The sequence below is a fragment of the Natronorubrum daqingense genome (assembly GCF_001971705.1).
Taxonomy (GTDB): domain Archaea; phylum Halobacteriota; class Halobacteria; order Halobacteriales; family Natrialbaceae; genus Natronorubrum; species Natronorubrum daqingense.
The window spans coordinates 734,981-790,245 of sequence record NZ_CP019327.1; the positions used below are offsets into that span (position 1 = coordinate 734,981).

The 55,265-nt window shown below is 62.6% G+C and carries 62 protein-coding genes (1 of these 62 cut by a window edge); 41 read left to right on the forward strand and 21 right to left on the reverse strand.

What is annotated here, in order from left to right; all coding sequences use genetic code 11:
* The first annotated feature begins 123 nt into the window (after positions 1-123).
* Positions 124-339 carry a hypothetical protein gene (locus tag BB347_RS03575; protein WP_076578328.1) on the forward strand — a complete coding sequence of 72 codons (216 nt, stop codon included), beginning with the start codon at positions 124-126 and terminating at the stop codon, positions 337-339.
* Positions 340-520: 181 nt separating this feature from the next.
* Here the strand turns inward: BB347_RS03575 and dcd are convergent, their stop codons facing one another.
* Positions 521-1,120, reverse strand: coding sequence for a dCTP deaminase (gene dcd / locus BB347_RS03580; protein ID WP_076578326.1), 600 nt, complete (start codon positions 1,118-1,120; stop codon positions 521-523).
* A 73-nt stretch (positions 1,121-1,193) separates the two neighbouring features.
* Positions 1,194-1,766 carry a YIP1 family protein gene (locus tag BB347_RS03585; protein WP_076578324.1) on the reverse strand — a complete coding sequence of 191 codons (573 nt, stop codon included), beginning with the start codon at positions 1,764-1,766 and terminating at the stop codon, positions 1,194-1,196.
* 90 nt (positions 1,767-1,856) lie between these two features.
* Between BB347_RS03585 and pth2 the strand changes: the two genes are divergently transcribed.
* The 12 genes from pth2 to BB347_RS03645 all read left to right on the forward strand — a co-directional run bounded on the left by pth2 (position 1,857) and on the right by BB347_RS03645 (position 8,129).
* On the forward strand, positions 1,857-2,195 hold the full coding sequence (gene pth2 / locus BB347_RS03590; RefSeq protein ID WP_076578322.1) for a peptidyl-tRNA hydrolase Pth2: 339 nt from the start codon (positions 1,857-1,859) through the stop codon (positions 2,193-2,195).
* Positions 2,196-2,325: 130 nt separating this feature from the next.
* Positions 2,326-2,583: a hypothetical protein gene (locus BB347_RS03595; protein ID WP_076578320.1), complete on the forward strand. Its 258-nt coding sequence runs from the start codon at positions 2,326-2,328 to the stop codon at positions 2,581-2,583.
* A gap of 89 nt (positions 2,584-2,672) precedes the next feature.
* A complete protein-coding gene (gene truD / locus BB347_RS03600) occupies positions 2,673-4,031 on the forward strand; it encodes a tRNA pseudouridine(13) synthase TruD (protein ID WP_076578318.1) in 1,359 nt (452 codons plus the stop codon).
* A 60-nt stretch (positions 4,032-4,091) separates the two neighbouring features.
* Positions 4,092-4,934 (forward strand): 5'/3'-nucleotidase SurE, encoded by an 843-nt coding sequence (gene surE, locus BB347_RS03605; RefSeq protein ID WP_076578316.1) that lies wholly within the window; start codon positions 4,092-4,094, stop codon positions 4,932-4,934.
* Positions 4,935-5,005: 71 nt separating this feature from the next.
* Entirely contained in the window at positions 5,006-5,761 is a 756-nt protein-coding gene (locus BB347_RS03610) for a DUF2103 domain-containing protein (RefSeq protein WP_076578314.1), read from the forward strand.
* A 114-nt stretch (positions 5,762-5,875) separates the two neighbouring features.
* Positions 5,876-6,085 carry a hypothetical protein gene (locus BB347_RS03615; protein WP_076578312.1) on the forward strand — a complete coding sequence of 70 codons (210 nt, stop codon included), beginning with the start codon at positions 5,876-5,878 and terminating at the stop codon, positions 6,083-6,085.
* Between the two features lie 42 nt (positions 6,086-6,127).
* Positions 6,128-6,391 (forward strand): eL43 family ribosomal protein, encoded by a 264-nt coding sequence (locus BB347_RS03620; RefSeq protein WP_076578310.1) that lies wholly within the window; start codon positions 6,128-6,130, stop codon positions 6,389-6,391.
* A gap of 15 nt (positions 6,392-6,406) precedes the next feature.
* Entirely contained in the window at positions 6,407-6,541 is a 135-nt protein-coding gene (locus BB347_RS03625) for a DNA-directed RNA polymerase subunit P (RefSeq protein WP_006091868.1), read from the forward strand.
* Positions 6,542-6,550: 9 nt separating this feature from the next.
* Positions 6,551-6,805: a KEOPS complex subunit Pcc1 gene (locus BB347_RS03630; RefSeq protein WP_076578308.1), complete on the forward strand. Its 255-nt coding sequence runs from the start codon at positions 6,551-6,553 to the stop codon at positions 6,803-6,805.
* A 65-nt stretch (positions 6,806-6,870) separates the two neighbouring features.
* The gene (locus BB347_RS03635) at positions 6,871-7,419 is read left to right on the forward strand and encodes a DUF2243 domain-containing protein (protein WP_076578306.1); all 549 of its coding nucleotides are present in this window, start codon (positions 6,871-6,873) and stop codon (positions 7,417-7,419) included.
* A gap of 56 nt (positions 7,420-7,475) precedes the next feature.
* On the forward strand, positions 7,476-7,874 hold the full coding sequence (locus tag BB347_RS03640) for a prefoldin subunit beta (RefSeq protein ID WP_076578304.1): 399 nt from the start codon (positions 7,476-7,478) through the stop codon (positions 7,872-7,874).
* On the forward strand, positions 7,875-8,129 hold the full coding sequence (locus BB347_RS03645; RefSeq protein WP_076578302.1) for a DUF3194 domain-containing protein: 255 nt from the start codon (positions 7,875-7,877) through the stop codon (positions 8,127-8,129).
* A gap of 75 nt (positions 8,130-8,204) precedes the next feature.
* On the opposite strand, the gene BB347_RS03650 is transcribed toward BB347_RS03645, so the two are convergent.
* From BB347_RS03650 to BB347_RS03660, 3 genes are all read right to left on the reverse strand, one after another.
* Positions 8,205-10,586 carry an LUD domain-containing protein gene (locus BB347_RS03650; RefSeq protein ID WP_076578300.1) on the reverse strand — a complete coding sequence of 794 codons (2,382 nt, stop codon included), beginning with the start codon at positions 10,584-10,586 and terminating at the stop codon, positions 8,205-8,207.
* 5 nt (positions 10,587-10,591) lie between these two features.
* Positions 10,592-11,095, reverse strand: a complete 504-nt coding sequence (locus BB347_RS03655; RefSeq protein ID WP_076580127.1) for an LUD domain-containing protein — start codon at positions 11,093-11,095, stop codon at positions 10,592-10,594.
* Between the two features lie 208 nt (positions 11,096-11,303).
* Positions 11,304-11,855, reverse strand: coding sequence for a GMP synthase subunit A (locus BB347_RS03660; RefSeq protein ID WP_076578298.1), 552 nt, complete (start codon positions 11,853-11,855; stop codon positions 11,304-11,306).
* A gap of 236 nt (positions 11,856-12,091) precedes the next feature.
* Here BB347_RS03660 and BB347_RS19200 point away from each other — a divergent pair, with 236 nt between their 5' ends.
* Positions 12,092-12,265, forward strand: a complete 174-nt coding sequence (locus tag BB347_RS19200; protein WP_168170925.1) for a DUF7556 family protein — start codon at positions 12,092-12,094, stop codon at positions 12,263-12,265.
* Between the two features lie 92 nt (positions 12,266-12,357).
* Positions 12,358-12,495 (forward strand): hypothetical protein, encoded by a 138-nt coding sequence (locus BB347_RS19205; protein WP_168170926.1) that lies wholly within the window; start codon positions 12,358-12,360, stop codon positions 12,493-12,495.
* Between the two features lie 172 nt (positions 12,496-12,667).
* Here BB347_RS19205 and pan1 read toward each other — a convergent pair whose 3' ends face one another.
* Positions 12,668-13,885, reverse strand: coding sequence for a proteasome-activating nucleotidase Pan1 (gene pan1, locus BB347_RS03665; protein WP_076578296.1), 1,218 nt, complete (start codon positions 13,883-13,885; stop codon positions 12,668-12,670).
* A 125-nt stretch (positions 13,886-14,010) separates the two neighbouring features.
* On the opposite strand from pan1, the gene BB347_RS03670 reads away from it, so the two are divergent.
* The 3 genes from BB347_RS03670 to rad50 all read left to right on the forward strand — a co-directional run bounded on the left by BB347_RS03670 (position 14,011) and on the right by rad50 (position 19,337).
* A complete protein-coding gene (locus BB347_RS03670; protein WP_076578294.1) occupies positions 14,011-14,280 on the forward strand; it encodes a MarR family transcriptional regulator in 270 nt (89 codons plus the stop codon).
* Between the two features lie 819 nt (positions 14,281-15,099).
* Positions 15,100-16,557: a DNA double-strand break repair protein Mre11 gene (gene mre11, locus BB347_RS03675; RefSeq protein ID WP_076578291.1), complete on the forward strand. Its 1,458-nt coding sequence runs from the start codon at positions 15,100-15,102 to the stop codon at positions 16,555-16,557.
* Positions 16,554-19,337, forward strand: coding sequence for a DNA double-strand break repair ATPase Rad50 (rad50, locus tag BB347_RS03680; RefSeq protein ID WP_076578289.1), 2,784 nt, complete (start codon positions 16,554-16,556; stop codon positions 19,335-19,337). Before mre11 ends, rad50 begins: the two co-directional genes overlap by 4 nt.
* Positions 19,338-19,369: 32 nt before the next feature.
* On the opposite strand, the gene BB347_RS03685 is transcribed toward rad50, so the two are convergent.
* The 3 genes from BB347_RS03685 to BB347_RS03695 all read right to left on the reverse strand — a co-directional run bounded on the left by BB347_RS03685 (position 19,370) and on the right by BB347_RS03695 (position 20,843).
* Complete coding sequence (locus tag BB347_RS03685) at positions 19,370-19,864, reverse strand: DUF7346 family protein (RefSeq protein WP_076578288.1); 495 nt, start codon at positions 19,862-19,864, stop codon at positions 19,370-19,372.
* Between the two features lie 150 nt (positions 19,865-20,014).
* The gene (locus tag BB347_RS03690; protein WP_076578286.1) at positions 20,015-20,596 is read right to left on the reverse strand and encodes a DUF7322 domain-containing protein; all 582 of its coding nucleotides are present in this window, start codon (positions 20,594-20,596) and stop codon (positions 20,015-20,017) included.
* 61 nt (positions 20,597-20,657) lie between these two features.
* Positions 20,658-20,843 carry a DUF7331 family protein gene (locus BB347_RS03695; protein ID WP_083687680.1) on the reverse strand — a complete coding sequence of 62 codons (186 nt, stop codon included), beginning with the start codon at positions 20,841-20,843 and terminating at the stop codon, positions 20,658-20,660.
* 135 nt (positions 20,844-20,978) lie between these two features.
* Between BB347_RS03695 and BB347_RS03700 the strand changes: the two genes are divergently transcribed.
* From BB347_RS03700 to BB347_RS03725, 6 genes are all read left to right on the forward strand, one after another.
* Complete coding sequence (locus BB347_RS03700; protein WP_076578284.1) at positions 20,979-23,699, forward strand: DNA-directed DNA polymerase; 2,721 nt, start codon at positions 20,979-20,981, stop codon at positions 23,697-23,699.
* 177 nt (positions 23,700-23,876) lie between these two features.
* Positions 23,877-24,782, forward strand: coding sequence for an ABC transporter ATP-binding protein (locus BB347_RS03705; protein WP_076578282.1), 906 nt, complete (start codon positions 23,877-23,879; stop codon positions 24,780-24,782).
* 61 nt (positions 24,783-24,843) lie between these two features.
* Positions 24,844-26,274, forward strand: a complete 1,431-nt coding sequence (gene sufB, locus BB347_RS03710; protein WP_076578280.1) for a Fe-S cluster assembly protein SufB — start codon at positions 24,844-24,846, stop codon at positions 26,272-26,274.
* 1 nt (position 26,275) lies between these two features.
* Positions 26,276-27,496, forward strand: a complete 1,221-nt coding sequence (sufD, locus tag BB347_RS03715; protein ID WP_076578278.1) for a Fe-S cluster assembly protein SufD — start codon at positions 26,276-26,278, stop codon at positions 27,494-27,496.
* Between the two features lie 597 nt (positions 27,497-28,093).
* Complete coding sequence (locus BB347_RS03720; protein ID WP_076578276.1) at positions 28,094-28,588, forward strand: rubrerythrin; 495 nt, start codon at positions 28,094-28,096, stop codon at positions 28,586-28,588.
* A gap of 70 nt (positions 28,589-28,658) precedes the next feature.
* Positions 28,659-29,093, forward strand: coding sequence for a metal-dependent transcriptional regulator (locus BB347_RS03725; protein ID WP_076578274.1), 435 nt, complete (start codon positions 28,659-28,661; stop codon positions 29,091-29,093).
* 34 nt (positions 29,094-29,127) lie between these two features.
* On the opposite strand, the gene BB347_RS03730 is transcribed toward BB347_RS03725, so the two are convergent.
* The 3 genes from BB347_RS03730 to BB347_RS03740 form a co-directional block, all read right to left on the reverse strand.
* The gene (locus tag BB347_RS03730) at positions 29,128-30,912 is read right to left on the reverse strand and encodes a phospholipase D-like domain-containing protein (protein WP_076578272.1); all 1,785 of its coding nucleotides are present in this window, start codon (positions 30,910-30,912) and stop codon (positions 29,128-29,130) included.
* A gap of 90 nt (positions 30,913-31,002) precedes the next feature.
* On the reverse strand, positions 31,003-32,334 hold the full coding sequence (locus BB347_RS03735) for a HEAT repeat domain-containing protein (RefSeq protein WP_076578271.1): 1,332 nt from the start codon (positions 32,332-32,334) through the stop codon (positions 31,003-31,005).
* A gap of 72 nt (positions 32,335-32,406) precedes the next feature.
* Positions 32,407-33,132: a protein sorting system archaetidylserine synthase gene (locus BB347_RS03740; protein WP_076578269.1), complete on the reverse strand. Its 726-nt coding sequence runs from the start codon at positions 33,130-33,132 to the stop codon at positions 32,407-32,409.
* Positions 33,133-33,318: 186 nt separating this feature from the next.
* Between BB347_RS03740 and BB347_RS03745 the strand changes: the two genes are divergently transcribed.
* The 5 genes from BB347_RS03745 (at position 33,319) to BB347_RS03765 (ending at position 36,857) form a co-directional block, all read left to right on the forward strand.
* Positions 33,319-33,756 carry a cupredoxin domain-containing protein gene (locus BB347_RS03745; protein ID WP_076578267.1) on the forward strand — a complete coding sequence of 146 codons (438 nt, stop codon included), beginning with the start codon at positions 33,319-33,321 and terminating at the stop codon, positions 33,754-33,756.
* Positions 33,757-34,020: 264 nt separating this feature from the next.
* Positions 34,021-35,532 (forward strand): phosphoenolpyruvate carboxykinase (ATP), encoded by a 1,512-nt coding sequence (locus BB347_RS03750; protein ID WP_076578265.1) that lies wholly within the window; start codon positions 34,021-34,023, stop codon positions 35,530-35,532.
* Between the two features lie 170 nt (positions 35,533-35,702).
* Positions 35,703-35,891, forward strand: a complete 189-nt coding sequence (locus BB347_RS03755; protein ID WP_076578263.1) for an HEWD family protein — start codon at positions 35,703-35,705, stop codon at positions 35,889-35,891.
* 99 nt (positions 35,892-35,990) lie between these two features.
* Positions 35,991-36,293 (forward strand): divalent-cation tolerance protein CutA, encoded by a 303-nt coding sequence (gene cutA, locus BB347_RS03760; protein WP_076578261.1) that lies wholly within the window; start codon positions 35,991-35,993, stop codon positions 36,291-36,293.
* A gap of 84 nt (positions 36,294-36,377) precedes the next feature.
* Positions 36,378-36,857: a 50S ribosomal protein L11 gene (locus tag BB347_RS03765; RefSeq protein ID WP_076578259.1), complete on the forward strand. Its 480-nt coding sequence runs from the start codon at positions 36,378-36,380 to the stop codon at positions 36,855-36,857.
* A gap of 125 nt (positions 36,858-36,982) precedes the next feature.
* Here BB347_RS03765 and BB347_RS03770 read toward each other — a convergent pair whose 3' ends face one another.
* From BB347_RS03770 to BB347_RS03800, 7 genes are all read right to left on the reverse strand, one after another.
* Complete coding sequence (locus BB347_RS03770; protein ID WP_076578257.1) at positions 36,983-37,945, reverse strand: class I SAM-dependent methyltransferase; 963 nt, start codon at positions 37,943-37,945, stop codon at positions 36,983-36,985.
* On the reverse strand, positions 37,942-39,048 hold the full coding sequence (locus BB347_RS03775; RefSeq protein WP_076578255.1) for a glycosyltransferase family 4 protein: 1,107 nt from the start codon (positions 39,046-39,048) through the stop codon (positions 37,942-37,944). Before BB347_RS03775 ends, BB347_RS03770 begins: the two co-directional genes overlap by 4 nt.
* Before the next feature lie 3 nt (positions 39,049-39,051).
* Positions 39,052-39,429: a 6-pyruvoyl trahydropterin synthase family protein gene (locus tag BB347_RS03780; protein ID WP_076578253.1), complete on the reverse strand. Its 378-nt coding sequence runs from the start codon at positions 39,427-39,429 to the stop codon at positions 39,052-39,054.
* Positions 39,430-39,524: 95 nt separating this feature from the next.
* Positions 39,525-40,550, reverse strand: a complete 1,026-nt coding sequence (locus BB347_RS03785; RefSeq protein WP_139326978.1) for a zinc-dependent alcohol dehydrogenase — start codon at positions 40,548-40,550, stop codon at positions 39,525-39,527.
* A 245-nt stretch (positions 40,551-40,795) separates the two neighbouring features.
* The gene (locus BB347_RS03790; protein ID WP_076578251.1) at positions 40,796-41,599 is read right to left on the reverse strand and encodes a CDP-alcohol phosphatidyltransferase family protein; all 804 of its coding nucleotides are present in this window, start codon (positions 41,597-41,599) and stop codon (positions 40,796-40,798) included.
* Positions 41,596-41,964, reverse strand: a complete 369-nt coding sequence (locus BB347_RS03795) for a DUF7475 family protein (RefSeq protein ID WP_076578249.1) — start codon at positions 41,962-41,964, stop codon at positions 41,596-41,598. The genes BB347_RS03790 and BB347_RS03795 overlap by 4 nt, the downstream gene beginning before the upstream one ends.
* 60 nt (positions 41,965-42,024) lie before the next feature.
* A complete protein-coding gene (locus tag BB347_RS03800) occupies positions 42,025-42,630 on the reverse strand; it encodes a hypothetical protein (RefSeq protein ID WP_076578247.1) in 606 nt (201 codons plus the stop codon).
* Positions 42,631-42,927: 297 nt separating this feature from the next.
* On the opposite strand from BB347_RS03800, the gene BB347_RS03805 reads away from it, so the two are divergent.
* The 4 genes from BB347_RS03805 (at position 42,928) to BB347_RS03820 (ending at position 46,379) form a co-directional block, all read left to right on the forward strand.
* On the forward strand, positions 42,928-43,560 hold the full coding sequence (locus BB347_RS03805) for a 50S ribosomal protein L1 (RefSeq protein WP_076578245.1): 633 nt from the start codon (positions 42,928-42,930) through the stop codon (positions 43,558-43,560).
* 1 nt (position 43,561) lies between these two features.
* A complete protein-coding gene (locus BB347_RS03810; protein WP_076578243.1) occupies positions 43,562-44,608 on the forward strand; it encodes a 50S ribosomal protein L10 in 1,047 nt (348 codons plus the stop codon).
* A gap of 18 nt (positions 44,609-44,626) precedes the next feature.
* Positions 44,627-44,977, forward strand: coding sequence for a 50S ribosomal protein P1 (gene rpl12p, locus BB347_RS03815; protein ID WP_076578241.1), 351 nt, complete (start codon positions 44,627-44,629; stop codon positions 44,975-44,977).
* A gap of 160 nt (positions 44,978-45,137) precedes the next feature.
* Positions 45,138-46,379 carry a tripartite tricarboxylate transporter permease gene (locus BB347_RS03820; protein WP_076578239.1) on the forward strand — a complete coding sequence of 414 codons (1,242 nt, stop codon included), beginning with the start codon at positions 45,138-45,140 and terminating at the stop codon, positions 46,377-46,379.
* 5 nt (positions 46,380-46,384) lie between these two features.
* Here the strand turns inward: BB347_RS03820 and BB347_RS03825 are convergent, their stop codons facing one another.
* On the reverse strand, positions 46,385-47,269 hold the full coding sequence (locus BB347_RS03825; RefSeq protein WP_076578237.1) for a BtpA/SgcQ family protein: 885 nt from the start codon (positions 47,267-47,269) through the stop codon (positions 46,385-46,387).
* A gap of 156 nt (positions 47,270-47,425) precedes the next feature.
* On the opposite strand from BB347_RS03825, the gene BB347_RS03830 reads away from it, so the two are divergent.
* Together BB347_RS03830 and BB347_RS03835 are read left to right on the forward strand one after the other, a co-directional pair.
* Positions 47,426-48,514 carry an NADH:flavin oxidoreductase/NADH oxidase gene (locus BB347_RS03830; protein WP_076578235.1) on the forward strand — a complete coding sequence of 363 codons (1,089 nt, stop codon included), beginning with the start codon at positions 47,426-47,428 and terminating at the stop codon, positions 48,512-48,514.
* A gap of 143 nt (positions 48,515-48,657) precedes the next feature.
* Positions 48,658-49,089 carry a twin-arginine translocation signal domain-containing protein gene (locus tag BB347_RS03835; protein WP_076578232.1) on the forward strand — a complete coding sequence of 144 codons (432 nt, stop codon included), beginning with the start codon at positions 48,658-48,660 and terminating at the stop codon, positions 49,087-49,089.
* A gap of 43 nt (positions 49,090-49,132) precedes the next feature.
* On the opposite strand, the gene BB347_RS03840 is transcribed toward BB347_RS03835, so the two are convergent.
* Positions 49,133-49,699, reverse strand: coding sequence for a thioredoxin family protein (locus BB347_RS03840; RefSeq protein ID WP_076578230.1), 567 nt, complete (start codon positions 49,697-49,699; stop codon positions 49,133-49,135).
* 150 nt (positions 49,700-49,849) lie between these two features.
* Here BB347_RS03840 and BB347_RS03845 point away from each other — a divergent pair, with 150 nt between their 5' ends.
* The 6 genes from BB347_RS03845 to BB347_RS03870 form a co-directional block, all read left to right on the forward strand.
* Positions 49,850-50,503, forward strand: a complete 654-nt coding sequence (locus BB347_RS03845; protein WP_076578228.1) for a hypothetical protein — start codon at positions 49,850-49,852, stop codon at positions 50,501-50,503.
* A gap of 375 nt (positions 50,504-50,878) precedes the next feature.
* The gene (locus tag BB347_RS03850) at positions 50,879-51,364 is read left to right on the forward strand and encodes an Lrp/AsnC family transcriptional regulator (RefSeq protein ID WP_076578226.1); all 486 of its coding nucleotides are present in this window, start codon (positions 50,879-50,881) and stop codon (positions 51,362-51,364) included.
* Positions 51,365-51,366: 2 nt separating this feature from the next.
* A complete protein-coding gene (locus tag BB347_RS03855; RefSeq protein ID WP_076578224.1) occupies positions 51,367-52,572 on the forward strand; it encodes a pyridoxal phosphate-dependent aminotransferase in 1,206 nt (401 codons plus the stop codon).
* Between the two features lie 134 nt (positions 52,573-52,706).
* Positions 52,707-53,948, forward strand: a complete 1,242-nt coding sequence (locus BB347_RS03860; protein WP_076578223.1) for a GNAT family N-acetyltransferase — start codon at positions 52,707-52,709, stop codon at positions 53,946-53,948.
* 42 nt (positions 53,949-53,990) lie between these two features.
* Positions 53,991-54,980, forward strand: a complete 990-nt coding sequence (locus tag BB347_RS03865; RefSeq protein ID WP_076578221.1) for an ornithine cyclodeaminase family protein — start codon at positions 53,991-53,993, stop codon at positions 54,978-54,980.
* A gap of 214 nt (positions 54,981-55,194) precedes the next feature.
* Positions 55,195-55,265, forward strand: the 5' end (the start) of a protein-coding gene (locus BB347_RS03870; RefSeq protein ID WP_076578219.1) for a sensor histidine kinase. 1,915 nt of this gene lie beyond the right edge of the window; 71 of the gene's 1,986 nt are visible here — the first part of the coding sequence; it begins with the start codon at positions 55,195-55,197; its stop codon lies beyond the right edge, outside the window.

The following is a 55,265-nucleotide window of genomic DNA, read 5'->3' on the forward strand; positions in this document are numbered from 1 at the left end:
ATCCCGCAAGGGAATTCGAAAAGCCATGATTACGTTACTACTCCGACGATATAAACGCCTCGCACAGCAGACGAATCACAGGACACAGTCCTCAACGCAGTCACACGTTCGGGGGACTGCAAGATGACCTACGAGTCAGAGCCATTCGACGACGAAGACTCGAGTGACGACCTCGCACAATACGACGAGTACGCCTACCGCGACGCGAACGGCATGAAACGCTGGACGAATTGCCCGAAGTGCCACCGCAACGTGATGGTCGTCGCGCTCGTCGAACCGTCCGCGGCGCAGGTCGCGCCCTGTGGCTGTCGGTTGCCACCTGAAGTCCTGAAGAGATGAGGAACGTCGACCGATCACCCTCGGCTCCTGAGTATCGGTCTCGTCTCGACCACTCACTCGAGATCGAATCCTGCGTCGGCCCTCGAGACTGACTATCCGTCTCGCTCACGAAGGCGAATCACTCCACCAAAGGAGGCCTCCCCACTATCCGTGTTCTGTACTCAGCGAGCACTCGAGTGGGTTACTCGCGCTCGAGTTGGTCGCCGCCGAACTCGTCGTCGCTCTGGATTCTCGAGGCCTGCGGGCCGTCTTGATCCTGGTACTTCGAGCCGCGGTCGCTGCCGTAGGGTCGCTCGGCTTCCGTCTTCAACTCGGTGAACGTCAACTGCGAAATCCGCATCCCGGGGGTGAGCGCGACGGGTGCCGTGCCGAGGTTCGATAACTCGAGGGTGATTTGGCCGCGGTAGCCGGGGTCACAGAGGCCTGCGGTGGCGTGGACGACGACGGCGAGGCGACCCAGCGAGGAACGACCTTCGACGTGGGCGATCAAGTCCGCGGGGATTTCGACGCGCTCGTAGGTCGTTCCCAGCACGAAATCGCCGGGGTGGAGGATGAAGTCGTCGCCGTCCTCGACGATCGTCTCCGTCACGTACTCGTCGACTTCCTGCTCGGAGTTGGGGTGGATACAGGGGATGTTCGTCCGCTGGAACTCGAGGAATTCCCGACCCAATCTGAGGTCGACGCTCGCGGGTTGAATCTGGAGTTCCGGATCGTCTAAGGGTTCGATGGCGAGCTCTCCCGCCTCGAGTCGCGCCAGAATGTCCGCGTCGGAAAGGATCATACGCGAGCAGTCGAACGCGGGTGGTGTAAACGGTTCGGCTTCACTCGAGGACTCCCACGTCCGCCGGAGCAATTCAGATGAGCACCGAAATCATCGGGAAGAGCAACAACGCGGCACAGACGCCCGCGGCGAGCAGGGCCGTCGTCGTGGCCGTCGAGCGATCGAGTCCGATTCCGTGCCAGAGCCCGCCGCGCCAGATCACTGCCGCCCAGGCGCACGCGAGCAGCGTGAGCGGTACGAGAATCCACAGGTCGGGGTCCACCGGGACGCCGCTCAGATCGACCTCGAGCGCGACGATCGCGGAGAGGAGGGCGTTCGTCACGAGTTCCCCCGCGAGCAGCGGCACGAGTCCCCAGGCTGCGAGGGAAAGCGTCTCGGCTGGCTCGAGGCTCGCGCCGAGAGCGAGGCCGAATCCGTACAGGACGGCCGTCGGAACGACCCAGTAGAGCAGGGTCGCCTCGAGGGTCTGAAGCAGGTATATGATGGACACGGAGTCCGCACCGAAATTGCTTCCAACCCGCCAGACGAGGCCGAGTAGGGTGATCGCGAGCCAGTAGCCGATCACGAGGCCGACCGCTCGCGTGCGCGAAAAGGCGTCCGCTCGAGCGAAGTACTCGCCGGGGGAGACGAGCGGCGTCGTCGACATACGTCAGCACACAAACCGGTTCACCAAAATCGTTCGGGTCTCGCTGTCGCTTTCGCCGCGGCTATAGGAGTCGACGTATTCTGTCCGCGCATGAAACAAGCCATCGTCGCCCGCACGGACATCGGCATGGGACAGGGAAAACTCGCCGCACAGGTCGCACACGCCTCACTTTCGGCCTATGAGAAGGCTGACAAGCAACTCCGGAGTCAGTGGAAACAGGGCGGCCAGAAGAAGGTCGTCCTCAAAGGAGAGAGCGAGCGTCAACTCCACGAACTCTCCGCCATCGCGGACAGCGAGGGGATTCCGAACGCCGTCGTCAGAGACGCCGGACACACCCAACTCGAGCCCGGAACCGTCACCACCCTCGCCGTCGGCCCGGCGGCTGACGACCGAGTCGACAGCGTCACCGGCGAACTCTCGCTGTTCTGACCGTCTCAGGGTTCAGGTTCGGAGACAGCTGTAGCGAGGCTCCCTCGACGGTAGAAGGTGTTGAGTTGGCCACGTTCGTTCATCAGACACCAGTAGATACTTATCTAAATCTGCCGAGGTTACACCTGCAATGTCCGTCCTCTCAACCGAAGACGAAGGGAAGTTTCTGATGGACGTCCGCGGCGAACAGATCGGGATCGTCACGGAAATTGATCCCATCGAACAGGTCGCCTACGTCGATCCGGAACCGAGCCTGACGAACGCCTGGATCCAGAGTCTCGGCCGCGGTGATGCCGGTGAGGACGACCTCGAGGTTCCAAGCGACAATATCAAGACGATCACCGACTCGGAGGTTCGCGTCGACGCGGACCTCAGTAGCGAAGCCTGAGACGGCGCGCTCGTCTAACCTGCGCGCGATCCGACCGGCTCGAGAACGAACCGATTTATCCCTCGCGGCCAAAGCGACGATACTTAGCTATGCGCCCGGCACACCCTACGGAGCAGGCCGTCGGCATGGACCTCTACGTCAGCGACGCCGACGGCGTCGGCGGCCGCCTTCGTGAGGACGACGAACACTTTCGCGTGCGCGAACTCGAGCGATTCGAGACCCAACCCGTCGACGCGTCCACGGACGCCTACCCGCATCTCGTCTTTCGCGTGACGCTGTCGGGCTGGGATACGAACGACTTCGCGTCGCGGCTCTCGAATGCACTCGGCATCTCTCGCGAGCGGGTCAACTGGGCCGGGACGAAGGACAAGTACGCGGTCACTACGCAGCTGTTTTCGGTCTACGGGGCCGATCCCGCGGACCTGCCGGACGTCGACGGCGCGGATGTCGAGGTACTCGGACGTGCGGGACGCTCCCTCGAGTTCGGTGACCTCGCGGGAAACGAGTTCGAACTCGTAGTCAGCGAGCCGAGTCGGCCGGAGACTGCGACCGAAATCTCGAGCGAGTTGCACGAGTTCGGTGGGCTCGAGGACGGCGATAGTGCGGACGAAGAGACGACTTCCGTCGCCGTCCCCAACTTCTTCGGCCAGCAACGCTTCGGGAGCCGGCGGCCAGTGACGCACGAGGTCGGCCTCGAGATCGTCCGCGGGAGCTGGAAGGGGGCGGTGATGGCCTACCTCGGGAACCCGACGGACGCCGAACCCGAATCGACGCAGGCCGCACGCGAGTTCGTCCAGGAGAGCGAAGACTGGCAGGAAGCCCTCGAGCGGTTTCCCAACCGGCTCCGGTACGAACGCTCGCTCTTGCACGGCCTCGCGGAGTGTGACGGAGAGCCGGGTCCGGAGGACTTCAGGGCGACACTCGAGCGCCTTCCCTCGAATCTCCAGCGGCTGTTCGTCCACGCCGCTCAGTCCTACGCGTTCAACCTGATGCTCAGCGAGCGCCTCGAGCGCGGGCTTCCCTTCGACCGCCCCGTCGAAGGCGACGTGGTCTGTTTCGCCGACACTGACGCGCCTGCCGGTCTCGAGTTGCCCGACACCGACCGACTCCAGCGCGTCGACGAGCGACGTGTGCGCTCGGTTACGCGCCACTGTGAACGCGGGCGGGCGTTCGTCACCGCGCCCCTCGTCGGAACCGAGACGGAACTGGCCGACGGCGAACAGGGTGAGATCGAACGCCGCGTGCTCGAGGATCTCGACCTCGAACCCGCCGACTTCGATCTCCCCGGCGAATTCCACTCGACGGGGACGCGGCGAGCGATGCTCGTTCGGACCGGTCTGCGCCTCGAGACCGATCCGTTGACGCTCTCGTTCGCGCTACCGAAGGGATCGTACGCGACGGTCGTGTTGCGAGAGTACCTGAAGGTCGACCCCGTCGACCTCGGCTGAGGACAGACTTCCTGCTGAGAATAGGTACTCGTATCCTCCCCCGCCTCGAAGACGGGTGATATGGAGGGAGACGACGAACCGGAGATTCTCTTGACGAACGACGACGGGATCGACGCGCCGGGGATCCGCGCACTCCACGACGCCCTCGCGGCGGTCGCCTCGGTGACCGTCATCGCCCCCGATCGAAACCAGAGCGCCGTCGGTCGCTCACTGTCCTACGGACGCACGAGCGCCGAGGCCGAGGAAGACGACCTGACGACCAGCATGGCCGACGGCATGTTCACCTCGCCGGTGCCCCACGCCGAGCACGAACTCGGGTACGCCGTGCGCGGGACGCCCTGTGACTGCGCCATCGTCGGCGTCAACGCCGTAGAGCCCGAACCCGACCTCGTCGTGTCCGGGTGTAACTCTGGAGCGAACCTCGGTGCATACGTCTTCTCGCGCTCGGGAACCGTCAGCGCCGCGATGGAGGCCGCGTACCTCGACACCCCCTCGATTGCCATCTCGATGGACACGCTGGGTATCGAACGCGACCTCGAGCCCGCGGACTTCGACCGGGCGGGCGAAATTGCAGCGGCGCTCGCGACCGGCGTGCCCGGTACTGGCCTGTTCGATCGAATCGACTACTTGAACGTCAACGTCCCCCGGCCCGGAGTCGAGGAGAACGGCGTCGAACTCACCCGACCGACCGAAATCTACGAGATGGACGCGGCGCTCGAGGACGGCGGCTTCCAGTTGACCAACCGACTCTGGCAGCAGATGGCGAATCGCGACATTCCGGACCCCGAGGATACGGACCGCCACGCGTTGCTCGAGGGGTCGGTTTCCGTCTCACCGATGCGCGTCCCCTACGAGGTCGTGGAGACGAGCGACGTTCGACGCATCCTCGAGCGGATGCTGTAATCCGACCTCGAGGCCACAGCGCTCGAACTGGAAAACACGGCCGTTTTACGCCAGTCGCTCGAATCGCCAGTATGGAGTGTCGCCACTGCGCCTCGCCTCTCGAGAAACCCGGCGACTTCTGTCTGGTCTGTCGGGAATCCAACACCGAGGCGATCGTCCTCGAGGCGGGCCGCGAGCGAGCGACGCTGACGATGCTCGCCGCCGAGGACGACGAGGCACCTGCGGCGACCGGACGGGACGACGATCTCGTCCTCGGGAAGACGACGATTACGACGACACCCGAAGAAGGCGAGAACGAACCCGTCGAACTCCGGAACTTCGCGGGTCGGATCGGCGACGAGATTCGCCGAAAGCGACCAGCGGAGGTCTACGCCGGCGGCGAGCGCTCGGTCGTTCGCGCCGTCCGCGAGGACGTCCACCACTCGTTCTACCGCGTCGCGGACGACGACCCCGTCGAGGCCGTCCTCGAGCGCCGCGGGGAACCCGCACTCGACGTCGTCGAAACGCCGCCAGCAGAGAAAATCGGCGGCAGCCATACGACGCTCATCGGCGGCCGAACGGGTATGCGAGCGATCCACACCGTCGCGGACCACCCGCACGTCAAGAAGGTCATTCCGGGCCCCATCGACGCCGGCGGAAAGGGCTCGCAGTCGGGACTTCGGGCGAAGGTTACTCGGGCCGACGACGGCGGCAACGTGCGAATGCTCTTGCGTGACGGCTCGAGTGTCCAGGAAAACCGCGTCGTCACGACAGCGTCGGACCGAACGATGGGCGAGCAGATCCGCGCCGACCTGAACGACGTCCTCTCGGAAACGGAGTTTCAGTGACGCGGACGACCGTCGACAACCTTCGGGCAACAATTGTCTCGAGTCGATGGAAGTGACAGCGCCTGCTGGTTGTCAGGCCCTTTTCCGACCGGCGGTAATGAGATATAATTAGCCATGCTCGAGCGACCGGACGTCGTGCTCGCCGCGATTCCGTTGCTCGCGTTTAGCGGTCTCGCCCTCCGAACGAGTATCGCAGTGACGGGCATCGGAACGGGGTTGCTCGCCGCGCCGTTGACCCCGCTCGGATTCGTGGCCGCGTTCGCGTTCATCGTCCGAGAACTGCTCTCCGGCCCGGTCGCCCGGGCGGCGGACGAGTCGCGGTAACTCAACAGGTTTAAGAATCCGCTGGCGGTAGGTAGGGCTACTATGGCCGATAACGGAATTGTCGGGAGTGCAGGCCGCTTTGGTGCACGCTACGGTCGTGTCGCCCGACGCCGCGTCAGTGATATCGAAGACGACATGAACAACGCTCAGGTCGACGGCGACGACGTCACGCGCGTCGGAACCGGCATCTGGAAGAACGAAGAGACCGGCGAAGTCTTCACCGGCGGTGCCTACCGTCCGGAGACCCCCGCCGGCCGAACCGTCACGCGCTCGATCCGCGCGGCACTCGCCGAAGACAGCGAATAACCTCTCTCCAACTGTATGAGCTACAAGTGCTCCCGCTGTAAACGCGACGTCCAGATCGACGAGTACGGTGGCGTCCGCTGTCCGTACTGCGGCCACCGCGTGCTCCTCAAAGAGCGCAGCCGCGACGTCAAGGAAGTCGGCGTCAACTAACGACCGCACGTGTCTTCTCACGAGGCGATCCTCGAGTTCGACTACGAGTCTCCGGCTCACGCCTCGATCATCGCCAAGAGCGTCAGCCGAGAGATCGGCGAAATCGACGACGAGCGCTCGCAGACGACCATCGCTCGAGACGGACGGGTCGTCGAAGTTCGGATCGACGCCGCTGACGTAATCGCACTCAGAGCGGCCCTCAACACCTGGTTTACGCTGATCGACGTGGCCGAACGGACGGCGGCTATCGCCGAGGACGCCTGAGGCCGGCCGTAGACGCCTGCAACGGCTGGCACCGGTGACTTTTCCGAGAACGTCGAACGTGTCGTATGTCCAACCGCGCGGAGACGTGGCTCGGCCTACCGCGTCGATTCAAGCCCCTCGTGTTGGCCGGTGTCGCACTCGGCCTCGGCCTCGGTGGCTTCTTCGACGGCCTCGTTTTTCACCAAATTCTGCAGTGGCACCACCTGTTGTCCTCGCATCCGGATCCGAACATCGCCGGTGACATGGAACTCAATATGCAAGCGGATGGGCTCTTCCACGCCGTCGCGTGGATACTCACGGCCATCGGCGTCGCCCTGCTACTCAGGGCATGGAAACAGCCTGGCGTCCCCCCGTCAGGGCGAACGCTCTTCGGTTCGTGGTTGATGGGCTGGGGGCTGTTTAATCTCCTCGAGGGAATCGTGAACCACCACCTCCTCGGGGTCCACCACGTCTGGCCCGACGGTCCCGGTCCCGTGCTCCTGTGGGACCTCGCGTTCCTCCTCTGGGGGCTCGTGTTCCTCGCCGTGGGGTACCGCCTCGTCCAGACCGATACGACGACGGTTCCAGCACCCCAAAACCGTGCGATTCGGGATGATTCCGGTGACACGGGCTGATTCGCTCATCGAACGCAAAGCTTGGCTTTATCAGTGCGGAGGGCGACCAACGAGATATGCAAGGCAATCTCCCACCGGAAGCACAGGAGAAAATCGAACAGCTTCAGGACCTTCAGGAGACGGCACAGACCGTCGCCGTCCAGAAACAGGAAGCCGAATCGAACCTCACCGAGGCCGAAAACGCCCTCGAGGAACTCGAGAACATCGACGACGACACCGCCATGTACCGCAAGGTCGGTGAACTCCTCGTCGAGACGGAGTACGACACCGCCGAAGACGAACTCGAGGACAAGGTCGACTCCCTCGAGATCCGACTCGAGACTCTCGAAAAGCAAGAAGAACGCGTCCAGGACCAATTCGAGGGTCTGCAGGACGAACTCGAAGACCTCCTCGGCGGCGGCGGTGCGATGGGCGGCCCAGCAGGCCCAGGCGGACCCGGCGCTGGCGGCGCATAAATGTCGAGTGAGGATCCGACCGACGAGGAGGTCGTTCAGACGGCCTCCGACGCTGCGGAGGGCTACGTCTTCACGCAGTACAAACAATCGGACGTTCGAGACCTCGACGTGACCGCCTCGTTCGACGACGGCATGCTCGAGGTCGACGTCTACCTCAACGCCCCCGACGGCGAGGAGACACCCAACCCCGAAACGGTCGCAGACGATGCGGCACTCGCCGCACGGGATGCCGTCGACGACCTATTCGGCGAGTAACCGTCTTCCGTTTTCTTTCACACGGCGAGCAATCAGCAGTGACTCGAGCGAACCGCCAGCCCGTGCTCGCTCGACTCACCGCCGTGGGGCCAGTAACTCGATCGGATGCGGAACCGAGCGCTCGAGTAGCGACTCGAGTTGGTCGCCACAGGAGGTACCCGAGGCGACCACCGTCTCCGCCGACTCGACCTCACTGGCCAGTCGGTCGCCAACGGTCATACTCAACTCGTAGTACTCGCGTTTGTACCCGAAGGAACCAGCCATTCCACAGCACTCGACGCTCGAGGTGGTCGGCTCGTAGCCACAGCGCTCGAGCACGGCGAGCGTCGGCCCCTCGAGGTCGAGCGTTCGCTGCTGGCAGTGAGCGTGGTAGGCGATCGGTTCGCCGGCGGCGGTCCCGTCACCGACCGCAGCTTCCGCACCCGTCTCGAGCAGGGACGGATCGGCTCCGTTCTCGAGCAGTCCGTAGACGTACTCACAGACCTCGTAGCTGTTGTCACGGACCCGTTCGAACGACGCTTCCGGGAGGAACCGCTCGTACTCGCGGTGGAACGCGGCCAGATCGGAGGGCTCGACGACGACGAGGTCGCGACCGGCATCGAGGTCCTCCGCGATGGCACCGTAGAAGCGACTCGCCTGTCGATCCGCCGTCGCGACCATTCCCTGAGAGAGCGGGGCGCGCCCGCTTTCGGGTAGGTCAGGAACGCGGACCGGAACGCCGAGTGTCTCGAGCGTCCTGACGGCCGCTTTGCCGCGCTCCGTGTCGACGTAGTTCGTGTAGACGTCGGCGTAGAGGACGGCTTCGCGCTCCACGTCTGCCGTTCCGCCTCGCTCCTGTGCCTCGTTTGCCCGGCGTCTCGAGGCCTCGATTCCCCCTCGAGCCTCGAACCACTCGACGAGGGACTCTCGCTGGAAGGTCGGGAGATCCCGGCGACGATCGATCCCGAGCGTTCGCTCGAGCAGCGCGCGGGCGGGTGGGGTATCGGCGATCCAATTCGAGATTGGCGCCGTTGCGGAGCTGAGTCTGGCGGCCGTTGCGATGTTTCCGAAAAATCGCTTCCCGAGGTTCAGCCCACCTCCCTCGGCGTCCGGCGTGAGCCCATCGACGAGCGAGTCGTAGGCTGGGGGTTCTTCGTCGCGATTGATTCGATCCCTGACGACGGTGTTGATCCACGGGATATCGATCTTCACCGGGCAAGCGTCGACGCAGCGCGTACAGCCCGTACAGAGGTCGTTGAACTCGGCTGCGGAGTCCTGGCCGTGCACGCCGGCCTCCCAGCCGGTCGCAATCCCGCCGGAGTAGGTTTCACCGCCGAAGCCGTGGCCGCCGACGGCCTGGAAGTTCGAACACGAGTTCGAGCAGGCACCACAGCGGATGCAATAGAGCGTCTCTCGAAGCTGTTCGTCCTCGCGCATTTCCATGCGCCCGTTGTCGAGCAAGACGAGGTGGAAGTCTCGGTCCGGGTTCGCGTTCGGCTCTTCCGATTCGTCGGTCGATCGGGTACTCGAGATCGGTTCGTCCGACTCGAACGCGAGCGTCGGAGACTCGGTCGGCGGCGACAACATGGTCACGTACTGAGAAATCGGCTGGCCCGTCGCGCTCTTGGCAATGATGTCGACGAAGGGCTCGAGGTCGGAAACGGTGGGGATCAACTTCTCGACACCCGCGATGGCCACGTGGGTATCGGGAGTGACCGCGCACTTGCGCGCGTTGCCCTCGTTCGTGACGAGGGCCATCGTCCCGGTTTCCGCGACGACGAAGTTCGCCCCCGTCACGCCGACGTCGGCCTCACGGATGCGCTCACCGAGATAGTCTCGAGCGAAGCGGGTGAGTTCTTCGGCCGTCTCGACCGACTCGTCCGGATCGAATCGCTCGGTGATCAACTCGGTGATTTCCTCGCGTGTGAAGTGCATCGCCGGCCCGACGATGTGTGAGGGTGTGTCGTCGGCGACCTGCAAGACCCACTCGCCGAGGTCGGTCTCGTGGACCTCCACTCCCGCTGTCTCGAGCGCGTCGTTGAGGTCGATCTCCTCGGTCGTCATCGACTTCGACTTGACGACCGTCGGTGCAGCGTCGTTTGCTCGAGTCGCGCTCACGTTCGTCGCACTCGCGTCCGATTTCGCGTTCGATCCACCGCTATTGTGGTCGACTACGTCGGCGACGTAGGCGTTCGCGTCCGCGGCGTCGTCAGCGACGTAGACCGTTCCGCCGTTGGCCTCGACCGCCTCGCGGACCGTCTCGATCAACGAGGGCAGTCGGTCGATGGCGTCTTCTTTAATCGCTCGAGCCTCGCTCCGGCGGTCCTCGAGCGTCGGCGTTTCCTCGTAGACGTCGTAGCGCCGCGCGTTCGAGGAACTCGACTGGGCGTGAACCGCTTCACCTTCGGTCTCGAGGAGGTGGCGAATGTGGGCCGCCTTCTCGTCGCGGCTCCGGGGGGGTTGGGTGCGTTCTGCCATCGAACTCACCGATCCTCGAGGACGAGTACGTCGACCGAGCCGGGTCCGTGGACGCCGTGGACGAGCGAACCCATGTCCGCCGTCGCGCTTCGACCCGTTGCGAAGACGATGCTGTTGCCCGCGGCGAACGCCGACTCGAGGCGCTCGAAGCCGGCCCCGATGTCGTCGACCACGTCGCTGGCCGCGACGACCGCGACGTGGCGGTCGGGGTAGAGACTCACCGGTTCGTCGCCGTCGGGTCTGGATTCGATTGCGACGGTGCCGTACGTTGCGATCGCGAACGTCGCGGGTGTAACGCCTGTTCGCGCTTCCGCGAGATCGTCTCCAGTCGGGTTCGTGTCCACCGATTCGGGCTGAGCGACGTCCTCGAAGGGGAGGGGAACGCCGACGGCGGGGTCGTCGAGCATCGAGTCGATTCGCTCGCTCGCGTCGGCGGCCGAGGCGCGTTCGACGCCGACCTCGAGGTCGACGAGCGACCGTTCGAATCGGCCGACCGTGTCGGTTGTCATCATCTATCGCATTCGAACCGACGGACAAGAGCGTGACGGTCGGCCCCATCGAGTGACGCGACAAGAGAGAGAGACTGGCATCTGGGGTCACCGAACACAGTCGTGAACACTCCGTGGCGATAGCTGGTGTGAGGACGGTCGAAAAAACGCGACTGTATGCCGTCGTTGCGAGTACCCGAGCGGACGCTGCGGTTCCGACTACAAACGCTTACTGTCGACAGATTTCGAGAAAGTTCTCGAATACTTCCTCGCCCTCTTCGGTGTGGGCGACCTCAGGGTGCCACTGAACGCCGTAGAGATCGCGATCCGTATCGCACATCGCTTCGACATCGCAGACGTCGCTTCGTGCGGTCAGGTCGAACCCGTCGGGCAACTCGACGACCTCGTCGGCGTGACTCGCCCAGACGCGGGTTTCGGGTGCGAGCGAACCGATCAACGGATCGTCGTTGCTGACGATTTCGACGTTCACGTCTGCGTAGCCGCCGTACTCGCCGCTGTCGACGCGGCCGCCGAGTTCCTCGGCGATGAGTTGCATGCCGAGACAGATGCCAAGCACCGGTGCGTCTCCCTCGAGATACGCCGGCGAGTTGCCGATGCGATCCATGTCTGGGCCGCCAGAGAGCACGACGCCGTCGGCGTCGATGTCCTCGGGTGGTGTTTCGTTGTCGATCAACTCCGTTTCGACGCCGAGGTCGCGAAGCGCTCGACGCTCGAGGTGGGTGAACTGTCCGTGATTGTCCACCACGACGATCTTCGTCATTGCTGGCGTCTAGCCAGTCACTCGGTAAAAGCAGTCCGGAACGACTCCTCGAGTCGAGCGAGCGCTCCGATCGGCGAATGCCCACCTCACCACCGATACGAATACAACATCCACTTTGTCCACTACTCTCCCGCTAAAGATTTGTTTGTAACGGTATATCGGGACATCACAACATCATTGACTACAGTTCCCGTCGATATCAAAACATTCATACATACTAAAAACAATCTTCAGCTATGACACTCGAGACCGAACCGGTCGGTGAGGGGTTGAATTCCGACGGTGACGTCGTCGCCGCAATCGACGAAATCGAGGGCGAAACGCACCTCGTTATCGCCGACATCGCGCAGGACAATACGTGGCTCTCGATGCCCGAGTACGACGTCGCGTCGCTCGAATCGTGGCGATAACGCCCCCTCGAGGACGCGAAGGCCCGAATCAGGGGGTCTCGACGATCCCTGCTATCGGTACGTTTATACTTCCAACGGCGGACGATTATTGTATGGCAGTCGATCTCGATGAATTCAAGCATCCGTCGTGGCTCACCGCGGCCGGAACAGGCATTGGCTACGCGATTATCCTCGCCGTGTTGACCGTCGCCCTGTTCATCGTCCCGTGGTTGGTCTTCGCGGCACTGTAACGTCCGGACGCCTCTCCCCCGTTTTCACCGCCAAAATTCCGCGTAGACGCCGCTTTCGTTACTGGTGACGGCAACGGGAGTGTCCGTACTCGAGCCTCTCAGTCGCTTTCACCCGAATGGGATCTGCTCTCGCGAAAATCGGCTGCAATCAGGATAGAGTCGCGTTCGATGCTTAGGCGAACGTCTTCGAGACCTGTTCGCTCGAGTCGGAGTCGGCCTGGACCTTGTCCCAGGCGTTGTAGAAGTCTGCCATCCGGATTTCGGTTCGATCGTCGCGAATCGCGAACATCCCGGCTTCCGTACAGATCGCTTTGACGTCTGCACCAGATGCTTCGGCCGCTTCTGTGGCGAGTTCTTCGAAGTCGACGTCGTCGGAGACGTTCATCCCGCGCGTGTGGATCTTGAAGATGATCTCGCGACCCTCCTCGTTCGGCTTGGGGACCTCGATGAGTCGGTCGAAGCGCCCGGGTCGAAGGATGGCGCGGTCGAGCATGTCGAAGCGGTTCGTGGCGGCGATGATACGGATGTCACCGCGGTCCTCGAAGCCGTCCATCTCGCTGAGGAGTTGCATCATCGTCCGCTGGACTTCGGCGTCTCCCGACGTCTTCGACTCCGTTCGCTTGGCAGCGATGGCGTCGATTTCGTCGATGAAGATCAGCGCGGGCTGGTGCTCACGGGCGACTTTGAACAGGTCGCGGACGAGCTTGGCACCCTCGCCGATAAACTTGTGGACGAGCTCGGAGCCGGCCATCTTGATGAAGGTGGCGTCGGTCTGATTGGCGACGGCTTTGGCGAGCATCGTCTTCCCCGTCCCGGGGGGTCCGTAGAGCAAGACGCCACTCGGGGGGTCGATCCCGACGTCGTCGAACATATCGGGGTTCTCGAGGGGCATTTCGACGGTCTCGCGAACTTCTTGCATCTGTTCTTCGAGGCCGCCGATGTCCTCGTAGCTCACTTCGGGACTTTCGGTGACTTCCATGACGCGAGCGCGGACGTCGGTCTCGTTCGAGAGGGATTTGACGATAGAGAGTGAGTTGTTGACGGCCACGCGAGCGTCCGGTTCGAGTTCCTCGCGCATCTCGTCGGTAACCTCGGTCAGCGCTTCCTGGTTGTTCCCGTGTTGTTTGATGATGACGCCTTCGTTCGTGATCTCCTGGATCGTGGCGACGAACAGCGGGGACTGCTTGAGTTTCTTGTTCTCGTGGGTCAACCGCTCGAGTTTCTGCTGGTACTTGTTGTTCTCGGCGTTGGCATCGAGGAGCTTGTCACGCATCTCCTCGTTTTGCGCCTCGAGGATCTCGAGCCGGTCCTCGAGTGCCGTGATCTTCTCCTGTTGGGACGCCTCGTCCTCGTCGTATGGGAGGTCGACGTCGTCCACAGTGTCGCTCATCACCCGTCCTTTAGGTGTTGGCTCATAAGAGGCTTCGGGTAGATGCACTGACCGGTGATGTATAACTATGGTGCATTATTTGAAACAGAAAATATTATCACCCCGTATCCGGAATGGGTGTAGTAATGAGTGCATCAGAAGCGTTCCGGCAGGACGCAGAATCGCGTGGATCCTGGGACGACGTGCGGGACCTGCCACCAAGTGCCAAACTCGTCGCCAAAGTTCTCGAGTACAACGAGACGATGACCCAACAACAAATTGCCGACGAGACGCTGTTGCCCTCGCGAACGGTCCGATACGCGCTAAACCGACTCGAGGACGAGCACGTGATCGACTCGAGATTTTCGTTCTCGGACGCCCGAAAGCGACTGTACAGTCTCGACATCGAAGCCTGAGTGGACGGTTGAACGGTCGGACGATTGGACGGACGCCGCGTCACGTTTCGAAATTCTCCGTCGATTTCTTCCGTTCTTCGCCGAGAACGCGCTTCACGTATCGATGAATCCGCCTTTGAGCCGCCGAATTTGTTGACGGGGTTGCGCGTGCTGTAGTCCGCCAGAACGAACGTGACGACGAGGCGCGACACCGCGTGCGGGCAGCGTACTGGTTCGAGCGCAGTAGCTCCATCGTTCACTCACTCGTCTCCTCATCTAGACCGCGCTTGCCTCCTCATCGAGACCGCGCTCGCCTCCTCCTCGAGCCCACAGTTATCCTCGGGGGCAGGAAAACACGGACGAGCGTTTTGCTACCGTGGGCACGGGGATTTCCACGTCCTCCCCAGCCGACTCGCTCAGTCGCGTTGCTCCTTCACTCGCCCCTCGCGCGCGGAGTCGCGTTTCGCTCTCGGCTCACGGTTCCCTTCAGTCACCGTTCGCCGTTCGAGAGTCTCGCTTCGCTCGCCTCTCGCTGCGCTCACCGCGACTCCGCGCGCGCCACGTGGTGAGTGAGACGCTGTGACCGACGTTTCGAGGACGTGCTCTGTACGCGGGACGTGCTCTGTACGTGGGTCGTGCTCCAGGTGTGTCAGGTGTGGAGCGTGCCCCGTGTGCGGGACGTGCTCCGCGTCTAGATTACCCGGACGTGAGAGCGGTAACTCGGAAATCGAGAACGGCGGCAATCACTCGAGAAACACGGAAAAATCGCCGCGGACGGTTCGCTTCACTTTCAGTTCGGTCGCGGAATCCCTTTAGGGCGGGCCTGCAAACGAATAGCCAATGACACGGGTGATTCATACGGGCGACACCCACATCGGGTACCAACAGTACAACGCGCCCGAGCGCCGCCAGGACTTTCTCGAGGGCTTTCGATCCGTCGTCGACGACGCGATCGACGACGACGTCGACGCAGTGGTCCACGCCGGAGACCTCTTTCACGACCGTCGACCGAGCCTCCTCGACCTCCAGGGAACCGTCGAAATCCTCCGCACGCTCGCCGACGCCGATATCCCCTTTCTCGCCGTCGTCGGCAACCACGAGTCCAAACGCGACGCACAGTGGCTCGACCTCTTCGCGGATCTCGGTCTCGCGACCCGCCTCGGACGCGATCCGCAGGTGATCGACAACGTCGCCGTCTACGGACTGGACTTCGTCCCCGAATCCCGTCGCGACGACCTCGAGTACGACTTCGCCCCTGTTCCCGCCGAGGCCGACCACGCGACCCTCGTCAGCCACGGCCTGTTCGAACCCTTCGCGCACGCGAACTGGGATACGGAACACGTCCTCGAGACCTCGTCCGTCGAGTTCGACGCCGTGCTCCTCGGCGACAACCACAAACCCGATACGGCAGAAGTCGCCGACGCGTGGGTCACCTACTGCGGGTCGACCGAGCGCGCGAGCGCGAGCGAACGCGAGGACCGCGGCTACAACCTCGTCGATTTCGACGACTCGATCACGATCAGCCGACGCGGACTGACCGACACTCGCGAGTTCGTCTTCGTCGACGTCGACCTCGAGGAAGGCGAGGGGGTCGAGCGGGTGCAAGAACGCGTCCGCCAACACGACCTCGAAGACGCCGTCGTCATCGTCACGCTCGAGGGCGATGGCAAACCAGTTACACCCGCGACGATCGAGGAAGCGGCTATCGAACGAGGGGCACTCGTCGCTCGGCTCAACGACCGACGCGACCTGCCCGAAGAAGACGAGGCGGTTTCAGTGAGTTTCGCCGATCCGGACGCTGCCGTTCGCGAGCGCGTCCGAGACCTCGGATTGAGCGACGCTGCACGAAGCATCGACGAAACGGTTCGAAACGACGACCTGGTGGACTCGAACGTCCGCGAAAGCGTCGAACGCCGCGTCCGCGAGTTGCTCGAGGACGATGCGTCGGCCTTCGATCCCGCTCCGGAGCGAAGCCCCGACGACGAGGACGTGACGACCGTCGCCGACCAACTCGCGGGAACACCAGCAACGGCCGAACCCGCCGGAACTGACGAATCCGCCTCGAGTGCATCCACTCCCGTCGAGGACGGGGGACTCGAGACAGCCCCCAAAACCGGCGACCTCGAGGAAACCGGAGAAACCGATGAAACCAACGACTCAGACGACTCCGACGACTCCGACGAAACAGAGAACGGGGCTCACGCCGGGGAAACACGCGAATCGAGTGCCGACTCGACCGAGAGCACGACCGACGGTTCTGGAGACGGCGACACCACCTCGCTGGGTGATTTCGCGTGAAAGTCGACCGAATCCGCCTATTGAACTTCAAGTGTTACGGCGACGCCGACCTCGAGTTAGACCGCGGCGTCACGGTCGTCCACGGGGTCAACGGCAGCGGCAAGTCGACGCTGCTCGAGGGCGTGTTCTTCGCACTGTACGGCTCGAAAGCCCTGGCCGATCGAACCCTCGACGACGTGATCACGACCGGCGAGGAGGAATCCGAAATCGAACTCTGGTTCACCCACGACGGCCGGGCGTATCACGTCGAACGTCACCTCAAACTCAGAGGAGACCGGGCGACGACGACCAAATGCGTCCTCGAGACGCCGACCGAGTCAATCGAGGGCGCTCGAGACGTTCGCCGGGAGGTCACGACGCTCCTGCGGATGGACGCCGAGGCGTTCGTTAACTGCGCGTACGTCCGTCAGGGCGAGGTGAACAAACTCATCCACGCTTCGCCGAGTGACCGACAGGACATGATCGACGACCTGCTCCAACTCGGTGCACTCGAGGAGTATCGCGAACGAGCGAGTGACGCCCGACTCGGCGTCAAGACGGTCCTCGACGGACAACGCGAGGTGCTCGAGAACGTGCGTCAGCAAGTCGAAGAAAAGGAAGACGGTGATCTCCACGACCGGTTAAACGCCCTCGAGTCTCGAAACGCGGAACTTACGAAAGAACTCGACAACTACGAAACGCAACGCGAGCAGGCGCGGGAGACGTTCGAAACGGCGAACGACGTCCTCGAACGCCACGCGGAGACCCGCGAAGAGATCGAGGAACTCGACGAAGAGATCGACGACTTCCGTTCGAAAATATCCGAGACCGAACGTCAACGCGAGGACGCACACGAGGAGATTCGCGAGAAGTCCGACCGCCGCGAGGAACTCGACGACGAACGCGAGGCCCTCCTCTCGGACGTCGACCTCGACGTCGATCGAAACGTCAACAGCGACGACGGCGACGATGGCGACGACACCGAGGACGCCGACGGTAGTACCCTCGAGGCCGTCGAATCCCGGACGGAGACACTCGAGGATCGCGACGACGAACTTCGAGACGATCTCGAGGACGTTCGCGTCGAAATTACGGAGACGAACAGCGATATCGAGCGACTCCGCGACGACGCATCCGATCTCGAGTCGCAAGCCGAGACGGCACGCGAAGACGCCGAGGATCTCGCGTCGAAACTCGAGACGGACAAGGATGCTATCGAGGAACGCGAGGAGAAACTCGACGAATTGGACGGGAAAATCGAGACCGAGCGCGAGCGATTTTCGGAGCCGGAGACGGCGACGCCGCCCCAGTCGGTGAGCGATAGTGACGGTCTGTCGATCGCGCTCGGCGACGCGGAGGCCGCACTCGAGGCACTCGAAGCCGACCGCGAGGACCTGACCGACAAGATCGGTGACATCACCGCCGACATTCGGACCATCGAAAACGCGATCGAAGAGGGAGAGACGCTGCTCGAGGAGGGCAAGTGTCCGGAGTGTGGCCAGTCCGTCGAGGACTCGCCCCACGTCGACGTGCTGTCGGAGAAACGAGACGAACTCGCGGAGCGACGAGAGACGCTCGAGGAGAGAGAAACCGAGCGCGAAGCGCTCGACGAGCGCATCGAGCGCGTCGAATCCCTGCGAGAAGCCGAACGGCAAGTCGATCGACTCGAGGAAAACCGTGACAACATCGCGCGGTTACTCGAGGAAAAACGCGAGACGATTTCCGATCGCCGCGAGCAACGCGAGCAACTGCGGGCGGACGCCGAGGAGTACGAGGCGGACGCCGAGGACAAACGCGAGCGAGCCGACGAACTCGAGGAATCGGTCGACTCGCTTCGAGGCGATCTTGGCGAGATCAACGGCGAACGAAGCGAGATCAGGGAGATGCTCGAGCGCCTGTCACGCGTCGTCGACGTCGAGACCGAACGGTCGGAACTCGCCTCCGGTATCGAAACGCTGCGCGAACGCCGCGACGATTGGCAGACGATGAACGACGAGCGCCGCGAGACGCTCTCTGGAAAACGCGAGCGAAAGCGCGACCTCGAGTCCGAGTTCGACGACGAGCGAGTCGAAACAGCACGACAGGACAAACGAGACGCGGAAGACTACCTCGAGAAAGTCGACGCGAAACTCGAGGACCTCCGGGAAGCGCGCACCGAGGTCCAAAACGAGATCGGTGCCGTCGAACGCGAACTCGAGGAACTCGAGGAGCTTCGCGACCGAGTCAAGGCCGTCGAAGCGCGCTGTGAGCGACTCCAGTCGCTCTACGACGAAGCTGAGACGCTACAAGCGACGTACGCGGACCTTCGAGCGGAACTCCGCCAGCACAACGTCGAAACGCTCGATCGACTCCTCAACGAGACGTTCGAACTGGTCTATCAGAACGACTCCTACGCCGGCATCGACCTCGACGGCGAGTACCGACTGACCGTCTACCAGAAAGACGGCGAAGCGCTCGAGCCCGAACAGCTCTCGGGCGGAGAACGCGCGCTGTTCAACCTCAGCCTCCGGTGTGCGATCTATCGCCTGCTCGCCGAAGGCGTCGAGGGGGCCGCGCCGATGCCGCCACTCATCCTCGACGAACCGACGGTGTTCTTGGATTCGGGGCACATCACCCAACTCGTCTCGCTGGTCGAATCCATGCGTGAACACGGCGTCGAACAGATCGTCGTCGTCAGTCACGACGAGGAACTCGTCGGAGCCGCCGACTCGCTCGTCCGAGTTCGCAAAGACGCCACCTCGAATCGCTCGCGACTCGAGCGAGGGCGACCGCCGGAGATCGATCTGCTCGTCTCCGATTGAGTGTGCGGGTTGGTGCGTCCCAAAATGGGTCTCTAAGACTCGCTTTCTCCCTGTTCGCCCGAAGTCGTTCCCGAGACGTCGAGGTTCGTGTCACATTCGTCTTCGTCGACGTGAACGACCTCGAGTGCGCGTGTACACAGGTCGGTCACCCGGTAGCCGCGCTCGCCAGCAACGTCGGTTTCTTCGAGCAGGTTTGCCGCCGTCAACACGGTGAGTCGCCCGTGTAAGTCGCTTTCGCAGAATTCGTACGCATCGAGGAGTGTTCGAACGCCAAGCGGTCCTCGCTCCTCGAGTTCGATGAGGAGTCCGAGCGTCGCTTCGTCGTGAACCGACGTCAGGAGCACTCGAACCGGCTCGCTGATACCTCGTGTGGCCGTCTCGAGTGGTAGTTCGTCCTCGAGGTCTTCGAGGCGATCGTTCTGAACGTAGCATTCGTTGCCGTTCTCTGGGTCACGGACCAGACTCGCGTGTTCGGACCGTTTGAGAAGCAGGTACCGTTTGCCGGTGTCATCTTGGACGGATTTCATGTTCGGTCGTGAACGTCCGGTAATAGTCGTTGGGTGACCACTCATGAAGTAGTTTCGCCTCCACACACTGGGTGGTCGACAGCGACTGATGGGGAACCCCTTGTGGGTGCTGAGTTACGAAACAAGGGAACCGCTATACCACACGGTGAGTTAGGAATCGTCGGTCGTGTCGTCGGGGTTACTACCGTCGTCAGTATCGTCGGCGTCGTTGGCGTCGTCAGCATCGTTGGTGTCGTTGGCGTCGTCAGCATCAGTGATTTCGTCGGCGTCGGACCCGGGGCTATCGGCCGGTTCGGTTTCCGACGAGGTTTCGTCTGCGTTCTCGGCGGCCGTTTCAGCCGAGTCGTCTCTGTTTTTGAACGCTCGGTACCGGTGTATTCCGAACCCGGTGAGCACGAGTCCGCCAGCGAATAGGTACGTCGCGTACTCCGTTTCGCCCTCGAAGACCAAGAACAGAGCCGCGAGCGCGTACGCGAAGACGACGACGTTGATGATGAGTACCAGCGCCCAGAAGTCTGTCAGCAGGTCGCTATCGACGTCCACCTCGTCGAACGACGCGTCCGGCGTTTCGGTGACGTCGTCTTCGATCTCCGACTGCAAGTCCGACCGGAGTGTCGAACCCGCGCGTTCCGTCGACACCTCCGGAATCGTCAGCGAGTCCGAATCCGGGTCTCGAAACTCCGCTTCCGGATCGTACTCCTCTGGCTCGTCTTCGGACCGATCAGGTGCCACACTCGAATAGAGGCGCAGACGCAATAAAAACCGTTCGCGTTGGTCGCACTCACTCCTCGCGTTAGGCGAGTTCGGAGAGCATGAGTGAGTGGGAGGTCTCCACCCACGCGAGCGGATTTTCGGCGTCGTAGAAGACAACGCCGTCGTCCGTCTCGTAGGATTCGATCGTTTCGGTGCCCGCGAGGTCACTACTCGACTCGCCTCGATCCGTCGTGTCGTCGGTTACGTCAGTGGACACTTCGATCACCTGTTACTATGCTATGTGTTACCACATTATATGTCTTGTTCCACCTGCAAAAGCTTCCCGGTGAGGTGGATCGAGGAACGAATCCATCGGTCGAAGTGTGGGGGTTTTTATCTGGCCGCTCCCAACCCCGATACCATGACTGAGGCGGGCCAGGCCGGACTCGATGCATTTTCTGACGAGTCCGCCGAGCGACCGGACGAAGAGGCGGCCGCCGTCGCAGGAAACGGCGGGACGGGCGCTATCGACGTCATCGACGTCGAAGCGGAGACGCTCCCAGACGCACAGGGCACACTCGAGCTTGCCGTGATGCAAGTCGACTACACCGTCGCGGGTTACGGCGACGAAGAACGGCCGATCATGCACGTCTTCGGCCGCACGCCCGATGGCACCCTCGAGCACGTGCAAGTCGTCGGCTTCCAGCCGTACTTCTACGCGCCGACGGACTCACTCGAGGGGCCGCCCGAAGAACAGTACGACCGACTCACCGGGAGCGAGACGGAAGACGAGAACGGCGACTCCTACGAGAGTATCCGTGGCGAGAACCTGACGAAGATTTTCGGCCAGACGCCCCGTGACGTCGGTCAGATTCGTGACGACTTCGATCACTTCGAGGCCGACATCCTCTTTCCGAACCGGTTTTTGATCGACAAGGACGTTCAAAGCGGCATCCGCGTGCCGACACGACGTGCCGAAGACGACTCCATCGTCGTCCACCACGAGGAGGTCGACGCCGCCGACGTAGATGCCGACCCCCGCGTCCTGATGTTCGACATCGAGGTCGAGGATCGACACGGCTTCCCCGAAGATGGCGAAGAGAAAATCGTCTGTCTCACGAGCCACGACTCGTACCGCGACGAGTACGTGATGTGGATCTGTGGGGCCGATGACGGTGACGGCGAGATCCCCGACGAACTCGAGGAGTACGACCCGATCGAAGGCGAGATCGAACACGAGATTCGCGCCTTCGGCGAGGAGGAGGCCATGCTCGAGGCGTTCGTCGACTACGTTCGGGAGACGGATCCGGATATCATGACGGGCTGGAACTTCGAGGACTTCGACGCGCCGTACTTCCTCGACCGACTCGAGGAACTACAGGGACCCCACCACGACTACGACCTCGAGATCGACCGCCTCTCTCGAGTCGACGAGGTCTGGCGGAGCAACTGGGGTGGCCCCGACATCAAGGGCAGAGTCGTCTTCGACCTGCTGTATGGCTACCAGCGAATGGTGTTCTCCGAACTCGATTCCTACCGACTCGACGCCGTCGGCGAGTCGGAGTTAGGCGTCGGAAAGGAACGATACGCGGGCGACATCGGCGACCTCTGGGAGAACGATCCGACGAAACTCCTCGAGTACAACCTTCGGGACGTCGAACTCTGCGTCGAACTCGACCGCCAACAGAGTATCATCCCGTTTTGGGACGAGGTGCGAGCCTTCGTCGGTTGCAAGCTAGAGGACGCCCCGACGCCCGGCGATGCGGTCGACATGTACGTCCTCCACCAGGCCTACGGCGAGTTCGCGCTTCCCTCGAAGGGCCAACAGGAGGCCGGGGAGGAGTACGAGGGCGGGGCCGTCTTCGAGCCGATTACGGGCGTCAAGGAGAACGTCACCGTCCTCGACCTGAAGTCGCTGTATCCGATGTGCATGACGACGATCAACGCCAGCCCGGAGACGAGAGTCGACCCCGAGGCGTACGACGGCGAGACCTACGAGGCGCCGACAGGGACCCACTTTCGGAAGGAACCCGACGGCGTGAACCGGACGATGATCACCGAACTCCTCGCCGAGCGCGAGGAGAAGAAGTCGCTGCGAAACGAGCACGAACCCGGGACGCCCGAATACGAGCAGTACGACCGCCAACAGGGGGCGGTGAAGGTCATCATGAACTCGCTCTACGGCGTTTCGGGCTGGGAGCAGTTCCGCCTCTACGACAAGGAAGCCGCATCCGCGATCACCGCGACGGGTCGGGAAGTGATCGAGTTCACCGAGACGGCAGCGAACGAACTGGATTACACGGTCGCCTACGGCGACACCGACTCGGTTATGCTCGAACTCGGACCCGACGTGCCAAAAGACGAGGCACTCGAGCAATCCTTCGAGATCGAGGAGTACATCAACGGCCGCTACGACGACTTCGCGCGCGAGGATCTAAACGCCGAGGAACACCGCTTCCAGATCGAGTTCGAGAAGCTCTATCGGCGCTTCTTCCAGGCTGGCAAGAAGAAACGATACGCCGGCCACATCACCTGGAAAGAGGGCAAAGATGTCGACACGATCGACATCGTCGGCTTCGAGTATCAACGCTCGGACATCGCGCCGATCACGAAAGAAGTCCAGCACAAGGTCATCGAGATGGTCGTCAAAGAGGGCGACGTCGAGGGCGCAAAGGAGTACGTCAACGGCGTCATCGAAGACGTCCGAACGGGCGACATCTCGCTCGAGGAAATCGCGATCCCCGGCGGGATCGGGAAGCGACTGAACAACTACGATACGGACACGGCACAGGTTCGCGGCGCGAAGTACGCGAATCTCTTGCTTGGCACGAACTTCCAACGTGGCAGCAAGCCAAAGCGCCTCTACCTCGAGCGAATCGATCCGTCGTTCTTCGAACGACTCGAGGCCGAAGAGGGCTTCGACGCGCGGACGGATCCGCTCTACGGCGCGTTCAAGCGCGATCCCGACGTGATCTGCTTCGAGTACGACGACCAGATTCCCGAGGAGTTCGAAGTCGACTACGATACGATGCTCGAGAAGACGCTGAAGGGGCCGATATCCCGGATTCTCGAAGCACTCGGCGTTTCGTGGAACGAAGTCAAAAGCGGCCAGGAGCAGACAGGCCTCGGCAATTTCATGTAGCTCTCAGGCTGTGCCAAACTGGGTATTCTGCCGGCCGGCGTCGACCTGAGAGAACGGTTCGTCGGTGCCGCCTCTGATTCTTGTTTCGGAAAATTATTTTTTCGATCTGAGACCGTATCCAATTGGATACGAAACCGTTATCAGGCAGACGACCCACCGTTCAGACGACAGAGTACTATGGCACGTCTCGAACTACGCAACCTGCACGCAGAAGTAGCGGACGGCGACGAGAAGATTCTCGAGGGCGTTGACCTCGAGGTCGAGTCGGGCGAAATTCACGCCCTGATGGGGCCAAACGGCTCGGGGAAGTCGACGACTGCGAAGGTCATCGCCGGTCACCCGGCCTACGAGGTCACCGACGGTGAGGTGCTCGTCCACCTCGAGGACGACGAGTTCGGCGACGACATCGAGATCGACGAGGACCAGCGCACCTGGAACCTCCTCGACCTCGAGCCAAACGAGCGCGCCGCACTCGGCATCTTCCTCGCGTTCCAGTACCCAGCCGAGATCGAAGGCGTCACGATGACGAACTTCCTTCGAACGGCGCTCAACGCCAAGATCGAAGAGCGAGAAGAGCTCTTCGAAGAAGAAGACGGCGAAGAAGAAGCGGAGGACGAAGGCTTCGAAACCTCGCCGATGGAGGGCCCAGCGGACGATGGCGACGTCGGCGTCGCCGAGTTCCAGCAGATCCTTCAGGAGAAGATGGAGCAACTCGACATGGACGAGCGCTTCGCACAGCGCTACCTCAACGCCGGCTTCTCCGGCGGCGAAAAGAAGCAAAACGAAGTGCTGCAGGCGGCCATCCTCGAGCCATCGGTTGCCGTCCTCGACGAGATCGACTCCGGGCTCGACATCGACCGTCTTCAGGACGTCTCGAACGGCATCAACGCGCTTCGTGACGAGCAGGGCACCGGTGTGCTCCAGATCACCCACTACCAGCGAATCCTCGACTACGTCGAGCCAGATCACGTCCACGTGATGATCGACGGACAGATCGCCAAGAGCGGCGGTCCAGAGCTTGCCGAAGAACTCGAGGACAAGGGATACGATTGGGTCCGCGAAGAAGTCTACGGCACCGCGTAACCGTATTCGACTAGAACAACGGTAATAACCCTACAGCCGTAACCATATACACAATCACATTATGAGTTCCGAACAAGACCACCTCAAAGAGACAGACACCGAGGCGCGCTTCGAGTTCAAGAAAGAAGAACGCTCGGCCGTCAAATCTGACAAAGGCCTCACCGAAGAGGTCGTTCGATTGATCAGCGAAGACAAAGACGAACCGGACTGGATGCTCGAGCGGCGTCTTCGTGCGCTCCAGCAGTACCAGAACATGCCGATGCCGACGGACTGGCCCGGTCAGCCGGACCTGACCGAACTGGACATCGAAGAGATCGTCCCCTACATCCGCCCGGACGTCGACAAGCGAGAAGGCGTCGACGACTGGACGGAACTCCCCGACGAAATCAAGGACACGTTCGACAAACTGGGCATTCCGGAAGCCGAGAAGAACGCCCTCTCGGGCGTCGGTGCCCAGTACGAGTCCGAGGTCGTCTACCAGAACATGCAAGACCAGTGGGAGGAGAAGGGCGTCGTCTTCATGAACATGGACAAGGCGGTTCAGGAGCACCCAGAACTCGTCAAAGAGTACTTCATGACGACCTGTGTGCCCCCGAGCGACAACAAGTTCGCCGCACTCCACGGTGCCGTCTGGTCCGGCGGCTCGTTCGTCTACGTCCCCGAAGACGTCACCGTTGAGATGCCAGTCCAGGCCTACTTCCGCATGAACTCGGAAGGGATGGGCCAGTTCGAGCACACGCTCATCGTCGCCGAGGAGGGCTCGGAAGTCCACTACATCGAGGGCTGTTCCGCACCGAAGTACGGCTCGCACAACCTCCACTCGGGGTGTGTCGAGGTCTTCGTCGAAGACGACGCTCACGTTCAGTACTCGACCGTCCAAAACTGGTCGAAGAACACGTTCAACCTGAACACCAAGCGCGCCATCGTCGAATCGAACGGGACGATGGAGTGGGTCTCGGGCTCGATGGGCTCGAAGGCGACCATGCTCTACCCGTGTACGATCCTCAAGGGTCGCGGCGCGACGGACACCCACATCACCATCGCCTTCGCAGGCGAGGGCCAAGACATCGACACCGGCGCGAAGGTCTACCACAACGCACCCGAGACGAGTTCGACCATCGAATCCAAGTCGATCTCCAAAGACGGCGGCCGCACGAACTACCGCGGCCTCGTCCACATCGCCGACGGTGCCGAGAACTCGAGCACTGCCGTCGAGTGTGACGCGCTGATGTTCGACAACGAATCGACATCGGACACCATGCCGTACATGGAAATCGAGGAGTCGAAGGTCGACGTCGCCCACGAGGCAACCGTCGGCAAGATCGGCGACGAGGACGTCTTCTACCTCCAGAGCCGCGGGCTGGACGACGACGACGCCAAGAAGATGATCGTCGCCGGCTTCATCGAGCCGATCACGGAAGAACTGCCGATCGAGTACGCGGTCGAACTGAATCGCCTGATCGAACTCGAGATGGAAGGGAGCCTCGGATAACATGAGCGCAGGAACACAGGTACACGCCAATCTGACGGAAGAACAGGTACGCCAGATCTCGGGCGACCTCGAGGAACCCGAGTGGCTCCTCGAGACCCGTCTCGAGGCCCTCGACGCGCTCGAGGACCTCGACATGCCAGACGTGATCCGAACGCCGGGTCGCGACTGGACGAACCTTCACGGACTCGACTACGAGTCGCTCGTCGATCCGCTGAACGCGGCGGAGAACAAGGATCAGGTCGGCCCGGACGAGGTCGACGTGTTGTCGTGGGCTGACGCCGTAGAAGAACACGAGGAACTCATCCAGGAACACTTCGGCAGCATCGTCGATCCCCAGGAGAACTACCTGACGGCACTGTCGACGGCGCTGTTTAGCACCGGAACGGTCATCTACGTCCCCGAAGGAGTCGACGCCGAGGACGTGAAGATCCGGACCGAGCAGAACTCCCGCTCGCTGTTCAACTACACGCTCGTCGTCACCGAGAAATCGTCCTCGGTGACGATCCTCGAACGACAGTCGACGGGCGAAGAGCAAGACGAGCAGTACTACAGCGGCATCGTCGAAGTCATTGCGGGCGAGAACAGCAACGTCCAGTACGGCAGCCTCCAGAACCTCTCGGAGGAAGCCTACAACTTCACGCTCAAACGCGGCGACGCGGGCACGTACGCGACGATCGACTGGATCGAAGCTAACTTCGGTACGCAGCTAACGAAGACCGAGGTCTCCACGGAACTCAACGGCGACAGTTCCGAGAGCCAGATCGTCGGCGCGTTCTACGGCCACAACGACCAGCACTTCGACCTCGACGCGAAGGTCTGGCACCGCGCCGAGCACACGACGGCCGACCTCGTCACTCGCGGCGTCACCGACGACGTCGCCCGTTCGGTCTACGAGGGCGTCCAGGACGTTGGCCGAAGCGCGTGGGACACGAGTTCCTACCAGCGTGAAAACACCCTGATGCTCAGCGACGAGAGCGAGGCCGACGCCTCGCCGAAGCTGATCATCAACAACCACGACACCGAGGCCAGCCACTCCGCAACGGTCGGCCAGATCGACGAGGAGGACCTCTTCTACATGACCTCCCGCGGCGTCGATCCGCGCGACGCACGAAACATGCTCGTCGAAGGCTTCTTCGTCCCCGTCCTCGAGGAAGTCGCCGTCGACGAACTGCGCGAGGATCTCGACGACCTGATCGCTGCGCGACTCCGCCAGCGAGCCTAACGCGACCGTTTTCTCTCGTTTCTGTCTCTCCCTCTCTCGCCCTAGTAGTCCCCACTATGCCGTCGCTCTCTATCGAACTGTCAGTCGAGACTGTCGACACACTCGAGGTGGAACGCGAACGCTTGGAATTCGAGAGTCGACGGGCGTACGTCCGTTGGATCGTCGCGAACAGAGGATCGACCGAAGTGAGATCGGAGAGTTAACGTGGGTTAGCGCCACCAACCGATCACCCGCTAATTGAACCACTCGCTGTTGAGTCGGGCGTCACCGTTTCGATACCATCGGACGACCGTGTATCCGAACGCGACCAGCAGGACACCGCCGACGATATTTCCGATCATATTGACCCGTATTTTCTCAGGTGCGCACATATACCTGCTGTCGGGACAGGTGCCTGAACCGACTCCCCTCCACACTGTCCCAGTTCAGACACCGACCCCGTCGCTATCTGGCGAGAAGGGGGTGCAACGACTCTTCGTGGCTACTATCGATGGTATGTCGACGTGGTAGCTTTCTCATCGACGAGCCACCGAGCCGAGAAGGAGCACAGGTGCGTGAGTAGGGACGGTTAAGTATCAGTAGCCCAGATCCAGTTGTATGAGTCTGGGACAGCGCGTCTCGAGCGACCACCAGCTTACCCGACTCCTTCAGATCGGAGTCGTGCTGGAAGAAGTCGTCGAGTCACGCGCCGCCCACCACCTCGACTCGCTCCCGCCGAGCGAGCGAGAGGAAATCGACGCCGAGATCCGAGAGTTACTCGAGGACGCTGCCACGGAGTCTGCAGACCACCGGGACCGTCTCGAGGCATTGATCGACGATCTCGACGCCGAGACGGTGGGTTACGAGGAGATCAACGCCTTGGTCGACGCTCAGTACGGGCCACCGGAGGACACCGACGGTCTGTTGTACGATCAACTCGCGAACGAGGAGACGGCGTACAAGTTCTACGACGACCTCATCGATGCAATCGAAGCCTCCGAGGCCGAGTACGCGATCGATCGCGACCGACTCCTCGAGACGTTGTACGATATTCGTGAGGAAGAAAAGCAGGGCGTCGAGGACGTGACCGAGATCATGGAGCACAGAGCATGATCGGGACGGGTCAGCAAACGGAGGCTACCGCCGCGACAGCAGAGACGCGCTGTACTGACGGAGGGACGCGATGAACACGGCAGATCAGTATCTCAAGGCGATCTATCTCGCCCAACGGATCGAAGACGGCCCAGCATCGACCGGTACGCTCGCCGACTTACTCGAAGTCAGTCCGGCAAGCGTCAACGAGATGATCGGCAAACTCGAGGAACGCGAACTCGTCGAACACGAGAAGTACAAGGGTGCGAGCCTAACCAACGAGGGGATCGAGCGGGCCCACGACGCGCTCCAGACGTACTGCATCATCGAACGATTCCTCGCGAACGTCCTCGAGGTCGAGGAGTTTCGCGACGAGGCCCGCGCCTTAGAGAGCGTGATCGACGATACGGTTGCAGATCGCCTCGATACGATCATCGACCGTCCTGGGGAGTGTCCGGACTGTTTCGACCCCGAGCAGGATTTCTGTGAACGACTCGAGGTCGGATCGGACGGCTGTCCCGAGTAATCCTTCGAGTCCCGACGAACACTGTCGCCGTTGTTTACTCGACGTCGGGATCGCCAAATCGAATGTACCGCCGTCCGATAATCGCCGCGATCGCGAGTGCGGCGACGACTGTGAGGCTGAGTTCGAACGGCAGCGCCCATCGATCCTCGTCTCCATCCCAGTCGTCCTCGAATACGTCCGCGTAGTACGTCGCGATTTCCTCACCCGAGAGTGCAAGGAGCACCTCCCGGTTGTTCTCGAAGGCGTTTTCGTTCCAGTTTGCACTTCCGACGATGGCGATCTCTCGATCGATAACGACGCCTTTTGCGTGGATTTTCTCGAACCGATCGGTCTCCTCGACGAGGCCGACCTCGAGTGAGAGCCCCTCGCTGGTTGCGTACTCCTCGAGTTCGTCCGCGAGGGCCCGATTGTCGTCTTCGTGGTACCAGGTCGAATCGAGGAGGATCTGTACGTCTACGCCGCGGTGGGCAGCATCGATCGTCTCCTCGAGAACGGACGCGTCTGCAGCGATCGAGGCCTGTTTGACGAGAATCTCCTCGTCGGCATCGGCGAGCAGTTCCTCCACGCGAGATTCGGCGTTGTCCGGGGCGACGAGGAGTTCTGCCGCCTCGATCGCGGTCGGCTCTGGCCCGTATTCGCTCGGGTACGAACCGGGCGGTTCCTCGCCACCGCCTTCGTCGTCGACGAACGAGGTGTCCTCACGGTACTCGGAGCCGGGGACAGTATCCCAACCCTCGAAATCTGCGTCGAAGACCGCCTCGAGGTCGGCTGCGAGCGTTTCGTCCTCGAGCAGAACACCCCAGCCGCGACTCGACTCGCCACCGACGCCGGCGGGGGCCCAGTTTTCGCTCGTGACGAGCACTTGGTCGTCCGCGACGGCGTACTTCGGGTGGTGGAATCGATATCGTGAGCCTTCGCCACCGATCGCACGGACCTCCACGTCGCCATCCTCGAGCGTCTCGAGGACGGGTTCGGTCGTCACCTCCGTACCGCCGACTGGACTGGCCTCGAGGAGGACGGAGACGTCGACACCCCGGTCTGCAGCGTCGACGAGGTCCTCGGCGATCTCCTCGGAGGTAAGGGTGTAGCCGGCGACCGAGAGACGATCCTCGGCTTCCCGAATCGTCTCTCGTGGAAGCTCGGGCTCGTCAGGAAGGACGAACGGCGTCGCCTCGTCGGCGTCGCCGCTCGAGACCGGCACGCACGTCGCATCTCGTGGATGCCAGTCTCCGTCGGCGGGTGTCTGTGTGGTGGCGGTGTCGAATTCGTCGGCGTCGCGGTGCCAGCGCTCTTCGAGTGACGCCCGTTCGTACGACACCGTATCGACCGTCGTCGACCCGTTTCGAAGTTCGAGGTCGTCGCCGTCGACGGCCAGTCGCAACGAACCCTCGAGTTCGCGGACTGGATAGTCGGTCAACTCGTCGGTGGCTTCGGTGTCCGTACTCAGTGCGACTCGTCCAGAGACCGTTTCGTTCGGAATAGATGCGCTCGTGTGGCCGTCCGTGATCGTCCAGTTTTCGAGTTCGGTGTCGGGTGGGGTCTCGAGAACGACGTACTCGCCGACGTTGTGTTCCGTGGACGGATTTGGAAACGCCTCGACGATTCTGGGCTCGAAATCGACGTCAGTGTCCGCCGAGGTTCCAGTACCGGGGTTCGAAACTACTGCAGGACAGGCCGGTTCGGTGTTGGTTTCGGGGAGCGATAGTGTCGCCGTAGATGCAGGACTCGCGGACTCGGTAGCAGCCAAGGTGATGCCGGCCCCACTGGCGACTACCAGTATGAGAACGACCGAGACGATCACGAGTCGCTGACGATCCATCGACGACTCTGGCCGCTCGTTCGTACGTAAAGTCTCGGATCGAGTCGTCGTTCAAAAACAGTGCCCATCGACCCGCCGATTCGCCCCGAATCAGGCCGCGGGCTCGAGCGTCGCTTTCTCGGCTTCGGCTTGCACGAGGTACGCGCGGTCGTCACCGTACTCGGCGACGATCTCGAGTGCGTCTTCGGTACCGATCTGGTTGAGTGCCCAGGCGGCGCTGGCGCGAACGCGGTCCTCGTCGTCCTCGGCGAGGATGTCTTCGAGTGGATCGATCGCACGCGTGTCGCCGATGAGACCGAGTGCGCGGGCAGCCGAACTTCGCACGTCCGGTTCCTCGTCGACCAGTTGGTTGGCGATCGGTTGGACTGCATCTTCGGCACCGACTTCGCCGAGTGCTCTGAACGCGGGTTGTTGGAGGGTCGGGTTCGAGTCGACGTAATCCAACAGGGTGTCGACGACCTCCCCGTCGTCGTCGCCGATCTTGCCGAGGATCGACATCGCCGTCGTGTCCCGACGGTTCGCCTTCTGGATCATCGGCTCGATGGCTTCTTCGGGACCCATGCGCTCTAAGGCATCGAGACAGTGTTCTTCCATGAAGTCGGAGTCGAACGTCTCGAGGGCGAGTAAGATCATGTCGACGTTGCCGCGTTTCTCGTGGACCTTGAGCGCGTGCCACTCCGGCGGGAAATCCTTGACGTGCTCGAGTACGTCGTAGAAGCCCTCCCGTCGCATCTGCTCGCGGACCTTGAGATCACTCCACGCGGTCGACTCGTCGATTCCCGTCTCGAGGTCGTCCGTCGCCTCGAGGAAGGCCGCGATCGTCTCGGCGTCGTCGTCCGCGTCGAGGTCTGCGTCCTCGACGGCCGTCGCTGCCTCCCCGAGGGTTTCCTCGAGTTGGGCAGGGACATCGTCGCCGTCTTCGACGATCGTGAGTGAGGTATCGAGCAGGTCGTTCGTCTCCTCGAGGAATGCGTCGACGACATCGATCAATTCGTCGTCGCCCTCCTCGGTCCAGCGGGTGCTCGTAATCGTTCCGCTGGCGTCGTCGATCTCGCCGACCACGTCTTCGCCGTAGGGGCCGCGCTGGTCCTCGAGATCGGACTCGAGGTCGGAAAGATCGCTCTCGATATCGTCGTAACGATCCTGGAGTTCCTCCTCCGGGGTGATTTTCTCCTCTTCGTCGTCTTCCTCGTCCTCGTCGGGTTCCGGCGGCTCTGGAATCTCGATCTCCTCGAGATCGTCTCGAAACGCTTCCAGATCAGCCTCGACGTCGTCGAGGTCGTCCTCGGTGTCGGCCGCGTCGAGATCCTCCTCGAGCGAGTCGACGTCACCTTCGAAGGCCTCGAGGGCTTCCCGGATGGCCTCGAGATCGACCGGTTCGGGTTCCTCGGCTCCGTCCTCGGCTGCCTCGTCTTCGCTCATGGGACCACCTGTGTCTGATTAGAGTGTGGACGCGTGGCAGTGAACATACGCTACACTCGTGTCACGAGCGTCCTAAGCGTTTCCATGCACTTCGGCGGCCGCTGGCTCGGGATCCTGACGCCAGTACAGCCACGGGCTGAGGGTCATGTAGGCGATGCCGAGTGTCAACAGTGCATACGGAAACGTGCGGCCGGCGAAACTCGGAATCAGGATCGCGAGGGCGTGGACGATGCCCATGATGGCCGCATCGCGAACGAGTAGATCGGGGTAGCGAATGCGAGAGACCATCAGGTAACAGAACGCGCCCGTGATAGCGAGGACGAGCCAGGGTTCGGGGCGACCCGCGAGGATCGCCGCACCGAGAACGGTCGCCGCCAGCGTCGTCTGGACGCCTTCGGTGTAGTTCCCGGAGATGTCGTAGGCGGTATACATGCCGAGGCGGGTGACTGCCGTGGCGACGAAGAGGGCACAGACGGCCGTTACGAGGAGGAGTTCACCGGTCACCGCATCGAATCCGATCGCGAGGGCGTCCGTGACGACGACGAACGCGAGGACGGCGGGAGCGACGCCGAAAGAAGCGACGTCCGCTAACGAGTCGAGGTACGGTCCGGCGTCGGTCCCGCCGTAGCGGCGCGCGAGAATCCCGTCGAGACCGTCCGCGATGGCTGCAAGGAGGATGAGACGGGCGGCGAGATCGATATCGACGAACGCCACGACGATCGCGACGAACCCCAACGCGGCGTTTGCGATCGTCACGGCGTCGGCGACGCCGAGTCGCCCGACGAACCGGGGGAGCATACTCGCGGAATCGACGCGGAGCGACCTTACGTGTTTTCGTTTTCGTACACCGATACGTTCGCTCTGCGTCGTCCATCGACCCAACTGTGTCGGGCAGGTTCGAGACATCCACCGGCGACGGACAGGAGTCCCACGCTCGAGGAATGAACCGGGGTGGTTATATCGCAACTGTCCCAACGCGTTCGTATGAACAGGCGCGCCTACCTCGCCGCCGTTTGCTCTTCCGTCTCCGTCGGGCTAGCAGGCTGTTCGACGGTTCGCAGCGCCTTCGGTGATGACCTGTGCGATGGTGACGATTGTGATATCGGAATGACTCGCAACGAGTTCGTCCCCGAAGAGTACGAAGCGAGCGTCGGCGATACCGTTGTCTGGAAGAACACCAGCGACGCTCGTCACACCGTCACTGCGCTCGACAACGGCATTCCGGACGATGCAGAGTACTTCGCGAGTGGCGGGTACGAAGACCAACAGACGGCCGTCGACGCCTGGCACGAGGAAGAGGGTGGAAAGATCGAACTCCGCGAGACGTACGAACACACCTTCGAGGTGCCAGGAGAGTACGAATACATCTGTGAGCCTCACATCAACGGCGGGATGGTCGGCACGGTCATCGTCACCGAGTAACGATATTTTTTATCGCTGATGGCCTCGGTTCCGACTCGAGGGCCCCGTCTACTGGTTTCCGACCCGACGAGAATTATTTCTGGATCGAGTACATTCCAAATTCATATCTTTGTTCAGACAGTTTTTGGTCGGATAACGTACTGGTTATAAATCGCCGCGAGCGGGTATGAACTCCCATACATCAGTTTGCTTCAGGGTAAGATGTGACACACGCCGGTCAGAATCCTTCATGTTTATACACCGGGCTGATGGTGGGTTACGTATATGTCCGAAACCGGGACGGAGTCCCGTCCGCTGGCCCGACAGCTTCCCGACCCGAAAACTGCGTCGAACGTTCGATACAACCCATCACTCGAGGAGCTTCGCGAACTTGCAGCCGACGACGAGACGACGACTGAATTCGACTCGCCGTCGTACGTCAGCGAGTACCGCTCGCGGAGTTCCGATCGGACGAAAAACGCCGAAGATAGCGAGTTCGACGCCCGTGATCGCGACCTCGTCGACACCGCGCTCGAACTCGCCGAAGAACGTGAACTGGTCTGCGTCGACCGACTCATGGGTCGTCACGCGGATGCGACGTACTGCTGCCGGCTCTTCGTCCCCGTCGACTACGCCCGAATCGCCCTCGCGTGGGCGAACCTGTTCGAGCCGACCGACGGCCGAGAACCCGACCTCGTTACCGTCCAGTTACCCGACTACGATGAGACCGCGATCCGCGTCCTTCCGGACGAAGGCGTAACGACGGTCCTCGGCAGCGACTACACCGGCGAAGCGAAGAAGTCGTTCCTCCGGCTGTTCATGTACCAGCTCAAAAAGCAGGGCGGACTCGGCCTCCACGCCGGCAGCAAACGCGTTCGCGTTCGCGACGAAGACGACGACCTCCAAACCGTCGGGCAGGTGTTCATGGGCCTCTCGGCGACCGGCAAATCGACGCTCACCTCACACGGGTGCTGGCTCGAGGACGACGAGGACGCCGCGATGCTCCAAGACGACGTCTGTGGTCTCCTCCCAGACGGCTCCGTTCCGGGTAGCGAGGGCGAAGGCCTCTACATCAAGACGATCGGCCTCGACGAGGACGAACAGCCCGAACTCTACGAGGCAGCGACCGACGACTCCGCCATCCTCGAGAACGTCGCCGTCGACGACGACGGCACGGTGCACTTCGACGAGGACCGATACACGGCGAACTCCCGTGCTATCGTCCAGCGCGAGGAACTCGAGAGCGCGGACGAGGAAATCGACCTCGAGCGGATCGATCAGGTCTTTTTCATCACCCGCAACCCCCTGATGCCGCCGGTCGCGAAACTGAACGAGAGGCAAGCCGCGGTCGCCTTCATGCTCGGCGAATCGATCGAGACCAGCGCGGGCGATCCGTCTCGAGCGGGCGAATCGATCCGCGTCGTCGGCACGAACCCGTTCATCATCGGTCCGGAAGGAGAGGAAGGGAACATCTTCCGAGACCTGATCGAGGCGCTCGACGTCGAGTGTTACGTCATCAACACGGGGTATCTCGGCGAGAAATCCGCAGATATCGGCGTCGAGGAGTCAGTAACTATTCTGACCGAAACCGCTCGAGACACGATCGAGTGGCGCGACGACGACCAGACGGGACTGACCATCCCCGAATCGGTTCCCGGACTGGACATTCAGGACTACTACGTCCCCGACCACGTCGAGGACTACGAGAGAGCCCTCGCCGAACTGCGCGCCGACCGTCGCGACTACCTCGAGCAGTTCGACGAACTCCGTGACGAGATCGCGGACGCCGTCTACTAATCGGCATACGGGGAGCCAGCGCCTCTATTTTTGAGCCGGCGTTTCGATTTTCACTCGCCTCGAGTGAGCTAGATCAGTGTGTAACTCGGTCCAGGTGGTACTATAGCGGACGTGACAGCACTTGCCTGTCATGAATACCGTTATGTGCGTGTAGTTCTCACAGTGGCGTAATGAGTGTAGACGTACGCACGCCAACCGCCCGCGTTTGTGAACGGTGCGAACGAGCAGAACACTGGGATACCTCCCTCGAGGCCTGGCAACTCGTCCGCGAAAACGGCGAGAAGCAGGTCGGGAACCCACACTGTCTCCACGAGTGGGACATCAATGGAACGTTCAATCCCGTTTCTGGACCCGAGTAACACAGATTAGTCTCGGTTCTCGCGCACGCTCGAGTCGGACATCACGACCTCACGACCGCTTGCCGGATTCTTTTTGTGCGGTCACTCGTACTCGGCTGTATGCCAACCGTCTACATCACCGCGCCACCGGCCGACGCCGAAGCGATCGCCAACACGCTGGTCGAAGAACGTCTCGCAGCGTGCGTCAACCGATTGTCGACGACGTCCACCTATCGCTGGGAGGGCGACATTCACCACGACGACGAAGCCGTCTTGCTCGCGAAAACGACTGACGACGCGTACGACGACCTGGTCGAGCGACTCGAGGAGATTCACCCCTACGACGTTCCCTGTATCGAACGATTCGACGAGGCGCACGTCCTCGCGTCGTTCGCCGAGTGGCGAGCGGACGCACTCGAGTAAGGGTCCGTTACGTGCGACACACTATCACAGACGTGACTGCCCGAAAAAGCAACCCTTAAAACTCGCGCGCGGGTTTTCACGGGTATGGCTGGAACCATCGAAGTGCTCGTTCCGGGTGGCCAGGCAAACCCTGGCCCACCGCTCGGTCCCGAGCTCGGACCGACTCCCGTCGACGTGCAGGCGGTTGTACAACAGATCAACGACGAGACTGCGGCGTTCGACGGCACGGAAGTGCCCGTCACCGTCGACTACGACGAAGACGGCTCCTTCGAGATCGATGTCGGTGTCCCACCGACGGCCGCACTCGTCAAGGACGAAGCCGGATTCGACACCGGAAGCGGCGAACCACAGGAAGACTTCGTCGCGGATCTCTCGGTCGACCAGGTCAAGACGATCGCCGAGCAAAAACACCCAGACTTGCTCGCCTACGATACGATCAACGCCGCGAAGGAAGTCGTCGGCACCTGCGCCTCCATGGGCGTCACCATCGAAGGCGACGACGCTCGAGAGTTCAAGGAGAAAGTCGACAGCGGCGAGTACGACGACGTGCTGGCCGAAGCGTAACGAATCGAGAACTCGAACACGAGCGTAGCGAGCGCGTCGGTGCGTCGGCTCACGCGGACGCCGCGACCGACGCTCGAGCGAGACCGAGTTTTGCTTTTCTCGAGGTCGCGAGCGACGCCCATCGATTACGGTACTCGAGCGACGACGTCTAGATTGTGCGCGACGTAGCCGAGGGTTCCCGCCTCGAGTTGCGTGCGTCGGCGCTCGAACCAGCGACGCCGTCTCTCCTCCGGAATCCGCGACGCTGCGGAAAGATCGTTCGAAGACACGGCCGCGAGCGCGTCGGCCATCGTCTCGAGGACGTGGGAGACGACCGCCTGCTCGCGGTGGGGATACCCGCCGGCGGTTGGAGACACGACCCAGTCCCCGCCCCCGGCCGCGAGGAGCGACCAGGGGCGGTCGGCTACCGACTCGAGGACCGCCGAGCCAGCGCGACTCCCCCCAGCGGGACGAACCTCGTCCATGTGGTGATGATACTGAGTTTCGATGGTCTCGTCGAGTGGATCGCGGGGCGTGAACGCGGTCGAGCCGTTGTACGTGATCGGCGCGTAGCACAGGCCGTCGGGCGCGAGGAGCGACTCGATCGCCGCCAACGCGGACTCGAGGTCGACGATATCGAGGAACGCCGCCGCGATAACGGCGTCCGCGTCGTCCTCGAGCGTGAACGCGTCTGCGACTTCGAGCGTAATTTCGATGTCCGTCGCGGTCCCGCCGTCGCTCGAGGGGGACGACTGGGCCACGAACGTCGTCGCCTTCGGAACGCCGTCCGCGACCGTTTCGTCGCACACAGAGCGGGGCGCGCCGACCGTGTAGCCCGCTGACTCGAGGCGTTCCGGGACGCGCTCTCGCGCGCGAACGATACACGACGGGTCGATATCGACGCCGCGGTAGGAAACGCGCGGCGGGAGCACGTCCCACTCGATCAGTCGGGAGAGCATCGCGCCGACGCCGACACCGAGTTCGACGACGCGAACCGGTTCGCCCCGGCTCGAGAGCGCGCTCGTGAACTGATCGAGGACGCGCCGATCGAGCGCGCTGTCGTCCACGGTCCGTTTGGCCTCGAGGTACGTGAGAAACGAGGTCGTCACGGGTGCTCACCGCCGGTGCGTCCCGATCGGTGGATCGATCGGCGGAGAAATTCGCGGACGGATTCCAACGTGTCCGTCCACGACGGATGAGCCCGAGCGGTTCGCAGCGCCCCGACCCCGAGGGTCGCCAACCGGTCTCGGTCGTTTGCCAAACGCTCGAGTTGACCCGCCAATTGGCTCGAGTCGACTGGATCGATTAAAAACCCGTTCTCGCCGTCGGAGACGATCTCGCACGCGCCGCCGACGGTGCTGGCGATCGGGACGACGCCGTATTCCATCGCCTCGAGATAAGCCATACCGAATCCTTCGTAGCGAGAGGGACCGGCGAGGACGTGTGCGTCCTCGAGAGTCGACTCGAGGACTGACGCCGCCACTTCACCGGCGAACGTCACCCGGTCGTCGATACCGAGTTCGACCGCTCGTTCGCGGGCCGCGCTGGCGTACGCTGGATCCGCATCCTTGCGGCCGACGGCGGTGAGCGACCACTCCGTCGACGAACTGTCGAGTCGAGCGAGCGCCTCGAGGAGGGTCGTGACGTTCTTTCGCGCTTCGAGCGTGCCGATGGAGACGACACGAAATGGATCGCGGTGGGCACGCGTCTCGACTGTGTCCGGCGTCAACGCTGGCCCGTCGTGACGACCAGCGGGGTGTGCGACCTGTGTCGGGAGGTCCGTTCCGGCGAGGGCGAGCGTCCGATCTCGCGTGTACTCGCTGGTACAGATCGCCGCGTCGACCGACTCGAGATAGCGCCATTCGCGTTCGCGAGCACGCGGATCGTAGACCGTCGGATCGGGCGCTCTGAGGAGGTGAACGAGCGAAACGAGCGCCCCCGGACGCTCGAGTCGGGGGTTGTACTCGAGGAGCCTCGCGTAGCAGAGTTCGTCCTGCAAGAGGACGTCGTAGGGTCTATCGAGTCGCGTCTGCAGTTCGCTCGAGGGGGCAGCGCTGGTCCGATCGCCGACGGACTCTTCGGACGCTTCGGAAAGCGAAATCACGTCGATGGTATCTCCCCGGGACTCGAGAAACTCGACGAGTTTGCGGTCGTAGCGATAGCCGCCGGTTGCCTGCTCGAGGTCGCCGTCGACGACGAGGCCAACCCTCATCGGTCAACACGTCCGTTCGTGGGCCACACTGGCCACGTCGTCTTCGTCGATGGCGATTCGAAGCTCGGAAACGCCGTCCGGATCGAGCTGCTCGAGGAGTCGGTCGCCGAAGCAGCGCGCGAAGCGTTCGGTGCTCGGGTTGGCTCCCTCGAACGCGTCGAGATCGTTGAGCGTCCGGTCGCTGTAGAACGCGGCGAGCGCGTCCATCGTTTCGCACAATCTGTCGATGTCCACGAGATACCCCCGTTCGTCCAGCTCGGGGCCTCGCAACGTCGCCTCGACCGTGTATCGGTGGGAGTGGAGTTTCCCTTCCGGCCCCGGATCGGGAACGGTCAGGTAGTGCTGGGCGATGATTTCCCGGGAGACGGACACCGAATACATACTCGGTCGTACGCCAGCATTCGGCAAAACGACCGGGGCTGCTCGCAGCGGATGAGGAGAGACCAACGACGCTCGGCGTCGGTCGACAAGGACGTTCAGTCGTAGGTCAACAGGATCTGGATCGCCTCGCCCGGTCGGTCCTCGAGCAACTCGTAGGCCGTCGCGGCGTCTTCGAGGGGTATTTCGTGCGTGATGAGCGGTGTGACCTCGAGTCGCTCGAGCCACTGCCAGGTGAGGTCGTGACGGCGTTCGCGAGACCACCGGCCCGAGAGTCGCGGGTCGATCGTACTCACCTGCGAGCTTCGGATGTCGATTCGGTCGCGGTGAAATCGACCGCCGAGATCGAGATTTGCGGGCTTCGTGCCGTACCACGAACCGACGAGCACGCGCCCGTCGAAGCCCGTCGACGCGATGGCGTCGTTCAGGGCCTCGGGGTTCCCGGAGAGTTCGTACGTCAGGTCCGCCCGCGCGTCCGTGACCGCTCGAACGGTGTCGGGAAACTCCCGATCGGTCGGATCGAACGACCGATCCGCGCCGAGACGTTCGGAGTGGCGGCGACGCTTCGCGTGGGGTTCGAACGTGAGCAGCGTCTCGAGTGGCGCGCGGGCGAGCAGCGCGGTCGTCAACAGGCCGACGGTTCCCTGCCCGAAGACGGCGACGTGCTCGCCCAGTCGTGGCTCGCCGTCCAGTGTGAGTGTCACCGCGGTCTCGAGGTTCGCGAAGAGGGCTGCTTCGCGCGGCGAGATTCCGTCGGGAACGGGAAAGAGGTCGCTAGGCTCGGCGAGAAAGTGGCTTTCGTGTGCATTGTACGCGAAGACGGTTCGCTCGAGCCACTTTTCGGCCACATCGTCGCCGACGGCGACGACCTCGCCGACCGCGGCGTAGCCGTACCGAAGTGGAAAGGAGAGATCCCCATCGAGGGCCTCGAGTTCGTCGTCGGCCGCGAGGTTCGTCGGGGCGTCCCCCCGGAAAATCAGCCCCTCCGTGCCGGCGCTGATCGCCGACGTTCTCGTCCGAACGAGTACGTCAGTTGATCCCGGTTCCGGGATCGGGTTCGATTCGACGGCGACGCTCTTCGGACCCGTAAAAACCAGGCCGTGAGCGTCGCTCGAGGATCGCATCGTCGCTCGCCGATTGGATCGTGGAGGACCACCGGCCGACGACGGGGAGTCCTCGGCGTCAGAGTCGGTCACGCTGGACCGTCGTTCCACGTCACCCCACTTGGTCGTTTGTGCGAACGGCGTCGGTACGGGTTCGAACAGCGTCGGTACGATGGCCATACGTTGCCCCCGGTTGTCGCGCGCCGACGACCGGTCGATGTAGACGAGCATTTCCGACCCATAGGTAGCGGTTACGTCCCCTGCGTCTACCACTTCTCGAAGCGGCCGGAAACCGCGAGCCAGTCCCAGCAGAAGTTCGCGAGAACGGGAACGGCGACGAGCAAACCGAGCCAGTACGAAACGGCCGGGCTGGGAACCGGCGTCAGAGCGAGCAACACGGCGAGCATGGCGAAGCCACCGAGTGGCCGACGGAGTCGGTTCGCCGGGAGCGTCGACACGCTCCGCCCGCGCCACGTTCGCCACCGTCGGCCGGCGACGAACAGGTACCGGGCGACGGCAACGGCGAGGAAGACGAGCGGGAGCGTCCCGGCAGCGATGGCCACGACGGAGCCCACGAGAATCGCCAGCGCGTCCACTTCGACGTCGAGTCGCGAGCCGAACGCCGTCTCGCTGTTCGTTCGTCGGGCGACCGCACCGTCGACGGCGTCGAAGACCATCGCGAGCGCGAACAACGCGGCCGGGGCCCAGGGACCGATCCCCGACTCCGTTGGGAGTCCAGTCGCGACGAATCCGGCGAGGACCACAACCGCTCCAGCGCGGGCGATGGTCACCCACGTCGCGAGTGTAACCGACTGCTCCGTCGCATCTCGTGGTGACTGGGCTGGTTTCGCCGATATCGGAGTCCCTTCGTCGAAGAGGATCCACACGAGTAGCACCTCGAGAACGACGACAAGCGCGACCGCGCCGAGAAACGCGCGCGATGGGCCAGCGGACCAGACCAACTCGAGTGCGAGAAGCGTTCCGGCCACCATCGCGACGTGCCCCGCACCCACGGTGATCCACCGGGAGAAATTGCCTCTCGAGAGCCCAACGTGCGTTTCGTCGGTCATCGCTCTCGTCGATAGAGGATCACCAGCGCGACGATCAGCAGGATCTGTGCGAGCTTGTCGATCAGTTCCGCACTCGAGAGGTCGGCGACGGTCGCCGGCTCGTTCAGGACGTACCAGAGCACGATCTGTGCGGCCGTAAACGGAATTCCGAGGAGATAGACCGTCGATCGCCGGTAGTCCGCGACGACGAGTCCGATCCCCAGCAGGAAGCCTGCAGTCGCGAACAGGAAGGCGAGTCCCATCCAGTGGGGAAGGAACTCGAGTCCCAGAATCAAGTGAACGAGCCCGGTGACGAGCGCGAGTCCGATCGCCATCCAGTGGAGGGGTGTGAGCGTGGCGAGCCCGATTCGGTTCGCGGCGATCATACGGTGGTCTCGACGGCGATTCAAAAACAGCTTCCGGCGAGTTACGCGAGTAGCGGGCGCTTACATTTTGTTCGCGGGCGGAACCGTCCGTTCGCTTGGACTTGTAGAACCACCATTGCCACGCATTACGCGAATCCCGGCACCGATCCCGAGCGTGCCGGCGAAGAGCACAGCGAGCAGCGTCGTCACGAGGGAGAGTCCAACGATTCCGCTGAGGAGACTCCCGGCGAACACGCCGGCCCACAACTGGTTTCGCCCCAGTCGTGAGGCGATCGACTGGCCGAGTGCCACGAATCCGAGAACCGTCAGGATCGGGATAACGGTCATCCCCAGTGTCACCATTAGTAAGCCGAAGAACGAACCGAGCGTCGTACCGACGATCATGTAACCGCCGGCGACGAGCCCGACGAGAACGAGTAACGCCGGTGTCCCGATACAGATCGAAATGACGGGACTCGTTCGCGATTTGGTTACCGTCTCCGGTCCGAACCCCTGTACCAACCCGAGTACGACCATCGCAACGACGAGCGTGATTCCGAACTGAACCCCCGCGCGCTCGAGCGCCTCCAGTGCCAGATACGCCTCGAGTCCACCGGTAATCACGGCTGGGTGGCCGATTGACTCAAGTGCTGCCCCACCGATACTATATGAATCTACTGGCCGCATGTGTGTAGTATATACATTCCCACCTAATAGAATTTCGCTTTTAGATTACTTTCGTTAAAATTGATTATTAGCAGGCAGAAGTCATCGATAATCGTTCACAGTATGTCTCGCGTAAGGTACAAGATTAGTGACGGAAGTCGCTCTCAGGTGCTGTGTAAAAACGTGATAGTACTCGAGGGGTGTCCGGGAACGCGCTTCGACGGGTTTAAGTTCGAGATGGCATTTCGTTCAAGGGAGACAGGCGTAGCCTGTTTCACTGACCCGTAGGAGCACTCCTGCGTACTACGGAGGTGAACGATGGCAGATTCGGATATTGAAACAGCAGTCGCTCGCGCACTCGAGGACTCACCGGAACGGAACTTTACCGAAACGGTAGACCTCGCGATTAATCTGCGCGACCTCGACCTCAACGAACCGTCGAATCGTGTTGACGAGTCTATCGTCCTGCCGTCCGGAACCGGCCAGGAAACGATCATCGCCGTCATCGCCGAGGGAGAAACCGCAGTCCGCGCCGAAGAAGCGGCGGACGAGGTTCTCTCGGGTGACGACGTGGCCGATCTGGACGACGACGAAGCCAAAGATATGGCGGACGAGACGGACTTCTTCATCGCCGAAGAGTCGATGATGCAAGATATCGCCCGGCACCTGGGTACCATCCTCGGTCCCCGCGGAAAGATGCCGGACCCGCTCGCTCCCGACGACGACGTCGTCGAGACCGTCAACAGACTCAAGAATACCGTGCAACTTCGCTCCGGCGACCGACGAACGTTCCACACGCTCGTCGGCGCCGAAGACATGGATGCCGAAGGAATTGCAGACAACATCGACGTCATCCTGCGACGTCTGCACGCCGACCTCGAGAAGGGCCCACAAAACATCGATGGCGTCTTCGTAAAGACGACCATGGGCCCGTCTGTGGAGGTGGCCTAACATGAGCGCACAGGCAGACCGCAAAACCGAGAACCTTCCCCAGTGGAAGCAAGAAGAAGTCGACGAACTCGAGGAACTCATCGAGAGCTACGAGAGCGTCGGCGTCGTCGGTATTGCTGGCATTCCGAGCAAACAGCTTCAGGACATGCGACGCGGTCTCCACGGCACCGCCGAACTCCGTGTGAGCCGTAACACCCTGCAAGTCCGTGCGCTCGAAAGCACTGGCCTCGGCGACCTCGTTAGTGAGGTCGAAGGTCAGGTCGGCCTGGTCGGAACGAACGACAACCCATTCACCCTCTACAAGGAACTCGAGGCGTCGAAGACGCCCGCTCCGATCAACGAGGGCGAAGTCGCCCCGAACGACATCGTCATCCCAGAGGGTGACACCGGTGTCGACCCGGGTCCGTTCGTCGGCGAACTGCAGAGCATCGGTGCGAACGCGCGCATCGAGGACGGCTCGATTCAGGTCATGGAAGACTCCACGGTCTTAGAGGCCGGCGAGGAAGTCTCCACAGACCTTTCGAACGTTCTCAACGAACTCGGCATCGAGCCCAAGGAAGTCGGGCTTGACCTGCGATCGGTCGTCGCCGAGGGCGTCCAGTTCGACCCCGAGGACCTCGACATCGACGTCGAGGCCTACGAGAGCGACGTGGCGACGGCTGCCGCTCGCGCTCGCAACCTCTCGGTCAACGCGAGCTACCCGACCGAGGCGACCGCGCCGACGCTCGTCGCCAAGGCGACGGGCGAGGCCAAGAGCCTCGGCCTGCAGGCCGCCATCGAGGACGAAGACCTGATGCCCGACCTCGTCTCCAAGGCCGACGCACAGCTACGTGCGCTCGCGGCCCAGATCGACGACGAGGACGCCCTGCCTGAGGAACTACAGGGCGTCGAGGCACCCGCTGCCGAGACGACATCGGACGAGGGCGAGGACGAATCGACAGACGAACCAGACGACGCTGAATCCGACGCCGACGCTGACGCCGACGAAGACGACGATGACGACGATGACGCAAGCGGCGGCGAAGGACTCGGCGCAATGTTTGGATAACAACTGGAGGACACAACAATGGAATACGTTTACGCTGCACTCATCCTGAACGAAACTGACGAAGAGCTCAACGAAGACAACCTGACGAACGTACTCGACGCTGCCGGCGTCGACGTCGAAGAATCCCGAGTCAAAGCGCTCGTCGCTGCACTCGAGGACGTCGACATCGACGACGCAGTTTCCGAGGCTGCTGCCGTTCCCGCAGGCGGTGCCGCAGCGGGTGGCGCTGCAGCAGGCGGTGCCGCAGCAGGCGGAGACGACGAAGACGTCGAAGAGACGAGTGACGTGCCGGACACGACCGACGACGATGACGACGATGACGAAGACGAAGAGGCCGGCGGCGAGGGCCTCGGCGAACTCTTCGGCTAACTCGGCTCGAGACGACGACGTTTCGTCGACACCAACCTCGAATTTTTATGACGATCGCCGGCGAGTGGCAACGCTGTCGGTCAGTACCATCGATTCTCCGTGCGCTCGAGTGACGCAGTCGGACGAGGGTTAATAAACGAAGCCGCGGCCAGACACGTCGATGGCCGTTGCTCCGGTCGAGTTCGTCGCCGATCCGACGTTCACACTGCAGTTACTCAGCTGGACGCTTGGAGGTGCGTTTCTGGGCAGTTTGAGCGGGCTCATTCCCGGGCTCCACGCGAACAATTTCGCCCTCTTGCTCGCCGGCGTCGCGGCGTCTGTTCCCGGGGATCCGCTATTCGTCGGCTGTGCGATGCTCGCTGCGGGCGTCGTTCACACGTTCCTCAATGCTGTCCCCGCGATGGCACTGGGCGTCCCCGACGCTGAGATGGCCGTAACGACGCTGCCGGCACACAGAATGGTCCAGGAGGGACGGGGATACGAGGCGATCAGACTCTCCGCACTCGGGAGCATCCTCGCCGTCCTGGCCGCGATTCCGCTGGCGCTGCCGATCACGTGGGGCGTAACGGCCGCATATCCGACGATTCGTGACAACCTTCCCCTCTTACTCGCGATGGTCGTCGTCGCGCTGATCGCCTCGGAGTTCACGCGACGCGCTCGAGTCGGTGCACTCCTCTCGTTCGTCCTCGCGACCGTATTGGGACTGTACACGCTCGACCTCTCGCCGGACGCTCCACTCGAGGGTGGCGGCATGCTCGCCCCAATCTTCGCCGGCCTCTTCGGTGCGCCGGTGTTGATCGATGCGATCCGCGGTGGCGGCGTTCCGCCACAGCGCGAGCGAGCGATCGCCATGCCGGGATGGCTCGTCGCCGTGACTGCGCTCGCGGGCGCGCTCGCCGGTGCCGTCGTCGGCTACATTCCGGGAATTTCGGCGGCAATTGCCGCGGTGGCCGTCCTGCTGTTCGTTCCTGGCCGCTCCGGGGACCGAGGCTACATCGTCGCGACGAGCGGCGTCGATACCGCGAACACGATCTTCGCCCTGTTCGCGCTGGTCGCCATCGGCCAGCCACGAACGGGCGTGATGGTCGCCTTCGAGAACGCGAACGCACCGCTCGAGCTCCCGATCTTGCTCGTGGGAGTCGTGCTCGCCGGATTGATCGGCTTCGTGCTCGTGATCGTCGTCGGCGACGTCTATCTCGAGTTCGTCGGCCAACTGGCCTACTGGAAAATTTCCGTCGTCGTGCTCGGGCTCCTGTGTGTTCTCTCGTTTCTGTTCGCCGGTTTCTTCGGAGTCGTCGTTTTCGTCGTCGCGGCCGCCATCGGGATGGTCCCGGTTCGGTTTCAGGCGCGTCGCGTCCACCTGATGGGCGTCCTGATCGGCCCGTTGATGCTCGCCGGCTGAATCGACTACCTCCTCGAGCGGTCTTCGGTGTCGTTCGAATCCCGGGTGCGTGCGGCGTCGCGTGCAGCGACGACCGTCTCGACTCGCTCGCGAGAGACGGGGTTCGTCGTTTCTGCTTGCTCTTTGAGTGCCGTGCCGACGATGACGCCGTCCGCACCGGCTTCGAGGCAGTCGCCGACCGTTTCAGGGGTCACGCCGCTGCCGACGAAGACGGGCGTTCGAGGGTCGGAATCGGCGTCGCCGTCGGTTGCGGACTCCGAAAGCGTCTCCGCTACCTGCTCGACGTCCTCGAGTGCCGTTTCGACGCCGGTTCCAGCCCCGGAAACGACGACGCCGTCGGCCATGCCACGTTCCGCTGTCTCGAGTGCGGCCCGTTCGATGTCGGTCTCGCCAACTGGCGATGCGTGTTTGACGTGCACGTCGGCGAGGATTGCGACGTCGGCGTCGATGCGGTCGCGAAGCCTGAGCGTGTCGTGTGCTCGTCCCTCGAGGATCCCCTGATCAGTCGCTGCCGCGCCGACGTGGACGTTCACGCGGACGAAGTCGGCCCCGGCGGCAGCAGCGACTGAAAGCGCCGCGTCCGCGTCGTTTCGGAGCACGTTCACGCCGACTGGGATGTCGAGTTCGGTCGTCAGTTCGGTCGCCATCGCGCTCAACTCCGCGACGACGTGTTTCGGGACGTCCGCGGGATAAAACGGTGCATCGCCGAAGTTCTCGACGATGACCCCGTCGACGCCGCCGGCCTCGAGTCGGCGTGCATCCTCGAGCGCTCGGGTACGAATGTTCTCGCGGGAACCCGCGAACGCTGGTGCGCCGGGAAGTGCCTGAAGATGTACCATCCCGACGACGGGTGCCCCGGCGTCGAACCTGTCGAGTAACGGTGTCGGCATAGTTCGGCTGTGGACTCGAGTGAGATAAGTCGGTGTGGATTCCGTCGACACGTTCCGGTGGGACGGGTCGGTGGTCGGCCGGTTCGCTCGTCGCCGATCCGGCAAGGACGCCCTCGTCCGGGGACGTTTTCTCTCCGCCGTTAGAAGGAGCGGGCGATGTCTACTCTATTGGATTCGCTGTCGATGCGTGATCTCGAGGTGCCGAATCGGATCGCCGTCTCGCCGATGTGTCAGTACTCCTGTGAGGCTGACGGCATGCCGACCGAATGGCACCACGTCCATCTGGGCAGTCGCGCCGTCGGCGGTGCCGGTATCGTCATGACCGAGGCGACGGCCGTCGAACCTCGAGGTCGTATTACGCCGGGCGATCTCGGAATCTGGAGCGACGAACACGCTGTGGCCCTGGCGAAGACCACGCGATTCATCCGCGAGCAAGGTGGGGTCCCGGCGATCCAACTCGCCCACGCGGGCCACAAGGCGAGTAAGTGTCGCCCGTGGGACGGCAACGTTCCGATCGATCCCGACGACGGCGGCTGGGAGGTGCTCTCTCCGTCGCCAGACGCGTACCCACCGTTCGAGGGGGAGAAGCCGGCGATTCGAAAGGCGACGGTCGACGATATTCAGGACGTGATCGACGCCTACGGCGCCGCCGCCGAGCGCTCGCTCGAGGCCGGATTCGAGATCGCGGAAGTACACGCGGCTCACGGCTACTTACTCCACGAGTTCCTCTCACCCGTCACGAACCGGCGCGAAGACGACTACGGCGGAAGCTTCGAGAACCGAACGCGCCTCCTCCGCGAGGTCGTCTCGGCCGTCCGCGACGTTTGGCCCGAGGAGAAGCCGGTGTTCGTTAGAATTTCGGGCACCGACTGGCTCGAGAACCAACCGTCGTGGGACATCGAGCAGTCCGTCCGACTCGCGGACGACCTCGAGTCGCTCGGCGTCGATCTGGTCGACGTCAGTTCGGGAGGACTCCACCCCGAACAGGACGCGTCGGGCGGACCGAACTTCCAGGTCCCGCTGGCCGAAGCGATCGGCGCGGAGACCGACGTCGCCGTCGGAGCCGTCGGCGGCGTCACCGAGCCGGAGCAAGCGGACGCGCTCGTTCGAAACGACCGTGCCGACCTCGTGCTCGTCGGCCGGGAGTTCCTGCGCGACCCGTACTTCGGCGTTCACGCGGCCAGCGCGCTCGAGGAGGACGCGTCCTCGCGCTGGCCCGTGCAGTATCGACGCGCCGTCCGGTAGGCTCGCGGTGGGACCCCGGCAGAGACGGCCGCGACGGCTGGGTCGACGGGGCCGGCTTGATTCCGGACCGAACCCACTCCCACGCCGTGGGAATCGTCTGGACTAGTCAATATTCGTCGATCGATACACACGAGCAGGAATCCATGGCCGACTACACGAGACGAACGATCCTGGGGGTAACGGGTGCATCGGTGGCAGCAGTCGCCACAGCGGGCTGTCTGGGAAGCGACGACGCCGAAGCGTTCGAAATCGATCCCGAGACGACGATCGTGATCGAGGGGTACAACTCCCACTGGGAAGGCGTCGAACCGGAGGAGATCGAGGGATCGGAGAATCCGACGTTCGTCCTCGAGGAGGACGCGCACTACGAAATCGAGTGGATCAACGGCGACGGCATGGAACACGACCTTCAACTCTGGGACGACGGCGACGCTATCGTCGACGATCTGGCAACGGACACGATGGCCGACGAAGGCGAGCGAGATTCACTCGAGTTTACCGCGACGGCGGCGCTCTCGTCTTACGTGTGCTCGCTTCACGCCCGTCGACAGATCGGCGAGTTCGTCGTCGAATAAGGTGGTGCAGACGCGACGGACTCCAGCGAGTCTTGTTCGGAAGTTAGTCGTCGGTCCACTTGATCGAACAGCCTTGAGAGGGTCGCCACTCGAGGTCGACGGCCTCTCCGGCGAGAATCGAATCGATCGCTTCGCGGACGTGAATCCGCGACGGCTCGTCCTCCGGGTTCAACGCGTCGTCGAGTCGACCCTGATAAGCCAGTTTGAAGTCGCCGTCCTCGCCCCGGCGGAAGAGGAACGGGTCGGGAGTGCAGACCGCGCCGTAGGACTTCGCGACCGATTGGTCCGCGTCTCGAAGGTACGCGTCGTACTCGATCTCGCCGGCGTCGACGTACTCGCGCATCGACTCGAGCGAGTCGTCGGGGTACTCCTCGGCGTCGTTCGGATTGATTCCGACGACCGAAACGTCGTCGTACTCGGCGGCGATGTCGTTGAGAAGGTCGAACTTCGCTTTCGCGTACGGACAGTGGTTACACGTGAAGACGATGAGCAGCGCTTCGGCGTCTTCGAAGGACTCGAGCGTGTACGTCTCGCCGTCTGACGCCTCGAGTTCGAAGTCGGGTGCCGTCTCGCCCGCTTTGAGGTCGGTGTCGGATTCTTCGAGTGCCATAGCTTTCAGTTACAGACAGTCGGTTGTAAATGTCGTGTTCGGTCCACAGCGGTGTTCCTGATGAGGCTCTCGCTCCACGCGGGAACCAGTCGTGAATCGTGTACGTCAGGACGGCTCACATATTTGTACCCCCCGCAACATCGGTAGTGTATGAAGACGCTCGAGGTCACCGACGAACAGTACGCAGTCATCCAGCACCTTCGTGAAGCGATCTCCGAGGAGGTCGTCGGAAAGTACGGCTTCGTCCGCGAACGCGACGCCGTCCAGTTCCTGATCGACAACATAGACGGCGAGGACGAACTCGAGATCGAACTCGAGGCAGACCTCGACTCTTCGGCGACCGACGACGTCGCCGCCTCGGTGGGGGCCGCAATCGAGGGCAAATCGACGCCGGAGGACCTCGAGGAAGTCTCCTATATCGAAGACGACGGCGACGGCGACGACGAGGGGTCGGACGAAGATGGTGCGGGCGACGCGGCTGACGAAGATGTCGATGAAGCAACCGACGGGGCTGGCGACGATGAGGACGAAAATGACAGCGAGGACGAGGTCGACGCCGAAGACGCGGACGGCGACGAAGACGACAGCGAAAGCGACTCGGGAGAAGCGAGTGCGAGCGGCGGATCGGCCGACGACGACGACATGCTCGACGAGATGATGAGCTTACTCGAGACCCACGACGACAAGTGGGAGGAATCTAGCTCGGCCGATTTCCGCTACAGCGTCGAACTGCCCGACGGCACGACGGAGGACGTCCAGACGAAAGACGACGTGCGAGCAATCCTGTTCAAGAACTATCGGTAATCGCGCCGGAGGAGGCAGTCGAACGGTGGCGGGTCACCCGTGGCTAGTGGGTGACACTTTTTGCGTTCCTCGCGTCTCGTCTACAGGCGCGACTCGAGTGAGGATTCACCGCGGGTGAGAGTCACCAGCAGCGTCGAATGCGTTTATGGGCGTCCTTGTGGAAGCCTCACGTGAGGGGAACCATGAGCCGAGCCTATCCATTCCAACAGGAGGAGGACATCACGTGCCCAGAGTGTGGCCGAGACGTGCCGATGCAGTCTCGAATCTGCCCACGGTGTGAGGCGTCGCTGCATTGATCGTCGGCCAAACCGTTCCCGTCAGTTTTTTCGAGCGAACAACGGTAGACCTTTACTCGCGCTCGCGCTTCGGAGAACTATGAGCGAACGCGAGGTACTCGAGTTGCTTCGTGAGAACGCGCGATACTCGAGCGCCGATATCGCACGAATGACCGATCTCGAGGAGTCGGACGTCGAGGCGACGATCCAGGACCTCGAAGACGCAGGTGTCGTCCGTGGCTATCAGGCGGTCGTCGACTGGGACAAACTGGAAGACGAACGAGTCCGGGCCGAGGTCGAACTCAACGTTCGTCTCGACAGAGAGACCGGCTACGGAGACATCGCAGAGCGCCTCGCGCGATTCCCGCAGGTCAAAGCCTTGCGATTAGTCAGCGGCGACTACGACTTCGACATGGAAGTCGAGGGCGACTCCATTCGCGAGGTTTCCCAGTTCATCAGCGAAAAGGTCGCGCCGGTCCCCGAGATTACCCAGACGGTCACCCACTACATGATGACCTCCTACAAGGAACACGGGATCGAACTCGGTGACGGCGAAGACGACGAACGACTCTCGTTCTCACCCTGATCATGACGTTCGAACTGTCCGAACGCGTCCAGACGGTGCCGCCATCGGGAATTCGGCGCTTTTTCGAAATCGCCGAGGAACGAGACGACGTCATCTCACTCGGCGTCGGCGAACCAGATTTCGCGACCCCGTGGGCCGCCCGTGACGCCGCGATCACCTCTCTCGAGCAAGGAAAGACCTCCTACACGGCGAATCGAGGAACGCGCGAACTCCGCGAGGCGATCTCCGAGTACGTCGCCGACCGATTCGGATTAGGGTACGGTCCAGACGAAGAGATACTCGTCACCGCCGGCGCGAGCGAAGCGGTCGACCTGGCCTTTCGTGCGTTCGTCGATCCCGGCGACACGGTCGCTATCGCCCAGCCGTCGTACATTTCCTACGAGCCAGGCGTCATCTTCGCGGGGGGCGAGACGCTGCCCGTTCCGACGACCGAGGCAGACGATTTCCGGCTGACGGTCGACGCGCTCGAGGATGCCGGTGCTGGTGACGCCGATATGCTCGTCCTCTGTTACCCGAACAACCCGACGGGCGCGATCATGACCGAGGCGGATCTCGAGCCGGTCGCCGAGTTCGCCCGCGAGCACGATCTGACGGTGCTCTCGGACGAAATCTACGCCGAACTTACCTACGACGTCGACGAGTCACACTCGTCTGCTCGGAAGACGGAGTCTTCCGCTGGAAACGAACACGTCTCCATCGCGTCCTTCGATGGCATGCGCGAGCGCACCATCGTCTTCAACGGCTTCTCGAAGGCCCACGCGATGACCGGACTGCGACTTGGCTACGCGCTCGGCCCCGCGAAGGCCGTCAACGCGATGAACAAGATCCACCAGTACACGATGCTCTCAGCGCCGACCACGGCTCAACACGCCGCACTCGAGGCTCTCGAGTCCTGTGAGAACGAGGTCCGAGAGATGGTCGACCAGTACGATCGGCGACGGCAGTTCGTCCTCTCGCGCTTCCGAGAAATCGGCATGGACGTCTTCGAAGCCAAGGGCGCGTTCTACTGTTTCCCCGAGGTACCAGCGGGTTTCACCGCAGAGGAGTTCGCCGAAGCAGTCCTGCGTGAACAGGGAGTCGCCGTCGTCCCCGGCGACGTCTTCGGCGAGGGCGGCGACGGGCACCTCCGAGTCTCCTACGCGACGGGACTCGAGGAGCTCCGAGAGGCCCTCGCTCGAATCGAGGCGTTCGTCGACGAGCACGCCTGATACGGATCGTTATACCGTGTTACCGGTGATCGTTGCCTCGGTGAGCGATCACCGGTAACGAATCACACCAGACCGTATGAGTTACACACCAGGGGACCGGTACACTGTTTTTACGGTCGCTCCACGTTGATCACATGGCCGACTATCGTCCCATTCCGGACGAACGAGAGCTCTTTCACGACTACCGTAGTTACGCGTTCAGACCGGAGGAGGGTGTTCCCGCGTACGATCCAGACGAACACGAGAGTCCGCGAGACACCCTCGGCTCCCGTCGCGGCCTGTACGTGGACGGCGAATCCGACCCCGCCCCTCGCTGCGTCTGTCGACACTACTGGCTCGAGTCGCGGGTGCGCGGCGATCGACACCGTACGGCCGGGATCGCCTCGGTCGCGGCGCCACCCGAGTATCGGCGCAACGGTCACGTCGCAAAGTTGCTCGCGGAATCGCTCGCCGAGTATCGTGATCACGACGTTCGATTCTCCGTCCTGTGGCCGTTTCAGTACCGATTCTATCGACACTACGGCTGGGACACGGCTAACGGCGTCCTGATCCACGAGTGCGCCCCCGACGTGCTCTCGTTTTCGGAGGGAAGGACAGCAAGTGGCGACGGAACTCTCAGCCGATGCGGCCCCGACGACTACGACCGACTCGAGGCCGCGTACCAAACCCACCTCGAGCAGTACGCGCTCTCACTCGAGCGAGACGAGACGTGGTGGCGACACCGCGTGTTCGGTGGCCACAGCCACGATCCGTTCGTCTACGCCTACGAACGAGACGGCCGGGTCGAGGGATATCTCGTCTACACCATCGACGGCGATCTCGGTGATCGAACGATGGCCGTCGACGAACTCGTCTTCACCGACCTCGAGGCCTTGCGTGGGCTCCTGTCGTTTTGTCGCGATCACGACTCACAGGTCGAACGTGTTCGGTTGCGTCTTCCCAAGAACGTCCCACTGCGGGCGATCATTCGGGACCCCGACGAAATCGAGACGACCCTCGCGGACGGTCCGATGGTTCGGATCGTCGACGTTGCCGCCGCGTTGAGCGCGCTCTCGTATCCGGCGTGTGAAAGCGACCTCACACTCCGCGTCGAGGATCCCGTGAGTGACTGGAACGACGACCTGTTCACCCTCAGCGTGGAAACGGGACTGGGGAAGTGCAGCCGAATTGCAGGGCGAGCAGACAGTGACGAGAACGCCGATGACGATCCCGATATCAGCCTCGATATCGGGGCACTTTCCCAACTGGTCGTGGGGACGCACTCCGCCACGACGCTCGAGCGAATGGGGCGACTCGAAGCGAGCGAGGGTGCTTCCGTCGACACGCTCTCGAGGCTCTTTCCGACGTCCGACGTGTACCTCGGGGATCGGTTCTAAGGAGACGCGCACACTGAAGTGATCGAGCCACGAGATTCCGACATGGTTCGCGTCCTCTCCGATGCAGACGTGTCGTCCGTCCTCGACCTCGAGGCGTTGCTCCCCGTCGTCGCCGAGGCGTTCGAAAAGCAACGCGAGGGAGCCGTCGAACGACCGGAGCGGCCACACTATCCGATCGGGAGAGGGACGAATCCGGACGCACCCGAGCAGCCGACTGGGACCGGCCTCTGTATGCCGGCGTACATCCACGGTGCCCCCTACGCCGCGACGAAACTCGTCGCCGTCTGTCCGGACAATTCCGAACGGGAGCTGCCGACGGTCACCGCACAGATCGCACTCACGGACGCCGAAACCGGACAGCCGGTGGCCTACCTCGCAGGGAACCGAATCACGAACGCCAGAACGGGCTGTATCGGCGGACTCGCCGCTCGCGAACTCGCCCCCGCCGGCTCGCTCGAGGTGGGCGTCATCGGTGCCGGGACGCAGGCTCGCTGGCAAACGCGAGCCATCGCGGCCGCCGTCGGTACCGACCGACTCGAGTCGATTCGAATCTACTCCCCGAGCGATTCGCGATTCGAGTGCGCGCGAGTTCTCGAGTCCGAACTCGGCGCTGGGACGGACGCGGCCTCGAGTCCACGGGGAGCCGTCGAAGACGCCGACGTCGTCGTCACGACCACGACGAGTACGGAACCGGTGTTTCCGGGGGAGGCACTGGCACCTGGTGCACTCGTCGTCGCCGTCGGTGCCTACACACCCGAGATGCGCGAACTCGACGATCGAACGATCGAACGCGCCACTCGCGTGTTCGCGGACGTTCCCGACGAAGCGCGTGAGACGGGCGATCTCCGGGGCCACAACGACCTCGAGGTCGTTCCGTTCGGCGACGTATTGGTGGGACGGACCGGCCGAACGTCGTCGGAAGAGATTCTCGTCCTCGAGAGCGTCGGATCGGCGGTGTTGGATGCTGGGGCGGCGACGTTCGTCTTCGAACGGGCTGAAAAACGGGCCTTGGGTGCGACACAATCGTTGTGAGTGACGATTCTCGCGCCAGCGTCGGAAACGCGGCCACGACACTCAAATAGGCGTCTCCCAAAGTATCGAGCAACAGTCTCTCGATGATCACAGCGACGGGACGAGTCACGATGCTCCGTGGTGGGGAGCTCGGACTACCGAAACCAAAACCCAGTTGGAAGCTGGGACGGAAGGGTGAGCCGGTGCTATCGAGTAATGAAAGGAGTGTCGAGCGATGACGGGACGATCAGTGCCACTTCTCGATCGGGTCACTGACGCGTTCTTCGCGCTCGATACGGATTTTCG

Excerpts from the sequence above, each read along its gene's own strand:
- BB347_RS03575 (WP_076578328.1), top strand. The coding sequence starts at position 124 with ATGACCTACGAGTCAGAGCCATTCGACGACGAAGACTCGAGTGACGAC.
- dcd (WP_076578326.1), bottom strand. The coding sequence starts at position 1,120 with ATGATCCTTTCCGACGCGGACATTCTGGCGCGACTCGAGGCGGGAGAG.
- BB347_RS03585 (WP_076578324.1), bottom strand. The coding sequence starts at position 1,766 with ATGTCGACGACGCCGCTCGTCTCCCCCGGCGAGTACTTCGCTCGAGCG.
- pth2 (WP_076578322.1), top strand. The coding sequence starts at position 1,857 with ATGAAACAAGCCATCGTCGCCCGCACGGACATCGGCATGGGACAGGGA.
- BB347_RS03595 (WP_076578320.1), top strand. The coding sequence starts at position 2,326 with ATGTCCGTCCTCTCAACCGAAGACGAAGGGAAGTTTCTGATGGACGTC.
- truD (WP_076578318.1), top strand. The coding sequence starts at position 2,673 with ATGCGCCCGGCACACCCTACGGAGCAGGCCGTCGGCATGGACCTCTAC.
- surE (WP_076578316.1), top strand. The coding sequence starts at position 4,092 with ATGGAGGGAGACGACGAACCGGAGATTCTCTTGACGAACGACGACGGG.
- BB347_RS03610 (WP_076578314.1), top strand. The coding sequence starts at position 5,006 with ATGGAGTGTCGCCACTGCGCCTCGCCTCTCGAGAAACCCGGCGACTTC.
- BB347_RS03615 (WP_076578312.1), top strand. The coding sequence starts at position 5,876 with ATGCTCGAGCGACCGGACGTCGTGCTCGCCGCGATTCCGTTGCTCGCG.
- BB347_RS03620 (WP_076578310.1), top strand. The coding sequence starts at position 6,128 with ATGGCCGATAACGGAATTGTCGGGAGTGCAGGCCGCTTTGGTGCACGC.
- BB347_RS03625 (WP_006091868.1), top strand. The coding sequence starts at position 6,407 with ATGAGCTACAAGTGCTCCCGCTGTAAACGCGACGTCCAGATCGACGAG.
- BB347_RS03635 (WP_076578306.1), top strand. The coding sequence starts at position 6,871 with ATGTCCAACCGCGCGGAGACGTGGCTCGGCCTACCGCGTCGATTCAAG.
- BB347_RS03640 (WP_076578304.1), top strand. The coding sequence starts at position 7,476 with ATGCAAGGCAATCTCCCACCGGAAGCACAGGAGAAAATCGAACAGCTT.
- BB347_RS03645 (WP_076578302.1), top strand. The coding sequence starts at position 7,875 with ATGTCGAGTGAGGATCCGACCGACGAGGAGGTCGTTCAGACGGCCTCC.
- BB347_RS03650 (WP_076578300.1), bottom strand. The coding sequence starts at position 10,586 with ATGGCAGAACGCACCCAACCCCCCCGGAGCCGCGACGAGAAGGCGGCC.
- BB347_RS03655 (WP_076580127.1), bottom strand. The coding sequence starts at position 11,095 with ATGACAACCGACACGGTCGGCCGATTCGAACGGTCGCTCGTCGACCTC.
- BB347_RS03660 (WP_076578298.1), bottom strand. The coding sequence starts at position 11,855 with ATGACGAAGATCGTCGTGGTGGACAATCACGGACAGTTCACCCACCTC.
- BB347_RS19200 (WP_168170925.1), top strand. The coding sequence starts at position 12,092 with ATGACACTCGAGACCGAACCGGTCGGTGAGGGGTTGAATTCCGACGGT.
- BB347_RS19205 (WP_168170926.1), top strand. The coding sequence starts at position 12,358 with ATGGCAGTCGATCTCGATGAATTCAAGCATCCGTCGTGGCTCACCGCG.
- pan1 (WP_076578296.1), bottom strand. The coding sequence starts at position 13,885 with ATGAGCGACACTGTGGACGACGTCGACCTCCCATACGACGAGGACGAG.
- BB347_RS03670 (WP_076578294.1), top strand. The coding sequence starts at position 14,011 with ATGAGTGCATCAGAAGCGTTCCGGCAGGACGCAGAATCGCGTGGATCC.
- mre11 (WP_076578291.1), top strand. The coding sequence starts at position 15,100 with ATGACACGGGTGATTCATACGGGCGACACCCACATCGGGTACCAACAG.
- BB347_RS03685 (WP_076578288.1), bottom strand. The coding sequence starts at position 19,864 with ATGAAATCCGTCCAAGATGACACCGGCAAACGGTACCTGCTTCTCAAA.
- BB347_RS03700 (WP_076578284.1), top strand. The coding sequence starts at position 20,979 with ATGACTGAGGCGGGCCAGGCCGGACTCGATGCATTTTCTGACGAGTCC.
- BB347_RS03705 (WP_076578282.1), top strand. The coding sequence starts at position 23,877 with ATGGCACGTCTCGAACTACGCAACCTGCACGCAGAAGTAGCGGACGGC.
- sufB (WP_076578280.1), top strand. The coding sequence starts at position 24,844 with ATGAGTTCCGAACAAGACCACCTCAAAGAGACAGACACCGAGGCGCGC.
- sufD (WP_076578278.1), top strand. The coding sequence starts at position 26,276 with ATGAGCGCAGGAACACAGGTACACGCCAATCTGACGGAAGAACAGGTA.
- BB347_RS03720 (WP_076578276.1), top strand. The coding sequence starts at position 28,094 with ATGAGTCTGGGACAGCGCGTCTCGAGCGACCACCAGCTTACCCGACTC.
- BB347_RS03725 (WP_076578274.1), top strand. The coding sequence starts at position 28,659 with ATGAACACGGCAGATCAGTATCTCAAGGCGATCTATCTCGCCCAACGG.
- BB347_RS03730 (WP_076578272.1), bottom strand. The coding sequence starts at position 30,912 with ATGGATCGTCAGCGACTCGTGATCGTCTCGGTCGTTCTCATACTGGTA.
- BB347_RS03735 (WP_076578271.1), bottom strand. The coding sequence starts at position 32,334 with ATGAGCGAAGACGAGGCAGCCGAGGACGGAGCCGAGGAACCCGAACCG.
- BB347_RS03740 (WP_076578269.1), bottom strand. The coding sequence starts at position 33,132 with ATGCTCCCCCGGTTCGTCGGGCGACTCGGCGTCGCCGACGCCGTGACG.
- BB347_RS03745 (WP_076578267.1), top strand. The coding sequence starts at position 33,319 with ATGAACAGGCGCGCCTACCTCGCCGCCGTTTGCTCTTCCGTCTCCGTC.
- BB347_RS03750 (WP_076578265.1), top strand. The coding sequence starts at position 34,021 with ATGTCCGAAACCGGGACGGAGTCCCGTCCGCTGGCCCGACAGCTTCCC.
- BB347_RS03755 (WP_076578263.1), top strand. The coding sequence starts at position 35,703 with ATGAGTGTAGACGTACGCACGCCAACCGCCCGCGTTTGTGAACGGTGC.
- cutA (WP_076578261.1), top strand. The coding sequence starts at position 35,991 with ATGCCAACCGTCTACATCACCGCGCCACCGGCCGACGCCGAAGCGATC.
- BB347_RS03765 (WP_076578259.1), top strand. The coding sequence starts at position 36,378 with ATGGCTGGAACCATCGAAGTGCTCGTTCCGGGTGGCCAGGCAAACCCT.
- BB347_RS03775 (WP_076578255.1), bottom strand. The coding sequence starts at position 39,048 with ATGAGGGTTGGCCTCGTCGTCGACGGCGACCTCGAGCAGGCAACCGGC.
- BB347_RS03780 (WP_076578253.1), bottom strand. The coding sequence starts at position 39,429 with ATGTATTCGGTGTCCGTCTCCCGGGAAATCATCGCCCAGCACTACCTG.
- BB347_RS03785 (WP_139326978.1), bottom strand. The coding sequence starts at position 40,550 with ATGCGATCCTCGAGCGACGCTCACGGCCTGGTTTTTACGGGTCCGAAG.
- BB347_RS03790 (WP_076578251.1), bottom strand. The coding sequence starts at position 41,599 with ATGACCGACGAAACGCACGTTGGGCTCTCGAGAGGCAATTTCTCCCGG.
- BB347_RS03795 (WP_076578249.1), bottom strand. The coding sequence starts at position 41,964 with ATGATCGCCGCGAACCGAATCGGGCTCGCCACGCTCACACCCCTCCAC.
- BB347_RS03800 (WP_076578247.1), bottom strand. The coding sequence starts at position 42,630 with ATGCGGCCAGTAGATTCATATAGTATCGGTGGGGCAGCACTTGAGTCA.
- BB347_RS03805 (WP_076578245.1), top strand. The coding sequence starts at position 42,928 with ATGGCAGATTCGGATATTGAAACAGCAGTCGCTCGCGCACTCGAGGAC.
- BB347_RS03810 (WP_076578243.1), top strand. The coding sequence starts at position 43,562 with ATGAGCGCACAGGCAGACCGCAAAACCGAGAACCTTCCCCAGTGGAAG.
- rpl12p (WP_076578241.1), top strand. The coding sequence starts at position 44,627 with ATGGAATACGTTTACGCTGCACTCATCCTGAACGAAACTGACGAAGAG.
- BB347_RS03820 (WP_076578239.1), top strand. The coding sequence starts at position 45,138 with ATGGCCGTTGCTCCGGTCGAGTTCGTCGCCGATCCGACGTTCACACTG.
- BB347_RS03825 (WP_076578237.1), bottom strand. The coding sequence starts at position 47,269 with ATGCCGACACCGTTACTCGACAGGTTCGACGCCGGGGCACCCGTCGTC.
- BB347_RS03830 (WP_076578235.1), top strand. The coding sequence starts at position 47,426 with ATGTCTACTCTATTGGATTCGCTGTCGATGCGTGATCTCGAGGTGCCG.
- BB347_RS03835 (WP_076578232.1), top strand. The coding sequence starts at position 48,658 with ATGGCCGACTACACGAGACGAACGATCCTGGGGGTAACGGGTGCATCG.
- BB347_RS03840 (WP_076578230.1), bottom strand. The coding sequence starts at position 49,699 with ATGGCACTCGAAGAATCCGACACCGACCTCAAAGCGGGCGAGACGGCA.
- BB347_RS03845 (WP_076578228.1), top strand. The coding sequence starts at position 49,850 with ATGAAGACGCTCGAGGTCACCGACGAACAGTACGCAGTCATCCAGCAC.
- BB347_RS03850 (WP_076578226.1), top strand. The coding sequence starts at position 50,879 with ATGAGCGAACGCGAGGTACTCGAGTTGCTTCGTGAGAACGCGCGATAC.
- BB347_RS03855 (WP_076578224.1), top strand. The coding sequence starts at position 51,367 with ATGACGTTCGAACTGTCCGAACGCGTCCAGACGGTGCCGCCATCGGGA.
- BB347_RS03860 (WP_076578223.1), top strand. The coding sequence starts at position 52,707 with ATGGCCGACTATCGTCCCATTCCGGACGAACGAGAGCTCTTTCACGAC.
- BB347_RS03865 (WP_076578221.1), top strand. The coding sequence starts at position 53,991 with ATGGTTCGCGTCCTCTCCGATGCAGACGTGTCGTCCGTCCTCGACCTC.